Genomic DNA, 55,207 nt, shown 5'->3' on the forward strand with positions numbered 1-55,207 from the left:
CGTAGACGGCCACGCTCGCGATCCCGGCGTCCCGGCAGGCCCGGGCCACGCGGACAGCGATTTCGCCACGGTTGGCGATGAGCACCTTGCGCACGTTGGATCTCTCTTCCTGGCTCGTCCGGAACACTGCGAACCAGCCTGTTCCGTGCACGGATCAGGACTCAAGGTCTACTTCTGCATGGTTCGTTGAACTTCTCGCACCCCTGACAACGGAAGGTGAGCGGTTCTTGAACCGTACGTCAGGGGAACGTCAGGCCGCCGCGGGCGGAACGCCGTTGTTCCGCCGCGCCAGGGACCGGAGAGGAGCGCTACGGGTGCCCGAGCCGGAAGCCGACTCCCCGCACCGTGACGATCCATCGGCTGGAGCCGAGCTTGTTGCGCAGACTGCTCACGTGGGTGTCGAGCGTGCGGCCGGGCCGTGACCAGGCGTCGTCCCAGACCTGGATCATGAGCTGCCGGCGGGAGATGACCTTGTCCGGCTGGGAGGCCAGCAGATGCAGCAGGTCGAACTCTTTGCGGGTCAACTCGATGCGCCGCCCGCCGAGGCACACCTCGCGCGTGCCCGCGTCGATGCGCAGCATGCCCCGCACGATGACCTGCGCGGGCAGCCGCTGCGGACGGGCCCGGCGCATGACCGCCTCGATCCGCGCCATCAGCTCCGGGAAGCCGTACGGCTTCGCCAGGTAGTCGTCCGAGCCCGCCTGCAGGCCCAGCACCCGGTCGAGTTCGGTGTCCCGGGCGGTGACGACGATGATCGGTGTGTCACAGACGGCGCGGATGCTCCGGCAGATCTCCAGGCCGTCCAGGTCGGGCAGTTCGAGATCCAGGAGGATCAGGTCGCAGTTGTGGTGCGCCTGCAGGGCCTTGGCGCCGGTGGCCACGCTCTCCGCCTGGTAGCCGTGCCGGTGCAGGCGCTGCACCAGGGACTTGGCGCTGTTCGGGTCGCTCTCCACGACGAGGATGCGTACCGCGGCAGGCCGAGGGCGCGCCGTTCTCTCTATGGTCGGCGCGCCGGTGGAGATCGGGATCAGCCGATCCACGGCGTGGACGGAGTCGGTTATGTGGGGGGTGAGTAAGGCGGTGGACTGTTGTGTCATCTGCTGCTCCTGCACATCCGTGGTACGGACCGTCATCCCCAGTAGAGCTGTGCGTCCAGCACGATAAAAACCAGCTCGCCGGTTTGTCAACGTTGCCAAAAGGAACGCATTCGGCCATGTCACGCCCTTTACAGGCCATATTTAGGACCGGAGGTGGCGCAGTGTCCGGCATTGGGCAACGGTATACAAACCGGGGTGCTGGTTTAATTGATCCACCTCGCAGACGCGCATGTCTGCCTCCCTCTTCTTCCCCTGCCGGCCGCTGGGCCGCAGGGGCAGTTCTCCTACTGGAGCCACCGGTGACGAAACAGGAACGGGGTATCCGCACCCGTCAGGCGCTCATCTGTTCGGCGGCCGAGGTGTTCGAACAGCACGGGTACGTGCAGACGCGCCTGGCGGAGGTCAGCGCGCACGCCGGCCTGAGCACCGGCGCGCTGCACTTCCACTTCCGCAGCAAGGCGGCCCTGGCCGACGCGGTGGAGTCCGCCGCGTCGGAATCCCTGCACCGTGCGGCGCGCGAGGCCGGGCAGTACCCGGCGAACGCGCTGCAGTCGCTCACCGACATCTCGCACGTCCTCGCGTGCCTGCTCGGCCGGGACGTGGTGGTGCGCGCCGGAGTGCAGCTGGCCCAGGACAGGAACCGGGAGCCCAGCGTGGACTTCCACCGGGAATGGCAGGACTGCGTGCGGCAGCTGCTGGCCCGGGCCGCGGACGAGGGCAGCCTCGCCGACGACGTCTCCCAGGAGGACCTGGCGACGGCCGTGGTGGCGGCGACCATGGGTTTCCTGTCCATGAGCCGCAAGAACGAGGAGTGGCTGGCGCGCCATTCGCTCACCCGGTTCTGGCGGCTGATCCTGCCGCGTGTGGCCACTTCCCGTGTGCGGAGCTCACTGGCCCCGGCCGGCACGGACTCCGTGGCCGCCGCGATGGCGCCCCTGACCGGGACCGTGCCGGGGACCTTCCCGCAGCCGCGCCACCCCGACTGACGCGCCGGGCGCGGCACGGTCCGCGCCCCGCCGGGCGGCGCCCTCCGCTCAGGGCCGCAGGATCACCTTGCCCGTGGTGCGGCGGGCCAGCAGGTCCTCGTGGGCCCGCCGCGCCTCGGCCAGCGGGTACTCGGCGCCGGTGACCGGCCGCAGGCGTCCCCGGAGGGTGAGCGAGAGGAGTTCCCGGAGCGGCTCGGCGTAGCCGCCGGGCCGGGCCAGGACGGGGCGCAGCCAGAAGCCGACGACCCCGGCGCCGAGCCGGCCGAGCCGCGCGGGGTCCACCGGGGTGAACCCGGCGCGGGAGGCGTTGCCGTAGGTCACCAGCCGGCCCGAGACGGCGAGGGAGTCGAGGGCCTCGTCGAAGAGCCGCCCGCCGACCGCGTCGAGGATCACGTCGGCGGGCCTGTCCAGCGGATACCCCACCACCGCGTCGGCCCCCAGGGACAGGACGAGGTCCCGCTTGGCGGCGGTGGAGACCGCGGCCCCCACCCAGGCGGCGCCGAACTCCCGGGCCAGTTGCACGGCGAGGCTGCCCACGCCGCCCGCCGCGGAGTGGACCACGACGCTCTCGCCGGGCAGGAGGCGGGCCGCGGTGCGCAGCAGGTGCCACGCGGTCAGTCCCTGCATCAGCAGGGCCAGCGCCTGTCCCGCGGGCAGGTCGTCGGGAACGTCGATCATCCTGGCGTCGTCGGCCAGGGCGAGTTCGGCATAGCCGCCCCTGGTCAGGGCGGCCACCCGCCGCCCGTCCCGCGTCCTGCCGACCACCTCCCGGCCCGGCACGTACGGCGGCGGTTCCCCGCCCTCGTAGGAGCCGTCGGTCTGGACGGCGTCGGCGAAGTTGACGCCCGCGGCTTCCACGGTGATCAGCGACTGGCCCGGACCGGGGACCGGCTCGGGCACCTGTCGCAGCGTCAGAACCTCCGGACCGCCGAAGCGGTCGACCTGAATGGCCCGCATGGTGGATGAACTCCCGTACGTGTGGGTGGTGTTGACATTGAATGACATCGAGGACGACATCCCGCAGGGCGCGGCGCGGCCACGCGAGCCGCGCCGAAACCCCGAGGAGACAAGGGGCGAGAGCCGGTTACCTGTTTGTCATGAACTCTTCCAGAAAGATCTGGGACACTGCGGAACATGATCACAACGGATGGACTCTTACACGGCAAAGTGGTTCTCGTCACCGGCGCGAGCAGCGGTATAGGCGCCGCGGCCGCGGCCGTCTTCGCCCGTGAGGGAGCCGCGGTGGTACTCGCCGCACGCCGTGAGGAGAGACTCTCGGCCCTCACGGCCGAACTGACCGGCAAGGGGTTCGACGCGGCGTACGTGGTGACCGACGTGACGCGCGCGGCGGAGGTGCGCCGGGCGGTCGACTTCGCCGTGGACCGCCACGGCCGGCTCGACGGGGCGTTCAACAACGCCGGCATAGGCGGCGACCAGACCCCCTTGCACGAGATGGGCGACGACATCTACGACTCCGTCATGGACACCAACGTCCGCGGACTGTGGAACTGCATGCGTGCCGAGATCGCGGCCATGCTGGCCGGCGGCGGTGGCGCGATCGTGAACAACAGCAGCGTCGGCGGCCTGGTGGCCATACCGGCCGCCGCCCCGTACGTCGCCGCCAAGCACGCCGTGGTCGGTTTCACCCGGGCCGCCGCCGACGAGTACGCGCGCCGGGGGATCAGGGTGAACTCCGTGGCCCCGGGGTCGACCCGCAGCGAGATCACCGTCGACTGGTACGGGCGCAACCCCGGCCTGGAGGAGGCGATCCACGCGATCACGCCCCAGGGGCGCACCGCGGACCCCGAGGAGATCGCCGAGGCCGCGGCCTGGCTGCTCAGTGACCGTGCGTCGTACGTCACCGGCGTGGTGATGCCCGTGGACGGCGGGTTCGTCAACCGTTGAGGCGACCGGGGGACGCCGATCCTCCCCGAGGGGGTCGGCTCCCCCTTGCCCGTGTGCCGTCGCGGAGCGTGCCCCGCGGGCGGCCCGGCCCGCCCGGGCTAGACCCTGCCGACCAGACTGATGGTGAAGGCCGTCCTGCCGTACTGCACGCCCTTGACCTCGACGAGCGGGCCGGCGTCACCGGCCGGCGGAGTGACGGCCGCCTCGATCCGGCAGGGGGCGTCGAACTCGACGTAGTGGTCGTACGAACTCACCACCTCGACCGGCGAGAACGGCGCGGGGTGGGTGACGCCCTGGGCGGCCTGGCAGGCCGCCTCGATCAGTGCCAGAGCGGGGACGTGGTCGACGGGGTGGTCGTACAGCATCCTGTTGCGCACGTCGACGCGCAGGTTCCACCGGCCGGGCCGGTCGCCGGCGGCGAGGACCACGTCCAGGGCGTCGGTCCGCCCGACCGTGTGCGCCGCCACGGGGGCCGGGACCGGTAACCCGCCCCACGGGGCGTGCAGGTACTCCCCCCGCAGCCTGCGGTAGACCGCCGGGGCTATCCAGCTGAAGTCCACCACGGACTCCGCGACCACCCGCTGTCCGTGCAGCAGGGCCAGCTCCATCCGCATCGAACGGCGGCCCGTGTTCCGGCAGGACACGTTGACAATCAGGTCAGCCGGTTGGTTTCTGGGAACGCAAAAGGAGCGGGCCAGGGAGAAGTCCATGCGCTCCATCAGCGTCTGGTGCGAGAGCGGAACCGATCGCTCCGCATGCGCTATGAGCAGGCAACTCTGCCGGATCGTCTGCGTGAGCAGCAGGGTGTCGTGGAAGGTGCCGTCCCCCGCCGCGGGCCATCGCGCGGTCACCGAGTACCGGTCGTCCCCGTGCGAGGACCAGCCGGTGACCAGGACGGACTCCTCCCGGTGCAGATGGACGTACTCTCTGGGAACGCCTTCCCGCCGGACCTCTTCGACGCGATCGCTACCACGCAGCAACACGCTGGACATGATTCCCCCACTGTCTGGCGACAACGACTTTGACGTGCCGTAAGATACCGACTCGCCGGTCTTTTTTAAAGGAAATTCCTTGTTTCCGTGGGGGGAACAGCTGTGGCGCAACAGGAGCGGGCGATCAGGACCCGCAAAGTGATCTTGGAGGCTGCCGCAACGGTCTTCGACGAAGTCGGCTACGAGGCGGCGACCATCTCGGAGGTCCTGAAGCGGGCCGGGGTGACCAAGGGGGCCTTCTACTTCCACTTCCCGTCCAAGGGGGACCTCGCCCTGGGGGTGCTCGACCAGGCGGTGACGACCGACGGCGTCGAACCGCAGGAGGTGAAGCTCCAGGAGGCGGTGGACACGATGCTGATCATGGCGTACCGGCTGCCCAGGGAGCCCGTCTACAGCGCCGCGCTGCGACTGTCGGTGGACCGGAACTCACAACGCCTCTTCGGTACCCGCTGGCCCGACTGGATCTCGCTGCTGAGCGCGCTGCTGGGGGAGGCCAAGGAGCGCGGGGAGATGTACGCGTACATCGACGAGACCCAGGCGGCCCGCCTCCTGCTGTCCTCGTGGACCGGCGTCCAGATCGTCTCCGAGGGCCTGCCGGACACCTACGACCTGTCGACGGAGGTGTCGAGGATGCTGCAGCTGATGTTGCCGAGCATCGCCGTGCCCACGGTCCTGAGCCAGTTGGAGGTCTCCGCCGACCGCAGCGCCCGCCTCGTCGCCGCGTTGCCGGACGACGAGGCGCAGGACGCCGCCGCCCCGGTGTGAACGCCCGCGTCCGCGGACGCCAGGAACCGGGCCGGCGGCCGTACGGCTGCGGCCGGGCCGCTGTCCGGCGGCCCGGCCGGGGCTCCGTGCGGGTCCGCGCACGCGCCCCTCACCCGCCGGTCCGGCTGGAGGGGGCCGGGGTGGCGGCCGGGACCGCGTCGTCGGAGCGGGAGTCCGCCACGTCCGCCCGGGTGACCATCAGGAAGAGGACGGCCAGGGCCGGCACGGCTGCCGCGACCAGGAAGCCGGTGATGGACGAGGTGGCCTGGATGAGGGGACCGATCAGCAGCGGAGAGGCGAACTGCCCGGCGAAGGTGGCGGTGCCCGACAGGGAGGTGGCCTTGCCGCGGACCTCCTGGGGCACGCCCTCGCCGACCAGCACCGTGGTCACCGGGAAGAACACCCCCTGGCCGATGCCGAACAGCAGCGGCGCCAGGAACAGCAGGGGTGCGTTGGGTGCGGCGGCGAGCAGAAGCAGCCCGGCCGTCCACAGCACCAGCGATCCGCGGAGGAGCACGCTGTAGGTCAGGCGGGCGCGCATCGAGGCGTACGCGAGCCCGATGAGGCTCATCGCGGCGGACATGCCCACGGTGTAGAAGGAGACCAGCAGCGGATCCTCCACGCCGAGTTCGGCGAGGCGTCCCGGCAGGAAGACCACCAGCACGTACAGCAGCAGGGAGCCGCAGAACTGCAGCGCGTACCACACCAGCAGGAGGCGGTGCTCGCGCAGCATCGCCCAGGCACCGGGTCCCGCCCCGCCCGTGCGGCCGGAGCCCGCCGGGCGGGTGCGCGGCAGTATCAGGGCGGTGGCGATGCCGAGGGGCACGCCGACCAGGTAGATGCCGAAGGGCAGGTGCCAGGAGATGCCGCCGATGGCTCCGGCCAGCAGCGGCCAGAGCACTCCGCCCAGACTGGTGGCCGTCCCGCGCCAGCCCATCGCGCGGTCCTTCGCCGGTCCCTGGTAGAGATTCAGCAGGGCCACGGTGGTGCCCGAGAAGACCAGGGCCGCGCCGGCGCCGAAGAGGGCGCGCGTGGCGATGAGCGCCGGGTAGTTCTCGACGATCAGGCCGGTGCCGCCGGCCACCCCGTACAGGACCAGTCCGCCCGCCAGCGGGAGGCGCACGCCCCACCGGTCGAGCATCCATCCGGCCAGCGGGCTGGTGACGGCGATGGCGAGGCTGTGGGTGGTGATGATGAGGCCGGCGGCGGTGCCGCTGACTCCGAGATCACCGCGGATGACCTGGATGACCGGGGCGAGGATGGAGCCCGCCATCACGGTCAGGGTGGAGGCGAAGAGCAGCAGCGGCAGGGTTCCGGGGCGAACCGGAACCGGCGCCGCCTCTTGCGGGGGAGCGTTCACCGGGCGCCCTCCAGGACGGGACCGCCGACCCCGCCGGGGCGGGACAGGCCGTGGTTGGTCAGGTGCAGCACGCGTGAGTTGAAGGACATGAAGGGCTGGATGAGCCCGTCGACGAAGACCAGGAAGGCCAGGGTGCCGACGCCGACCGGGCCGCCCAGCAGCCAGCCCAGGGTGAGCAGAACGGCTTCGACGCCGACCTTGGCACCCCAGAAGGGCACGTTCCAGCGCTGGTTGAGGGTGATGACGATCAGGTCCATGGCGCGGATGCCGGTGCCGCTCATGATGATCAGCGCGGAACCGTAGGCGCACAGCAGGACCGCCGCGGCCAGGGAGGGCACGGAGGAGATCCAGCCCAGGTCGGCCAGGAGCATCAGGTCGATGAGGCTGCCGCAGAGCAGGAAGGTGACGAACGGCATGACCACCGGACGGCGGCGGTTCCACACCGACCAGATGGCGATGCACACGGCCGCGACGAGCGCCTGGACCACGCCGATGGTGAGCGGGAGGTGTTCCAGGACGCCCAGGGAGAGGACGTCCAGCGGGTCCACCCCGAGTTCGGAGTGGATGAACAGGGTGGCGCCGGACGCGAAGACCACACAGCCGGCCAGGTAGAGCGCGTAACGGCGCAGCCGCTCCCGCAGGTCGTCGGGGCGCAGGGGCCGTGCGGACGCGTGCGTGGTCACTAGCTTGGACATGGTGGGGCTCCTCTACGAGGCCCCTGCGGACCACCCGGCAGACGACGGGGGGATGACGTGGCGGACGGCCCGCAGGGGGGAATGGGGTGAAGCCGGACCGTCGCCGAGCAGCAAGCGGCGGACGGCCCGCGCGAAGGAGTGCCGGTCAGGCGTTGACGAAGATGAGCTGGTTGCCCTCGGGGTCGGTGATCTCGAACCGCTCACCGGTCTTGTGCGGCTTGATGTCGGTCGGGCCCAGGTCCTGCACGGCCTGATGGGCGGCGGGGATGTCCACCTCGGTGAAGGCGATGGCGGTGGGCTGGTCGCCCTTCTGGATGATCAGCTCGCCGTCGTGGCCGGTGTCGAAGACCACTGCGGCTCCCGGGTACTCCTCGCGGATCTTCAGACCGAGCCGGTCGCGGTAGAAGGCGACCATCGCGTCCAGGTCGTTGCAGAAGATCTTGATCACCGTGAGCTTGCCGAACATGGAGTCTTCCCTTTCATGAGCGCCCCCTGACGAGGGGAGTGCCGACGCTGTGACGGGGCTTCGCCCGACGAAAAGGAAACTACACGGTGCAGTTCAGAAAGTAAACCGGAGAGTGCAATAACTGCTGTGGCGAACGGGAAGGGGTGGGTGCGAGGGGATCGACGGGGTCGATCGATGACGTGTTCGTAAACTAAACGGTACAGTTTCGCCTGATTCGCAAGGTTGGCGCGAACGTCAGCGTGATCGGACACGGTCAGTGCTATCGAAGGAGTGACCCGACATGACGGCCCCCATCACGACCCGACCAGGGCGACCCGCGAAGCGCATGGCGATCGACCACGCCGCCCGCGCTGTTTTCGGCCGTGAGGGTTACACGCGTGCCAGCATGGACGGCATCGCCGCCGAGGCCGGCGTCTCCAAGCGCACGATCTACAACCACTACCAGGACAAGGAGCAGCTCCTGCTGAGCGTCCTCCAGGAGAGCACGCACGCGGTGGCGGCCCATCAGCAGGAGCTCATCGAACGGCACCTGTCCGACCCGGCCGACTTGAGGGCCGGACTCGTGGCGCTCGGTCGTGCCCTCGCCGCCCCGCAGAGCGGATTCGAGCAGCACTTCGCCCTGGTGCGGGTCATCTTCGCGGAGGCGTCCCGGTTGCCCGCCGAGGTCACCGGCAGGTGGCGTACGGAAGGGCCGCAGCGCATCCAGGCCCTGCTCGCCCAGCGCTTCACCTCCCTGACGGAGGCCGGTCGGCTGCGCGTGGACGACCCTCAGGAGGCTGCCGCCCACTTCACCCAGCTCGCCATGTCGGAGGCCTACGAACGCTCCTTCCACGGGGCTCTGCCCCTGCCGGCGGGCGAGGTGGACGCGCTGGTCGCCTCCGGCGTGGCCGCCTTCCTCCGGCTGTACGGGGCCGAGGGCTGAGCCGCCCGCGTCGGGCGGGCCCGGGCTCCGGGGCGGCGATCCGCCGGGGCGGGTGCGTGGGCGGGTCGACGGGGTGCGGACGCCGCCCCCGGTCGCCGGTGCGAGGGGCGCCGGAAGACTTTTTGCTCCGCACGGTGTAGTTTACTTTGGCGTCGGAGCACTCGTCGCTCCGTCCGGCACGAAGCCGTCTCTCCCGGAGGTAACGCATGACCACCCAGCCCCTGTCCGTCGCCGTCATCATCGGCAGCGCGCGTGGCGGACGCCTCGGTGACAAGGTCGGCCACTGGATCGCCGGGCAGGCCCGGTCGCGCGACGACATGACGGTCGACGTGATCGACGTCGTGGAGCACCCGCTGCCGGTCGCCATGCCCGCGATGGGCGAGGAGCCGGCCGAGCACGTGCGGACCGTCAAGGACGCCCTGTCCGCGCGACTGGCCGCCGCCGACGCCTTCGTCGTGGTCACCCCCGAGTACAACCACTCCTTCCCGGCCTCGCTGAAGAACATCATCGACTGGCACCTGCAGGAGTGGGCCGCCAAGCCGGTCGGCCTGGTGTCCTACGGCGGCATGGGCGGCGGTCTGCGGGCCGCCGAGCACCTGCGCCAGGTCTTCGCCGAGGTGCACGCCATGACCGTGCGCGAGATGGTCAGCCTGCACAACCCCTGGTCCTCCTTCAGCCACGCGGACGACGCCCCGGAGGGCGCGGACGCGGCGGCGAAGAAGCTGCTGGACCAGGTGGCCTGGTGGGGCCGGGCCCTGCGCACCGCACGCGCCGAGCAGCCCTACGCGCTGTGAGCCGACCGGGCCGTCCGGCCCGGCGCGACCGGACGGCCCCGCGGCCGCCCGGTCGCGCCCGCGACGCGCTCCGCCCCCGGCCGGGCCGTCGCACACCGCCCGGGTGCCGCCGATGCCGTACCGGACGGACGGGGAGCCGCGGCCCGGGGAGGGGCTGACGGTCGCCGGGTCCGCGCCGCCGGGCACCGGCAGGTGCGGGGAGGCGGGGAGAGGTGGTCCGGTGACGCGGTCCCGGGGCGTCCATGCGACCGGCCCCCTTGCGGCCGGCTCCGAGCGGGCCCCGGCCGGTGACCGCGGAGGTCGTCGCACAGGGCCGCACCCGGATGGGTGCGGCCCCGCGGCATGACGGGAGGCCCCGGCTCAGCTCGCCCGCACCCGTTCGCCGGTGGCCCGGGCCGCCTCCGCCCAGGCGAGGCTGACGGCCCGGTGAGCGGCGGCGGTGCCGCACGCGACGTCGGCGGACAGGGACACGGGGGCGCCGATGTGGACGTGGAGCCGGGGGCGCCGCAGCGGCGCGGTGACGGCACCCGCGAGCTGCTTGGCGGCCGATCCCGAGGTCAGGCGTCGGGCACCGGCGTGACCCACCGGTACGACGGGTGCGCCGGAGCGGTGCGCCAGGCGGGCGAGTCCGGTGCGGAACGGGCCGGGCGGCTCCGCCGCGGCGTCCGTGCGGCGGGGGATCCCGCCCTCCCCGTAGATGAGCACATGGCGTCCGCGGTCCAGCGCGGCCGCCGCGGCGTCCAGGGCCTCGGCCGCCCGGGCCGATCCGCGGTGGACGGGGATGTGCCCCTCCCCGGCCAGCATCCTGCCGAGCAGGGGGATCCGCCAGAGCCCCGCGGTGGCCATGACGACCGGCTCGATGCCGAGGGACCGGAGGGCGGCCACCACGAGCGCCGGGTCGGCGAGCGAGTCGTGGTTCGCCGCGAAAACGGCGCTCCGGGGCAGGGACAGACCGGGGTCGTGGGTGACGGTCAGCCGTCCGAGGACGGGGACGACGGCAGCGGCGGCACGGCTGAGCAACGGACGGCCTTTCGACGCGGGTGCGCTTTCCGCCGCCAGACTCGCCGCCCGCAGGGCCCCGGGGCCTGAGCCGTCGTACTCATCCGGCGGGTCCGGCTACTCAGGACGAGCTGCCGGCAGGCCATGTCGATGCGGCCGGCCGGACGGCCCGCGGCGACCGGCACGGCGGCGGGCGTCCGCATGCTCCCCGCCGTGGACGTCGACGGCCTGCCGGACGAGCACGGCGCGGAGTACGCCGAGGAGGCCGGGGCACCGTCCGACGGCGGCCGCCGGGACCGGGACACGGCCCTCGCCGGGCCGATGGGGGAAGTCGGCCGGGTGGGGGAGGCCGTCGCCCCGCTGAGCTCGTCCGCCGGGCCCGGGGGGGCCACGGGATCCGGCGGAACTGCTGATCGAACAGGGCGCCCCGCCGAGGCCAACGCCGGCCTTCCGCCCGTCGCCGCCCGGCGCGGGCGAGAGGCTCAGGCCCGGCGCCGCGGCGAGCCCGGCCCGTCCGGCCGGTCACCGCACGCGCCCCGCGGCCCGGACCGGGCCGCCGCGCCACGGGTGCGCGACGCGCTTCAGGCGGTCAGCGCCTGCTCCACCGTGGGGTGGCAGGAGATGAAGTCGTCGACGCCGACGAGTTGCAGGACACGCAGGACCGACGGCTGGGCGCCGGCGAGGCGCAGCCACCCGTCGGCGCCGCTGAGGGCCTGGTGCGCGGCGACGAAGACGTTGATGCCGCTGGAGTCCAGGAAGGTCACACCGCCGAGGTCCACCACGATCCGCGGGGGCGTCGCGCCGTCGCCGGACCGCAGAGCGTCGCCGAGCGCGTCCTTGACGTCGTGGTCGATCTCGCCGTCCACGGTCACCACACGGATGCCGTCGACCACGGAGTGCGTGATGGTGAGCCGGTCCGGCCGGTCAGCTTTACGGATGTCGGTCCCCGTCTCCTCGACTGCGCCCAGACTTGCCACGGGTCAGGCCGTGCGCGGACGATTCTGCCCCACCTGCCCGGCCACATCCACCCGGGCGGCCGTGCCGAAGGACACCCGGGGCATGCGGGGCGCCATGGTGGGTACTGGCGCCCGCGTGAACGGGGAATGAGGCGATGCCGGTGGGATCTCGTGCCGACGGTGACGGCTGTACGGCGTCCGACGCGCATCTGATGCACGTCGGCCATGCCCTGGGCGGTGACGACGGCTGCATCGCCGAGGCCCGTCAGCACGCCGTCGCCTTCCTCGACCGGGCCCGCAGCGACCACTGCCTGCCCGTGACGGCGCGCGTCAGGGACCTCACGCAGCTGGTGGTCAGCGAACTGGTCACCAACGCCCGCAAGTACGCCCCCGGGCCCGTGCGGATGGAGCTGTGCATCACCGCCGACGCGGTGGAGGTCGTCGTGTGGGACAGCGACCCCACCGTGCCCGCCGCCCGGGCCGCCGACCCGGGACGCATCGGCCAGCACGGCCTGGAGATCGTCAAGGCCGTCTCCGAGGAACTGCGCATCCGGCGGGAGGCGGTCGGCAAGCGCATCACGGCCCGCATCGCACTCGCCGACACGACGGGCAGCGTGGGCCGCCGGACTTGAACGGGGGCACGGCAGCTCTTGCGGGGGCCGGCGCACTCGGAGCCGGGTTGCGCGGGCACGAGCCGAGGTGCGGGCACGCTCACCCGGCACGCGGAAGCTCCGCGCGGACGGGCCCTGCCCGGCCGCCCGGCCGGCCCCGGACCGGGCGTACTCGTCGAAGCCGTCCGGCGCCCTCCCGCAGGGGGCGCAGACGCAGCCGTGTCCCCTCCTGCACCGCGCGGGCGGACCAAGTCGGAACCGCGAGCACGATCACGAGCGGGGGAGGGCGCCACGGCGGGCCGCGCGGGCGCGGCTGCCCGGAGGGGGAACGGCGGGCCGGGCGGTCCTCGCACCGGGCGGCGGGGCAACCTTCAAGCGTGCTTCGGCGGTGTGTCACCACTCGTTCGCGTTCCTCTGGGCATATGGGCGCGGGCCGGGCCGCTGGGGGACCGGGCGTCGTCACGGGGGGACATCTCGGGAGCGATCGCACGCACGACAGGCGTTCTGTTCGCCGCCGCTCTGACGGTCGCGGCCACCGCCGTCCGGCCCGCGGAGAGTTCGGCCACCGAGCGGTCCGCGCCGACCGGGGCGCCGTGCGTCATGGGGCAGCTCGCCGCGCCCGCCGGCACGTACCGGGCCGGGCTGTACGACTCCGACCCCACCGGCCGCTTCCAGGTCGGCTACACGATGGACAGGAACTTCCAGTACCACCTGGTCAGATGGGTCGACGGCGTGCCCGAGGACCTGGGGACCGCGCGCACCGGTGCCACGGGCATCAACGCGCGCGGCGACATCGTGGGGTCCGAGTTCGACCCGGAGACCTACCGGTCGCAGGGGTGGATCCACCGCGACGGCCGGTTCAGCGCGCTCCCGGGCGTCGAGCCGGGCTTCGACGCCCTCCCCACGGCGATCAACGCGGACGGCACGGTCTCCGGAGCCTCGGGCGCCCCAGGGCAGCGGCCGGTGCCGGTGCTCTGGACGCCGGCCGGCGAGGTGCGTGCGCTGGACCTGCCCTCCGGTGACGCCGGGGGGCGGGGCGCCGCCATCGACGACGACGGCACTATCGTCGGATGGACCGACGCCGGCCCCGACACCTCCGCGCACGCGGTCCGCTGGAGCCCCGACGGCACCCCGGCGCGGCTTCCCGAGCACCTGCCCGGCCCGGGCACTGGGTCGACGGCCCGGGCCGTGGCCGGCGGCACCGTGCTCGGGTACGAGGTGAACGCCACGAGCCCGGCCACGACCGTCCTGCTCTGGCAGGACCCGGCCGCCGCCCAGCCGGTCATCCTCGGCGAAGGGGAGCCGCAGGCGGTCAACCGGCACGGCTCCGTGGTCGTCCGCGCCGCGCCGGACGCCGAACTGTGGCTGCTGCAGAACGGTGTCAGGCGGTCGCTGCCCAGCGACTCCACGCCCTACCCCACCGCCGAGGTCGTCGCGCTGACCGACGACGACATCGCCTACGGCCGCTGGAACAGCACCCCCGTGCGCTGGGACTGCCGGCTTCCGTGACGCCCGCCGGGACCCTGCCGCACCCGCCGTGACCGTGTCCGACCGAGCACCGAGCGCCGCACTGGAACAGAATGGGCGAAATGTCCGGCGGACTCGGAGGCCCGGTGATGCAAGACAACGGTGAGAGCGACGAGGCGTCGGCCGAGGAGCCCGACGTGCACGGCGGCGGACCCGAGGCCGAGGACACCGACGAGTACACCGAGCCCGGCGTCCAGGGCGAGGAGCCGGAACCCGACGACGGGACCGGCCCCGTGTCCGGCGGCGGAGCGGCCGGCGGGCGCCTGGGGGCCGACGCGACCCCCGACGTCTTCCTCGACGTTCCCCTGCTGAAGGTCGACGAGATCGACCTGGAGGTCGAGGACCTGCGCGCGCACGTCTCGCTGCAGGCCGAGGTGCTGGACCTGCTGAAGCTCAACGTGGGCGCCGACGTGGCGCTGGGCCGGGTGCACCTGGGCATCTCGGGGGTGGAGGCGCAGGCCCGGCTCACCGTGCGTCTCGACAACGTCGCGTCGATCCTCGACCGGGTGCTCACCACGATCGACCGCAACCCGGAGATCCTGCACGAGCTGACGCGCGGGGTCGGCGCCGCGGTCCAGGACGTCGGCGGGGGAGCACGTCAGGCCCTCGGCGACCTGGGCGCGGGTGCCGGCAGGGCCGTCGAGGACGTCGGCCGGGGCGCCGGGGGCGCGGTGCGGGACGTGGGACGCGGCGTCGGCTCGGTGGCGCAGGACGTCGGCCGGGGCGCCGGCCGGGCCGTCCAGGACGTGGGGGGTGCCGCCGGGCGCGCGGTGGAGGAGGTCGGCGGTGGGGCCGGGCAGGTCGTCGGGGCGGTCGGCGACGAGGTCGTCGCCCCTGCCGGGGACGTGGTCGGGGCGGCCGGGGGCGTGACGCGAGCGGCGGGCGACACCGTACGGGAGGCCGGCGGTGCTGCCGAGCCCCCTGCGGACACGGCGGGCGGCACCGCGCGCCGGGCCGCCCCGGCCGGACGGGGCACGGCGCGCGGACCCGCGGAAGGGGAGCGGAGCCGGACCGCCCGGAGCCAGGGCGGCACCCGCCCGCGTCGCGTACGCACCGAGGACGGCAAGCTGCCACCGCGGCCCGGCCGGCGCCGCGCCACCGGAGAGCGGGACGAGCCGCCGTGAACGGCTGACGCCCCGGGGCCGGGGGAGAGCGGCCGGGCGGCCGTCGGGCGGGACCCCGGGCCGGGGGATGCCGCCGGGGAGGGCCCGGCGTGGGACGTCGCGTTCGGGGCGACGGTCCACGCCGGGCGTCTCCGCTTCGCGGAACCCCCGCAGACCCGCGTCCGTTTCCCGGGCACCGGGGAGCGGCGGTCGACGAGCCGCAGCGACCGGACCAACCTCCCCGACCGGGTCGTCCCCGGTCGGGAGTACCGCGACGTCACCGTCGCCTACCGTCTCGCGACCCGGCTCACCGGCGCGACGGGCGGGACGGGCGAGATGGGCGGGACGGAGGCCGAGGGGGGCGGCGAAGACGACCCGGAAAGGTGACGCGTGCGGAGCGGCCGCCGGCCGGCCGAGAGCGTCCTTCGATGCGCCTGAGGGCTCCCGTACGTGTCATCGCAGTGCTTCCGTGCCGCGGCCGACCGCGATCACCGTGCGCGCGGGCGGCCCGGCGGCGGCGCCGGTGTCGAGGGCCGCGGTCGCGTGGGAACCGGCCGGGGCTTCCGCCGCCTCGTGCGGGATCGGTGTGATCGGCGCGCCCCGCACCGGTACGAGGGCGAGCGGAGCGCCCGGCCCGTCGGCGAGCACGGCCAAGGGACGGACACGGCGGGACGGCGGAACCACCGGCTCACGGGTCGAGGGGGCTGACGGCGTGACCGAAAGCCCCCACTCCGGCCGGCTCGGGGCTCGACGTGGCCGGTGCCCTGCCCGGCCGACGGCCCCCGGGTCATCTGCCTTCCCCGGCGCCGGCCTGTTCCGCCGGCGCCCCTACGCGTCGTCGTCGGCCTGCGCGGTGTCGTCCTCCTCGGCCGAACCCGCCGCCTCGTCCTGCTGCCCGCTCTCCTCCTCCGGGTGGACGTCCCGTTCTCCCGTCACCTGCTCCAGGGGGTGGCTCTTGTCCTGGTCGTTCGTGTCGGACATGTCGTGCTCCTCTGCGAGGGGGACGGGCCGGGTGGCGGAGGCCTGCTCCGGCCGGTCCTTCCGCGGACCGGCCGCCCGGGCCACGCCGCCCTGCCCCGTCACTCTTCACCGGTCTGTCAACCCGCCGCGTTCCCGGCCTGCGCCGGAACGAACATGCGCCGCGCGGACGTCCAGCCGCGCCCCCGGAGGCCTCCGCCCCGCCGGTCAGCGGGCCCCGGCTTCGGCCGCGGGCCGGTCCTCGCTGGTCAGGGAGCGGGCGAGCGGCGCCCTCGCGAGGGCGACCACCCCCGCGACGATCAGGGCGACGCCCAGCAGCTGGGGCAGCAGCCACCACCCCGACCGCAGGTACTCGCCGTAGACCGTGATGCCGAGCGCGAGGCTCACGCCCGCGTCGCCGAGGGTGAGCGCGGGCTGGGACGCGACCAGCGGGCCGGCCTGCATGGCGTTCTCCAGGAGGAACAGCGCGGCCGCCCCGAACAGGGCGAAGCCGTAGGTCTGCCAGGTGGTGAGGAACGCGGTGGGGCCGCCGTCGTCGAGCGTGTGCATCGACGTCTTCATCAGAGCCGCCGTCACCGCGTACGAGACGGCGGTGGCCAGCCCGAAGCAGGCGGCCCGCGCGCGGCCCTCGGGGCGGCGCAGCGCCGCGAGGACGAGTGCGGCGATCGCGCCGGTGCAGACGGCCAGGGCCGGGATCCACCGGTCCATCGGCGCCTGCGTGGCGTCGCCCGCCGGGGACGCGGCGACGAGGGCGGTGGCGAGCCCGGCGACGACGGCGCAGACGGCCGCCCAGCCGGAGCGGGACAGCCGCCCGTGCAGCAGCACCGTGGCGACGACGAGGGCGAGCGGCAGTTCCAGTACGAAGAGGGGCTGGACGATCGTCAGCGGTCCGGTCGCGAGCGCGACGGCCTGGCAGACCGCCGCGGTGATGACGGCGGCGATGCCGCCGAGCCAGAGGGGACGCCGCAGCAGGTCGAGCATCAGCCCGGCCCGCAGCTTGTCGGAGCGGGGCACGCTCAGGGCGGCCTTGCGCTGGAGGACCGTGGCGAGGGCGTTGCTGAACGCGGCACCCAGCGCGAACAGCACCGGCAGCAAGGAGTCCACCGTGTTGCTCCTCCGGGACGACGAGGCGAGGGGCGATGGGGCGACCGAGGCGATGGGCGACGGGACGGCCCGCACGGGCCCCAGGGGCCCGCTCAGGGGGCGCAGGCCTGCGCGATCGACAGGCTGTTCTCGTAGAGGTGGTGCCGGGTGATGCGGCCGTCCTCGACGGTGAGGTGCAGCGCGAACGGTCCCGCGAAGGACTTGCCCGTCGCCCGGACGGTTCCCGACAGGTGTCCCGTCAGGACGGCGTCGGTGCCGTCGACGAGGAAGGTGTCGACGGCGGCGCGGGCGTCCTCGGGGACGGTGTGCTCCATCAGTTCCGTGAACTGGGCGGCGCACTCGGCGGCGGTGGACCGGGGGCGGATCCACGGCACGGTCGGGTTCTCGGCGAGCTGCCAGTCGACCTCGTCGGCGAAGAGCTCCACGAGCCGCCCGGTGTCCCCGGCCAGCCGCGCGGCCAGGAACTCCTGTACGACCGCCCGGGTGGCGTCGGCGACGGAGACCGCCGGACTCGCTGAATTCACCTCGGAGATGAAGAACACGGCACTCTCCTCGCTGCTGCGGGCGGATCGGTTCCGGCGGGAGTTCCCGTCGGTGTCCCCGATCCTGCCGGGGGAGGAGAGAGCGGTCGATTACGCCGGAGGTAAGGGAGACACCCGGCCCTCCCGCGGACGGGGGTCCGAACATCCCGCGGACGCGCGGGCGTTGCCGCCGGTGTCACCCCGTACCCGGGTCAGGTCGTCGAACGCGGGCTGCAGAGCGCCCAGATGACGGCGGCGTCGATCGCGATGAGCGCCATCGCCCAGACCGGGGTGTGGGGCAGCCACATGAAGTTCGCGATCATGCTCAGTCCGGCGAGCGCGACGCCGACGACCCGCGCCCACACGGCGCCCCTGAGCAGGGCGAGTCCCGCGAGGAAGACCAGGAGTCCGAGGAGCAGGTGGATCCAGCCCCACGTGGTGAGGTCGAACTCGAACACGTAGTTGCGGGTTCTGACGAACACGTCGTCGTTCGCGACGGCGGAGATGCCGGCGAGCATCGTCATCACGCCGTTGAAGATCATGAGGAAGGCGGCGAACACCACCCATCCGCCCACGCCGGCGGCCGTGCCGCGGCCGGCGGTCCCGCGGGGGGTGTGTGCTCTGCTCGTATGGGTGGCCATGAGGTCTCCTGGAGTCGTCCGTCCGGCCCGCCGCGGTCGCCCGCCGGCTGATCGGGCCACTTTCCAATGTGCGCTCGCCCGGTGCCCTTCGCACGCCGGGGGCCGGCGGTCCCTGTACCGGGCGGTGCGGTCGCGGGGACCGGCCTCGCCGGACGGGCGGCCGGGACGCCGGGACGGGACCTCAGGACGGACTTCCGGGGGAGCACGGCCGTCACCGGAGGCACCGGCTCACCGCGGCCCCGCGCGCCGACCCGCGGACCCCGCCTTACGCTGAGCGGAGGACATTCGGGTGAAGCGCACACCGGAAGGGCGCCCCGATGGACGGCTACCCACCGATCGAGAACCACGGCCTGATCGGCGACTTGCAGACCGCGGCGCTGGTGACCACCGACGGTGACGTCGACTGGTTCTGCGCCCCGCGGTTCGACTCGCCCAGCGTCTTCGGCGCGCTGCTGGACCGGGCCAAGGGCGGGCACTGCGCGGTCCGGCCCAGGCACCGTGCCTACGCCACCAAGCAGTTGTACCTCCCCGACACGGCGATCCTGGTCACCCGCTTCATGACCGAGGCCGGCGCCGGGGAGGTGATCGACTTCATGCCGGTGACCGGCGGGACCGTCACGGCGAGCCACCGGCTGGTGCGCATGATCCGCTGCGTGCGCGGCAGGATGACGTTCGAGGTGGAGGTCGCGCCGCGGTTCGACTACGGGCGGCAGGGGCACCGGCTGCACATCTCGGAGCAGGGAGCGGTGTTCGCCGCGGCGGACGGCACCACGCTGACCGTGCACCCCATCAGGGAACCGGACGACGAACGGCTCCTGGACCTGCTCACCGACCGGCGTGACGACCTGCACTTCACCCTGACCCTGGAAGCCGGACAGGAGCGCGGACTGGCCCTGGAATGGGCCGCCGACGGGCCGCCCGGGGAGATGCGGCCGGCCCGGTACGCCCGACTCTTCGACGAGACGGCGGCGTTCTGGCGTTCCTGGCTGCGCCAGTCGCGCTACGCCGGGCGGTGGCGCGAGACGGTGGAGCGCTCCGCGATCACGCTGAAGCTGCTGACCTTCGCGCCCACCGGTGCCGTGGTGGCCGCCCCGACGGCGGCGCTCCCCGAGCACCCGGGCGGCGAGCGCAACTGGGACTACCGCTTCACCTGGATCCGGGACGCCTCCTTCTCGGTGTACGCCCTGTTGGGCCTGGGTTTCACCGAGGAGGCCAGGGCGTTCATCCGGTGGCTCACCGACCGGGTCGAGGAACGCGCCGGCAGCGAGAGCGGCACCGGCCCGCTGAACGTCATGTACACGGTGGACGGTTCCTCCGACCTGGACGAACAGACCCTGGACCACTGGGAGGGCTACGCGGGCTCCGCGCCCGTGCGCATCGGCAACGGCGCCGCCGCGCAGCTCCAACTCGACATCTACGGCGAGGCACTGGACAGCATCCACTTCGCGCACCGGCACGGGATCCGGGTGGGGCACCGCGGGTGGCACGCGCTGCTGACGAACCTCGACTGGCTGGCCGACCACTGGGACCGTGCCGAGGAGGGCCTGTGGGAGACCCGCGGCGGCCGGCAGGACTTCACGTACGGCCGCGTGATGTCGTGGGTGGCCTTCGACCGCGCCCTCAGGCTCGCCGGGTCGAACGGCCGGCCGGCCGCCGCCGACCGCTGGCGCACCGCCCGCGACGCGTGCTACGACCAGGTCATGGCCAAGGGCTGGAGCGAGGGACGGCAGGCCTTCGTACAGCACTACGGCGGCGACGTCCTCGACTCCTCGCTGCTGCGCATGGCGACGGTCGGGTTCCTCACGCCCGACGACCCGATGTGGACGTCCACCCTGGACGCCATGGAACAGGAACTGGTCAGCGACAGCCTGGTCTACCGCTACGACCCCGAGGCGTCCCCCGACGGCCTGCGCGGTGCGGAGGGCACCTTCTCGCTGTGCACCTTCATGTACGTCGACGCCCTGGCACGCGCGGGACGCGCCGACAAGGCGCGGCTGGTGTTCGAGAAGATGATGGGGTACGCCAACCACCTGGGCCTGTACTCGGAGGAGATCGACCCCACGGGCCGCCAACTGGGCAACTTCCCGCAGGCCTTCACCCACCTCGCCCTCGTCGACGCGGCCATCACGCTGGACGCGGCTCTCGACCGGGCCCGGTAGACCGCGCGTGCGGCCGGCCGGGCCGGGGACCGGGTCCGGCAGCGCGCGCCCGTCGCCCTCCCGGGCCGCCGCCGCGGCCGTCCCCGGGCAGGCGAACCCCTTCCCGTCCCGCACATCCAAGCCGGGCGTCCCGGGCGAATGTCAGGTATGCCGGTAGAGAGGTGCCGCCGTCGGTGGCCGAGGGAAGCGAGGGACCAGATGCGCGAGATCGCGGGCACCGCCGTACGCGGACCCGGTGCCGGCACACCGCTGCACGGACGGGTCGCCGTCGTGACCGGGGCCGCCCGCGGCGTCGGCGAGGCCCTGGCCAGGCGCCTGTCCGACGCCGGGATGCGGGTCGCGCTGCTCGGCCGCGAGGAGAGGACCCTGTGCGCGGCGGCGGCCTCGCTGGCCTCCCCGAGCCTGTGCATCGAGGCCGACGTCACCGACCGTGCCGCACTCGACCGCGCCGCACGGCAGGTGGAGGAGCACTTCGGTCCGGCCAGCGTGGTCGTGGCCAACGCGGGCATCGCCGTCGGCGGGCCCTTCGACCGGACCCCGCCCGACCTGTGGCAGCGGGTCGTCGACGTGAACCTGGGCGGTGCCGCCAACACCGCCCGGGCCTTCCTGCCGCACCTCACCCGTACCCGCGGCTACTTCCTGCAGATCGCCTCGACCGCCGCGTTCGGCTCGGCCCCCATGATGAGCGCGTACTGCGCCTCCAAGGCGGGCGTGGAGTCCTTCGCCCGGGCGCTGCGCGGCGAGGTCGAGCCCGACGGCGTCACCGTCGGCATCGCCTACCTGCACTGGACCGGCACCGACATGGTCAGCGGCATCGACGACCATCCGGTCCTGCGGGCCCTGCGCACCCACCAGCCGTGGTTCGCGCGCCGGGTCCACACCCCCGCCCAGGTGGCCGACTGGCTCGCCACCGGCATCACGCACCGCGCGCACCACGTCTACGCGCCGCCCTGGCTGCGCTGGTGCCAGCCCCTGAGGCCGCTCTTCCCGGCGCTGGTCAGCCGGATCGCCCGGCGTGAACTGCGCGACCGGCCCCGGGCGGACCTCGCGGCCGACGTCGGAGTGCTGGGCGCCGGCGGCCGCGCCGACTGGGAGTCCTTCGTGTCGGGCACGCGGTCCCGGCCGCCCCGGTGAGTTCCCCGGCCGGGCAGCCGCCGCGGTGAGCCCCCGAAGCCGGACCTCGGCGCGGGACGCCGAGGTCCCGGCCGGCCCCGTACGGTCAGTGCAGCACCTCGAGGGCTCCCGGCTGGACCCGCACGCTCACCGGCAGCGCCGCGTCGACCTCGCCGTCCGCGCCGTAGGGGAGGGCCCGGTCGGCCTCGATGCGGATCTCCCTGCCCCGCAGCACCTCCACCTGGGGGCGCCGGACGTGCTCGCCCGTCTTGAGCTCGTTCATCACGGCGAAGAACAGCCGCTTGGGGGCGTGCCGGATCACGACGACGTCGAGCAGGCCGTCGTCGACCCGGGCGCCGGGGGCGATGCGGCGGCCGAAGCCGTAGAAGCCGGAGTTGGCCGCCACCACCGTGTAGCCGCGCCGCTCGTGGACCTCCCCGTCCACGGTGATGCGGTAGGCGGCGGGCCGCCAGGTCGCCACGGCGCGCAGGCCGCCCGCGTAGTAGGAGGCCGCGCCGCGCAGCAGCCGGGTGGTGTTGGCGTGGTGGTTGGCGACCGCGTCGATCCCCGCGTACACGCTGCCGAGCACCGACACCCCGGCGTGCGCGGCCGAGTCGACGCGGAGGGTGTCGACCGGCCGGGGCGCGCCGTGCAGCAGCAGGTCGGCCAGGGCCGGGGCGTCGGCGGGCAGGCCCAGGGCCCGGGCGAAGTCGTTGCCGCGGCCCGCCGGCACCAGGCCGAGGACGGAGCCGGTGCCGCTCAGGGCGCCGCCGACGCGGCCGGCCATGCCGTCGCCGCCGACGGCGAGGACCACGCGTCCCCGCTCGCCCGCCTGCCGTGCGAGGTCCCCGGCGTGCGCGAGACTGCGGCTGTACTGCGTGTCGAGCCCGGCCCCGGCCTCCCTCAGCAGCCGGGCCAGCGGAAGCAGGGCCGCCGTGCCGCTGGAACCGCCTGCGGCGGGATTGACGACCGCGGTGAACTGTCGCATGGATGCGCCTTTCGGGAGGCAGGGACGGTCGGGCGGAGCCGGGTCAGCGGCGGGGGAGGAGCACGCCCGGGTTGAGGATCCCGGACGGGTCGAGTGCGGCCTTGACGGCCTGCAGGACCCGGACGCCGACCGGTCCCGCCTCCCGCACGAACCAGTCCCGGTGGTCGGTCCCGACGCCGTGATGATGGCTGATGGTGCCGCCGGCCGCCAGGATCGCCTCGTTCGCCGCCCGCTTGGCCGGGGCCCAGTGGGCCACCGGGTCCGCGCCCTGGGCCGAGACCACGGTGAAGTACAGCGACGCGCCGTTCTCGTACACGTGCGAGATGTGGCACATGACCAGCGGCGGGGTGCCCGCCTCGGTGAGCGCCGAGGTGAGCGCCCGGCGCACCGCGTCGTGGAGCGCCGGGATCCCGGACCAGAACGTCGCGGTCTCCAGGGTCTCCGCGAACGCGCCCGCGTCCAGCAGCGCGTCGCGCAGGTACGGGGCGCTGTACCGGCCGCGGGCCCAGCGCTCGCCCGGTGCCTCGCTCGCGAACTCGCCGCCGCAGGCCAGCAGCACCTCCCGGGTGCGGGCCCGCCGCTCCGCGGTCTCCCCGGCGGTCCCCTCGTAGCCGGCGATCGCCATGCAGCCGGCCGGCGGCGCGGCGTCCGCGCGCCCGATCCCGTCCGGCTGGGCGAGGCCGACGAACGTCTCGGTCTCGTCCGACAGCCGCAGCACGGTGGGCCGCGGCCCGTCCTGGGCGAGCCGGCGCAGTGCCGCGGCGCCCGCCTCGAAGGAGGCGAAGCGCCAGCCCTCGTAGATCCGCGTCTGCGGCAGCGGCCGGATCCGCACGGTCACCGAGGTGATCACCCCGAGCGCGCCCTCGGAGCCGAGGACCAGCTGGCGCAGGTCGGGGCCCGCCGCCGAGCGCGGCGCGCGGCCGGCCTCCAGCGTGCCCTCGGGCGTGGCGACGGTCAGGCCGAGGACCATCTCGTCGAACCGGCCGTACCCCGCCGACGCCTGGCCGCTGGAGCGGGCCGCGGCGAAGCCGCCGATCGAGGCCCACTCGTAGGACTGCGGGAAGTGGCCCAGGGTGAAGCCCCGTCGGTTGAGGAGCGCCTCGGCCTGCGGGGCGCGCAGCCCGGGCTGGAGCGTGGCGGTGCGGGAGACCTCGTCGAGCGCGAGGAGCGCGTCCATGCGCCGCAGGTCCAGGGCGACGAAGGCGCGTTCGCCCTCGGGGGCGAGGCCGCCGACGACCGAGGTGCCGCCGCCGAACGGCACGACGGCCAGCCCGTGCCCGGCGCACACCCGCAGGACGGCCAGGACCTCGTCGTGGCTGCCCGGCAGGACGACGGCCGCCGGGGCGTCGTCGACCTCGCCGGCGCGGATGCGCAGCAGGTCGGGCGTGGACTTGCCGCGCGTGTGCCGGATGCGGCTCTCGGCGTCGGTGCGCACGTGCGCCGGGCCGCCGCAGCACGCGGCGAGGGCCTCGCGCGCCTCGCCGGTCAGCGGCGAGCCCGGTACGGCGATCGAGTCGAGGGGGGCCGGGGCCGTCCCGCGCGGTGCGACGCCGAGCAGGTCGCGCAGCAGGCCGATCACCGGGTCGGGCAGCGGGGCCGCCTCGGCCGGGTCGCCCCAGCCGCTCCACACCATGTCCACTTGGGCTGTTCCTCACCGTCGGATTCGCGGGCGCCGTGCCGGGCGGCCTGCACTGGCATTACACTGTGACAGATGACGCCCATTCGTCACAACCATTCGGACGCGGACCCGGTGCTCGACGCCGCGCGCGACTGCGTCCTCGCCGTCGGCGTACGCCGGACCACTCTCACCGACGTGGCCCGGCGCGCCGGTGTGTCCCGGATGACGCTCTACCGCCGCTGGCCCGACGTACGGACCCTGGTCGGCGACCTCATGACCAGGGAGTGGATCGCGCTCGCCGTCGACGCCATGCCCGCCCCCGACCCCACCGCCACGAGCCGGGCCCGGATCGTCGGCGGACTGGTCGCCGGAGTCGCCGCCTTCCGCGCCCACCCCCTCTTCCACAAGATCCTCGACGTCGACCCCGAACTGCTCCTGCCGTACGTGCTCGACCGCCGCGGCGCCAGCCAGGACGCCCTCCTCGGACTCATCGCCGGCGCCCTGCGCGAAGGGCACGCCGACGGATCCGTGCGCCGCGCCCCCGTCGACCGCCAGGCCCGTGCCCTGCTCCTGGTCGTGCAGTCCTTCACGCTCTCGCTGCGCACGATGACCGACGCGTCCGACCCCGAACTCACCGACGCCGCCTTCCTGGAAGAGCTGCGCACCCTCCTGGAGAGGACCCTCACCCCATGAGCAGCAGTCCCGGCCCCCGCCCGGCCGCCTCCTCGCTCAACGCCGGGCGCCGCGCCCGGGAACTCGCCGAGCTCGCCGACGGGGCCCACGTCGACGTCCTCGTCGTCGGCCTCGGCGCCACCGGCGCCGGAACCGCCCTCGACGCCGCCGCCCGCGGCCTGAGCGTCGCCGCGATCGACGCCCACGACCTCGCGTTCGGCACCTCCCGCTGGAGCTCCAAGCTCGTCCACGGCGGCCTGCGCTACCTCGCGAGCGGACAGCTCGGCGTCGCCCGCGAGAGCGCCGTCGAACGCGGCGTCCTCATGGAACGCACCGCGCCCCACCTGGTGCGCGCCCAGCCGTTCGTCCTGCCCCTCACCCCGCTCGTCCCGCCCGGACAGGCCGCACTCGCCCGGGCCGGGCTGCGGGCCGGCGACCTGCTGCGCGCCGCCGCCGGCACCTCACGCGCCACCCTGCCCGCCCCGCGCGCCCTCAGCGCCGTCGAGACCCGGCACATGGCCCCCGCCCTGCGCCCCACCGGACTGCGCGGCGGACTGCTCTCCTGGGACGGCCGGCTCAGCGACGACGCCCGCCTCGTCACGGCCGTCGCCCGCACCGCCGCCGCGCACGGCGCCCGGATCCTCACCCGCGCCCGCGCGCTCACCCTGGACGGCTCCGGCGCCCGGGTCCGGGACGAACTCACCGGCACCGAACTGGACATCCGGGCCCGCGCCGTCGTCAACGCCACCGGCGTCTGGGCCGCCGGACTCGTCGACGGCATCCGGCTGCGGCCCTCCCGCGGCACCCACCTCGTCCTGCGCTCCGACGCCCTCGGCGACCCGGCCGCCGGCCTGCACATACCGGTCCCGGGGGAGAGCAACCGCTTCGTGCTCGTCCTGCCCCAGGGCGACGGCCGGGTCTACGTCGGCCTCACCGACGAACCCGTGGACGGCGACGTCCCCGACGTGCCGGAGGCACCCGAGACCGACATCGGCTTCCTGCTCGACGTCCTCGGCTCCGCCCTCGACACCACCCTGCGACGCGACGACGTCGTCGGGGCGTTCGCCGGGCTGCGCCCCCTGCTCGACACCTCCGGCACGGCGGGCCCCGGCCGCACCGCCGACCTCTCCCGCCGGCACGCGGTGCTCACCTCGCCCGACGGCGTCGTCACCGTCATCGGCGGCAAGCTCACCACCTACCGGCGCATGGCGCAGGACGCCGTCGACGCCGCCGTCGCCGCACGCGCCCTCACCGCCGGCCCGTGCCGCACCACCGCCCTGCCGCTCGTCGGCGCCGCCGGCCGGGCCGCCCTCGCCGCCGTCGACGCGCCCCGCCGCCTCGTCCACCGCTACGGCACCGAGGCCCCGGCCGTCCACGCGCTCGCCCTCTCCGACCCGGAACTGGGCCGGCCCGTCGTCCCCGGCCACCCGGTCACCGGAGCCGAACTCCTGTGGGCCGTCCGCCACGAGGGCGCCCTCGACGCGTCCGACCTCCTGGACCGGCGCACCCGCATCGGCCTGGTCCCGCAGGACCGCGAGGCGGCCCGCACGGCCGCCGCCGGCATCCTCGGGGTCGCGAGCGGCACCGGCTGAGAACACCGGGCGGCGCGGGGCGGCGCCCGGCCGCGTCCCCGCCCCGCACCGACGGCTGCCGCACCGGAGCGGGGCCCGGCGGCGCCCCCCGCGCCGGGCCCCTGCGCCCGGGTCAGCCGGCAGCGCCCCCGGGCCCGACCGGCGTGTCCCCGGCCAGCGTGATGCGGTGCATGACGCGGTGCTGGTCGCCGTAGTCCCGGTTGGCGTAGTGGGCCGTGCTGCGGTTGTCCCACAGCGCGACGTCACCCGGCTGCCAGCGGTGCCGCACGACGTGCTCGGGCTTGGTGAGGTGGGCGTACAGGATGTCGAGGATGCCGCGGCTCTCGTGCTCCGAGACGCCCACGATGTGCGAGGTGAACCCGGGGTTCACGAACAGGCCCTTGCGGCCGCTCTCGGGGTGCACCCGCACCACCGGGTGCTCCACCGGCGTCAGCTGGGTGAACACCTCGCCCTCCCACAGGTTGCCGCGGCCCTGCCGGCGCTGGGCCAGGTAGTAGCCGAACTCGCGGGTGCCGTCGTGCACGGCGGTGAGCGTGTCGACGTACGCCCGCAGGCCCGGCGACAGCGACTCGTAGGCGAGCTGGCTGTCGGCCCAGTTGGTGTCGCCGCCGTTGGGCGGCAGCACCACGGCCCGCAGCACGGAGATCGCCGGGGGCCGCCGGACGAACGTCACGTCCGTGTGCCACACGTCGGCGAACCCGTTGTCCTGGCTGTCCAAGGAGTACACCTCGGGGGCCACGTCACCGGAGTCGTGGACGGGATGCCCGACGGTGACCTCGCCCAGGCGCCGGCCGAACTCGATCTGCGCGGCGTCGTCCAGGCCGTGCTGGCCGCGCACGAACAGCACCTTGTACCGCACCAGGGCCTCGCGCAGCGCGAGGACCTGGTCGTCGTCGAGACGCCCGAGGTCGATGCCGTGGATCTCGGCACCGAAGTGCGGGCCGAGTTCGACGATCGGCAGCTCGGTCACGGCGGGCCGCTCGCTCAGAATGCTCACGTGTGTCGTTCCTTTCCTGTGATCCGTGTACGTAGGTCAGGCCGCGGCGGCGGCCTTGACGGCGTGGGAGACCCGCGCGCGCAGCTCGGCGAACTCGGGGGAGCCGCGCAGCTCCTCGGCGTCGACGTCGCCGCGCGGCAGGGTGATCGGCAGGTCCAGGGCCACGGTCCCCGGACTCCTGGTCAGCACGACGATGCGGGAACCGAGGAACACCGCCTCGTCCGCGGAGTGCGTCACGAACACCGTGGTCCGCCCGGTCCGGTCGGTGACCCGCCGGACGTCCTCCTGGAGCCGCTCCCGGGTCAGCGCGTCCAGCGCCGCGAACGGCTCGTCCAGCAGGAAGAGCGGGTTCTCGGCGGCGAGCGCCCGGGCGATGGCGACGCGCTGCTGCTGGCCGCCGGAGATCTCCCAGATCCGCCGCGTCTCGGTGCCCTCCAGACCGACCCGGGCCAGCAACTCCGCCCGGCGCTCGGCCCACTGGGCGCGGTCCACCCCCGCGTACCGCAGCGCCAGGTCGATGTTGCCCCGCACGGTGCGCCACGGGAACAGCCGCGGTGTCTGGAACACCACGCCGGCCGCCCGGCCGGGCCGCGGCTCGGCGCCGGAGACCCGCACCGAGCCCTGGGTGGGCTGTTCGAAGCCGGCGATCAGCCGCAGCAGCGTGCTCTTGCCGCAGCCGGAGGCGCCCACCAGCACCAGGAACTCCCCGGCCGGAACGGTCAGGTCGACCGGCCCGACGGCGGTGAACGTCTCGCCGCCCCGCCCGTACCGGTGGGTGACCCGGTCGAGGCGGACGGCTCCGGCGGGCGCGGAGGAGTCCCCGTCCCGGGCCGCGGTGATCTCACTTGAGGACATCGGACAGCCCCTGGAGGTAGAAGGCCTTGCGGACGGCGTCCTCGGACGGCGCGGCGTCGATCTGCTGCTGGCCGGCCAGGAACCGGCCGGTGTCGGTGACGTACGTCAGCAGCTTGCCCGGGCCGTCCTCGGTGCCCAGCCAGTCGGCGGAGACCACCTGCTCCGGAGTGAGGAACACCCCCTGCTTCAGCTGCGCCCTGGCGTCCGCGGCGCTGATGCCGAGCTCGGCGGCGACGGCCTCGACGGAACCGTCCGGGTCGGACGCGAGCAGGCGCAGGGCCTCGGCCTCCGCGCTGCGCCAGGCGGCGATGGCCTGCGGGTCCCGGGCGATCAGGTCGTCGGAGACGACGGCCAGGTCGAGGGTCGGCTTGCCCGCCCCGCCGATCTCCTTGCTGCTGGTGAGCTGGGTGCCGGTCTTGCGCAGCTCGTCCAGGGTCGGCAGCCACACGTAGGCGGCGTCGATGTCGCCGCGCTGCCAGGCGGCGAGGACGGCCTGCGGCTGGAGGTCGACGAGCTTGACGTCGGAGGTCTTGAGGCCGGCCGTCTCCAGCGCCGCCAGCAGGCTGTAGTGCGAGGTGGAGGCGAACGGCGTGCCGATCGTCTTCCCCTTCAGCCCGGCGACCTCGGTGATCCCGGTGGCCTTGCGCACCACCAGGGCCTCGTTCTCCCCCGCGACGTCCAGGATCCACGCCACCTTGTACGGGATCGGCGAACTGCCGGACACCCCGCGCGCGAACGGGCTGGAGCCCAGCGCGGCGATGTCGAGGGACTTGCCGAGGAAGGCCTGGTTCACGCTGGCGCCGGAGTCGAACTTGATCCAGGTGATCGTGTGGTCCGGGAGCGCCTTCTCCAGCAGCTTCCTGTTCTTCACGATCAAGTCGCCGCTGGGGAAGGCGAAGTAGCCGATGCGCAGCCGCTTGGAGCCGGACGCCGACGCCTCGCTGTCCGAGGAGCAACCGGTGACGGCCGCGGAGACGGCGGCCAGGGCACCGGCGAGGAGGAGACGGCGGGACGGGCCTTGCGGGACACGGGACATGGCGGAGCCGTTTCTGTGCAAAGGGGAGGGGGAGAACGAGGAGGACGAGGGGGACGCTGATCTCACGCGCGGCCACGCCACGGCACGACCGCGCGTTCCAGCCGCAGCAGCAGGCCGTCGATGATCAGGCCGGAGACGCCGATGGCGACGATGCCGACGAGCACCACCGGGGTGTTGTTGTAGTTGGCGGCGTCCTTGACCATGCCGCCGATGCCGGGCAGGCCGTTGACCAGCTCGGCGGCGACGAGGGAGGAGTAGGCGACCCCGACCGCGAGCCGCACCCCGGTGAGCGTCTCCGGCAGGGCGGACGGCACGACGACGTCCTTGACGACGTCCCACCGTGACGCGCCGAGCGCCCGGGCCGCCTCGACCAGGCTCTTCGGCACGGCCGCGACCGCGGTGGTGGTGGACACCGCCACCGGCGGGAAGGCGGCCACCGCCAGCAGCGTGACCTTCGGCTCCTCGTTGATGCCCAGCCAGATGATGAGCAGCGAGAAGTACGCCAGCGGCGGCAGCGTCCGCAGGAAGGTGATCCAGGGCTCGAACAGCGAACGCACCCAGCCGACGGTGCCCATGAGCAGCCCGAACAGCACCCCGAGCGCGATGCCGAGGCCGGCTCCGACCGCGATGCGGCGCAGGCTGATGCCCAAGTGCTCGATCAGGTAGGTGCCGTTGTAGCCCCGCACGCCGTCGTGCGTGGTGGAGACGGTGACGAACGCGTCCCACACCTTGGCCGGCGGCGGGACCAGGGTCTCGCTCCACGTGCCGCTCGCCGCGAGCAGCTGCCACAGGACGAGGAACAGCAGCAGCGAGCCGGCCGGCAGTGCGACGGGGCGGAGACGCGCCCCCGTCTTCCCCGCGGGCGGGCGGGGTTCGGGCGGCACGTCGGCGGGTGCCGCCGGGGTATCGGGTTCGGACAGACGAGAAGTCGTGGACACGTGGCGTCCTCCAGGGGGCGCCGGGACATGAGCGGCTGCCGTCGACCGACAGGGGCGGCCGGCCCCGAGCGTGAGTGATGCTGAACGAAGCGGAGAGCGCACCCGGCGAGGGGGTGCGGGAACCGCGCCCGCCGGGTGAGGTCACCGGACGGCGGGGCGCGTCGGAGAAAGGCTAGATCAACAACAACACGAGCCCGCGCGTCGGCACAGGTCGATGACCAGGCGTCGCACCAAGAGCTCGGGAATCATGGCCTCTTTCTACCGCAGCCCCGGCTCGGCACCAAGGGGCGTCCACTTTCTGGAACGCGGGAGGACCGAGGGGCGGGAAGGAGCGTCAGTCCTCCTGCTCGTTGGGCATCACCTTGGTCACCTTGCCCGTGTGGTCCGCCGTCAGGTAGCCGGTCTGGCTGTACTTGTCGGAGAGGTAGGCCGACATGCCCTTCGGAGTGCCGAAGGTCGGGTCGGCTCCCCTCACCACGAGGTACCGCGAGGTGGCGTCCTTGACGTTCAGTTCCTTCTCCGCCCGCTCGAACAGGGCGGGAACGGCGTCCCAGTCGAAGTCGCCCGCGCGGAACGGGCTTTCCAGGGAGGTCACCGAGCCGCTGATGATGCCCTTCTTCGCCCCTTCCCCGGGCCGGTAGGTCCACGAGTCGTAGCGGGACTTGCTGCCGTCGACCATGACGTTGGCCGAGACGTACTGCGGATAGACGACGAGGCTGGACATCCGGTCGGTGCCCGTCTCGGCCTCGATCGCCGCCACGGCGGTGCGGATGCCGTCCGGGGTCAGCAGGTCCTCCGCGTCCTCGGCGGAGTCCGCCGGGCCGGCGGAGGTGCCGGAGCCCGCGGGCACGCCGGGCGTGCCCGTCGCGGCGGGCGTACGGGAACCGCTCGCGACCGCGCCCGGCGACGTGCCGCCCCCGGAGTCGCCGCCGTCGGGCAGGAACGTCCACACCAGCGCTCCGGCCAGCACCGCCGAGGCGACCGACGCGCCGGCGGCGAGGCCCCGCCGCCGGGCCCGCTCCCCGGGAGTACGGCGCCCGGCCACCGTGGCCGCACCGCCCGGGGCGTGGTCCCGCGGCTCGCCGACCGGCGGGGTGTCCCGCACGGCGTACGCGCCCGGGGACGGCGGGTACGCCGCGTACGGCGAGGACGGGGAGGCAGGCGTCGGCGCGGTGTGCGGAAGCGGTCCCGGCCACGGCACCGGACCGGCGGGCCGCGCGGCCGGCGGCGGGAGGCGGAACGAGTCCGTCCCGGCGTCCGCGGCCCCCGGCCCGCGCGGGTCCGGCGCCGGGCCCTCGGCGGCCTCGGCGAGCATCGCGTCGACGACGGCCGCGTCCGGCCGCCGGGCGGGGTCCTTGACCAGGACCGCGTCGAGCAGGGGCCGCAGCACACCGGCCCGGCGGGGCGGCGGCAGCTCCTCGTTCAGGACGGCCGCCAGGGTCGCCAGCGTGTTCCCCCTGCGCAGCGGATGGTCGCCCTCGACGGCGACGTACAGCATCATCGCGAGCGACCACAGGTCGGACTCCGGGCCGCCGTCGCCGCCGGTGATGCGCTCCGGGGCCATGTAGTCGGGTGTGCCGATGACCGATCCGGTGGCGGTCAGGGTGGCCGACTCGCGGATCGCCGCGATGCCGAAGTCGGTGAGCACGGGGCGCCCGTCGGCGCGCAGCAGGACGTTCGCGGGCTTCACGTCCCGGTGCTGGATCCCCGCCGCGTGCGCGGCGCGCAGCGCGCCGAGCACCTCACGGCCCAGCCGGGCGGCCTCGCGCGGTTCCATCGGGCCGCGGGCGAGCCGGTCGGCGAGCGAACCGCCGGTGACCAGTTCCATGACGAGCCAGGGATAGGCGTACGCGTCGCCGTCCACGACGTGGTGGATGGTGACGACGTTCGGGTGCTGGACACGGGCCAGCGCCCGGGCCTCGCGCAGCACGCGGGCCCGCAGCAGCGCCGCGGCCTGCGGGTCGTACTCGGCGAGCCCCGGGTCCGGCGGGCGCACCTCCTTCAGGGCGACGGCCCGGTCCAGGACGACGTCGCGCGCCCGCCACACCGTGCCCATGCCCCCGCCGCCGAGCCGCGCCTGAAGCTCGAACCGGCCGTCGATCACCCGTCTGCCGGGCTCCCCCTCGCTCATGGCCCGGAGCTTACGAGACCGGGGTGACACCGGGCGGCCCGGCCCCGGCCGCCGTGACGGCGGGCGTACGGGCGGGGGTCCGCGGGGCGTGCCGCGGGTCTATAGGGTGAGCCCGGTGGACGAGGCGATCGGGCTCAAAGAGGTGGCGGAACGAGCCGGTGTGTCCATGCGGACGGTCTCCAACGTCGTCCGCGGCACCGGGCGGTTCTCGGAAGCCACCCGCGAGCGGGTCATGCGGGCCGTCGAGGAGCTCGGCTACCGCCCGAACACCGCGGCACGGCGGCTGCGCACCGGCCGCAGCGGGGTGCTGCTGCTGGCCGTGCCCGAGCTGACCATGCCGTACTTCGCGGAACTCGCCTCGCACCTGCTGCGCCAGGCCGCCGCGCGCGACTGCACCCTGCTCGTGGAGGCCACCGGCGGGCGCCCGGAGGTGGAGCTGGAACTGGCTCTGGGCCGGACCGACCCGCTGGTCGACGGCGTCATCCTCAGCCCGCTCGCCCTGGACGACGCGGCCGCCTCGCGGGCGGCGGCCCGCACCCCCCTCGTGCTGCTCGGCGAGCGCGTGCACGCACTGGCCTGTCCGCACGTCACCATCGACAACACCGCCGCGGCGCGGGAGGCGACCGCCCACCTGCTGTCCCGGGGCAGGCGCCGGATCGCCGCGATCGGCCGGCAGACCGTGCCGCACGCGGCCACCTCGGCCACCCGGCTGGCGGGCTTCCGCCAGGGCCTGGCCGCCGCCGGGCTCGTCTACGACGAGGCGTACGCCCCCGCCGTCGACGCCTACCACCGGGCGGACGGCGCGCGGGCCATGCGGGCCCTGCTCGACCTGCCCGAGCCGCCCGACGGCGTGTTCTGCTTCGCCGACGCGCTCGCCGAGGGCGCGCTGCACGCCGTGCGCGAGCGCGGGCTGGACGTCCCGGGGGACGTCGCCGTCGTCGGCTTCGACGACGTGGAGGAGGCCCGCTACACGGCGCCGCCGCTCACCACCGTCGCCCCCGACAAGCGGGAGCTGGCGCGGCTCGCCCTCACGGCCCTGCTCGACCGGGTGCAGCGGCCGGAGGCCCGCACGGGCACGCCCGCGGTCCTGCTGGCCGGCCACGAACTCGTCGTGCGGGCCAGTACCTGAGCGCCCGCCCCGCCGCACCCCGGCGGCCCGGCCCGCGTCAGCCGCGGACGGCCCCCGCCGTCATCCCCGACACGAAGTACCTCTGCAGCAGCAGGTAGACGACGACCACCGGCGCCGACGCGATGACCACCCCCGCGAACAGCAGCGGGTACTGCGTCAGGAACTCGCCCTGGAAGTCGAGCAGGGCCAGCGGCAGGGTGCGGTGCTCCTGGGAGCGGATGAACAGCAGCGGGTAGAGCAGGTCGTTCCAGTCCATGACGAACAGGAAGATGCCCGTGGTGGCCAGCGCCGGCCTGGTCAGGGGCAGGGCGATCGACACGAAGGCGCGCAGCGGTCCCGCCCCGTCCAGCTCGGCGGCCTCGTACAGCTCCTCCGGGACGGTGCGCAGGAAGCTGCCCAGGATGAAGACCGCGGTCGGCAGCGTCATCGTGGTCTCGACGAGGATCAGCCCGAGCAGGCTGTCGGTCAGGCCCAGCCGGTCGAACAGCACGTACTGGGGCACGATCGCCGCCTGCGCCGGCACGGCCAGGCCCGCGACGAGGACGCCGAACACCGCCCAGCCCGCCCGTCCCGGCACCCGGGCGCAGAAGAACGCCGCGAGCGCCGCCACGACCAGGGTCGACAGCACGCCGCCCGCCGTGACGACCAGGCTGTTGCGGAACGCCGTGCCCAGCCCGCCCTCCCGCACCGCCCGGCGGTAGTTGCCCAGGTCCGGCGACCCGGGAGGCGCGAGGGGCGCGTCGAACAGCTGCGGCAGGCTCTTGAAGCTGCCGAACACCACGACGAGCAGGGGGACGACGACGAGGGCCGCTCCGAGCAGGAGCAGCAGGGGGCGTACGGTCTTGTGCAGCACGTCAGGTTCTCCGTAGCGCGCGCCGCTGCACCCAGGTGAGCAGCGCGATGAGCAGCATGAACACCAGGGACTGGGCAGCCGCGTAGCCGAACTGGTTGTTGGAGAAGGTGGTGTAGATCCGGGTCGAGAGCAGGTCGAGCGCCGGGTTCGGGGGATTGCCGCCGAGACCGAGCACGAGGTCGAACGCCTTGAACGACTGCACCGTGGTGTAGGCCAGCACGATGCCGGTGGCCGGGGCCACCAGCGGCCAGGTGATGTGGCGGAAGCGCGCGGCCCGCCCCGCCCCGTCCAGCTCGGCGGCCTCGTACAGCTCGCGCGGGATCGCCTGGAGCCCGGCGATGTAGACCACCATCATCTGCCCGGCGTGGAACCACACCTGGGTCAGCGCCAGCCAGAACACCGCCTTGCCGGGGTCGCCCAGGTACACGGACTGCGCCGCGTCCAGGCCGGCCGCGCGCAGCAGCGAGTTGAGCAGCCCGCCGTCGGGGTCGTAGACGAACCGCCACACGAAGGCCACCGACACCGACGACAGCACGGTCGGCAGGAAGAACAGGGCCCGCAGGAAGACGGAGGCCCTCGTGGTGCGCACCAGGTACAGGGCGAGGAGCAGGGCCAGCGCCGTCTGGGCGAGGACGACCGTGACGGTCAGCTTCAGGTTGTTCTCCGCCGCGTTGCGGAACACGTCGTCGCCGGTGGCGAGCCGGGTGAAGTTGTCCAGGCCGACGGTGTGGTAGGAGGTGCTGTAGCCGTCCCAGTCGGTGAGCGCGTACTGGGCCGCCTGCACGGTCGGGTAGGCGAAGAAGAACAGGTACAGGGCCAGCGCGGGCACCGGGAAGAACCACAGTGCCCGCGTCGCACGCCGGCTACGCGCGCTTCTGGTCGATGACACGCTGTGCCTCCTCGGCCGCCCGCTCCGGCTCGGTGCCGCCGACGACCGCCACCGTGGCGTTCTCCACCGCCGTACGGATGTCGAGGTCGAGGAACTGGAAGCGCGGCGCGAGCAGGGTCTTGCGCTTCAGCCAGGGTGAGACCGCCTTCAGGTCGGCGTTGGTGTACTCGACGCCGTCCACCGTGACGTGCTGGCCGGTGCCGTCGGCGTAGCGGCCGGCGTGCTCCGGGTCGCTGAGGAACTCCAGGAAGGCGTACGCGGCCGGCTGCACGGTGGAGGCGCTGTTCACGCCGAGGATGAACGTGGTGTTGAAGACGCCCTCGTACCGGGCCTCGGCCGCGGTGGTGGTGATGGGCGCGACCAGGTCGAAGGGGAACTTCGCGCCGAGCGCGCGGACGCCCGCCATCTGGAAGGAGCCCGTCGCGAGCAGACCGGCCCTGCCCTGCGCGAACAACTGGGTGACGGCGTCGGTGCTGGAGCCGGTCGCGCGGGCCTGGAAGTACGGCGTCAGCTCGGCGTACTGCCGCAGCGTGGTGAGGAACCAGTCGTCGGTCACCTTGTACCGGCCCGACTCGATCCGGGTGAAGGCGTCGTCGCCGGGCGCGTTGTTCATGACCATGACGTTGAGCAGCTGCCCGGCGTTGGCCGAGTCCCCGCCCGGCCAGGCGATCGGCGTGTAGCCCTTGGACTTGAGGTCGTCGAGGAGCTGGAGGAAGCCGTCCCAGTCGCGGGGTGCCGAGGTGTGCCCCGCCTTGTCGAGCGCGTCGGTGTTGGCCAGCGGCATGTTGAACACCAGCTGGTAGGGCAGCCCGTACACGACCCCTTCGCGGGTGCCGGGGCCGATGAGGTTCTTCTGGTAGGCGTCCACCAGCGGGGTGCCGGTGAGCGGGGCGTACACACCGGCCTTGACGAGCTGCTCGAACTGCGCGCCGCGGAAGGCGGTGAACACGTCGCCGGTCTTCGACCCGCGGATCCTGCGCAGGGCGGTCGACTGGTAGTCGGCGGAGGGGGAGATGTCCTGGGTGACGGCGGCGTCGGGGTGCTGCCGGGTGAACGCGGCGACGAGCTCGGCCAGGACGGCCTTGTCCTCGGCCCGCCAGTGGGCGAAGGAGACCGTGCCCTTGACCGCGCCGCCGGTGGCGAGCGCGGAGGGCGAGCCGCCGGAGGACGGGCCGGAGCCCGAGCCGCCGGGTCCGGCGCAGGCGGCGGCGGTCAGGCCGAGGCCGGCGCCGGCGAACAGGCGCAGGGCGGCCCGTCTGTCGAGTGTGCGGGAGAGGGACATGGAAGGGCTCCAGCTGGGTGCGGTGGGAAGGGGGAGGTGGGAGCTGGGTGGGGAGGGGGCCGGCCGGGCGTCAGGCCGCGGCGAGGGAGTCCGCCCCGGCGAGCAGCGGCCGTACGCACTCGCCGAAGCGGATCGCCTCTTCGAGGTGCGGCTGCCCGGACAGGACGAAGTGCTCGATCCCGAGACCGGCGTACTCCCGGATGCGGGCGGCGACTTGCTCGTGGCTGCCGACCAGGGCGGTGCCGGCGCCCGGGCGGACCAGTCCGAAGCCCGCCCACAGGTTGGGGTGGATCTCCAGGCCGTCCGTGCGGCCGCCGTGGAGCGCGGCCATGGCCCGCTGGCCGGCGGACTCGGAGGCGCTGAAGCGCGCGTGGGCGGCGGCGACGGCCGCCGGGTCGAGCGTCGCCAGGATGCGGTCCGCCTCGGCCCAGGCCTCCTCGGCGGTGTCGCGGCTGATGACGTGCAGCCGTATGCCGTAGGACAGTTCGCGGCCCTGGCGGGCGGCGAGCTCGCGCACCCTGCCGATCTTGCGGGCGACGGCGGCCGGGGGCTCGCCCCAGGTCAGGTAGGTGTCGGCGTGGCGGGCAGCGACCGGGAGCGCCGCGGCCGACGAGCCGCCGAAGAAGACCTGCGGGGGTGCGGCCGGGGGCCGGCGCAGCCGCCCGCCGGCCACCCGGTAGTGGACGCCGTCGAAGTCGTACGGCTCACCGCTCCACGCGCCGCGCAGCAGCGTCAGGAACTCGTCGGTGCGGGCGTAGCGCGCGTCGTGGTCGAGGAAGTCGCCGTAGGAGCGCTGCTCGTCGGCGTCGCTGCCGGTGACGATGTTGAGCAGCAGCCGCCCGCCCGACAGCCGCTGGTAGGTGGCGGCCATCTGGGCGGCGAGCGGCGGTGCGATCACCCCCGGGCGGAACGCGACCAGGAACTTGAGGCGGGTGGTCTGCGGGATGAGCGCGGCCGTGGTCAGCCAGGAGTCCTCGCAGTCGCTGCCCGTCGGGGTGAGCACGGCCTCGAACCCGGCCGACTCGGCGGCGCGGGCCACCTGCGCGAGGTAGTCGAGGGTGGGGGGACGGCTCGTGGCGCGGGACTGCAGGGAGTCGCGTGCGGTCACGCCGACCACGGAGCGGTCGTCTCCGGTGGTGGGCAGGAACCAGTGCAGACGCACGGTCATGGGGTGCTCCGAAGGATGGGCGGATCAAGCTCGGGGGAGGGAGGAAGGGGAGAGGGGAGGCCGGGTGCGGGCAGCCGACGGGAGGGGATTCAACGTTGAACCAGAGCCCGGACGGTGGCACCGCGGCAAGAGGCGTTCTCGGGAACCGGCGTACGCCGGCGAGGGGCGCGAGGGATCAGCTACACAGCGCGGTGGCGACCCTGAGCAGGTCGATGTGCGCGCGCTTCACCAGCTCGACGTCAGAACCCATGGCCAGGGACTATACACAGCGCGACGGATGGGGCGGGGGTGGTCTCGGTCCATGGACGGGCCGGGGTGCGTGCGGACGCCACCGGACGGGGCGGCCGGCGACGGACGCCCGCGCTCGGCAGGCGTGACGGGGTGTCACCGGGCGCCCGCCTTCCGGAAGGCGCGACCCGGGGCCCCGGACGCCCGCCCGGCTCGTTGACACCCTCGCGCACCGCGTGCTTGCATCGCGCCATGCCGCCGCTGGAGCCTCTGACGCGCCGCCGTACCGTGGACTTCGTCCGCGTTGCCGCCGCGCTGTGTCGGCTCCCCGTCTGATCCCGCCTTTCGGGCCGCGCCGCGAACGGCCCTGCCCGCGGCGCTCGTCGACGGCCACGGCCCGCCGGCGACCGCCCCGGACGCGCCGTGCCCGCGCGGCCCGCCCGCTCGCGGGTCCGCCCTTGCGCAGATCGCCCAGCCGCACACCCGCCCTCCCGCACCTCCGGCCTCCCGCACCTCCGGCCTCCCACTGACGACGAGGACCGCCATGCCCGCATCAGCCGTTCCCGCCCCCCGCCCCGCCGGCGGCTCCGACGAAGCCGCCTATGACCGCCGCAGGCTGCGCCAGTGGCTCGCCGGGGACGCCCGGGCGGACGGCGTCAGCCGCCGCCGGCTGCTCACCCTGCTCGCCGCGACGGCCGCCGCCACCGCACTCCCGGCGCCGGGCCCGGCCCGCGCCGCCGGCACCCCGATCGTCAAACCGCTGCCGCCCGAGTGGTTCATCCAGCGCGGCACCAACGCCGAGACCCGCTGGGAGGCCCTGCGCGGCACCGGCCACCACACCCCCAACGAACTGTTCTTCGTACGCAACCACACCTCCACCCCCGTCCTGGAGGCGGACGACTGGCGGCTGCGGCTGTGGGGCAGCGGGCTGCGGGGGACGCCCGGCGAGGACCGGCCGGTGGAGTTCGGGTACGACGACCTGCGCGCGCTGCCCTCGGTCACCCGGACCGCGTTCGTCGAGTGCGCCGGGAACGGCCGCAGCTCCTACACGACCCAGCAGGGCGAGACGGTCTCCGGCACCGCGTGGACGCTCGGCGCGGTCGGTGTCGCCCGCTGGCGCGGGGTGCCCCTGGCCGACGTCCTGCGCAGGGCCGGACTGTCCTCCCGCGCCGTGGACGTCCAGCCGCGCGGCCTGGACGCCGAGTACGTCAGCGGCGGGGAGAACCTCGGCCGGGTGCGCCGCCCGCTGCCGCTGGCCAAGGCGCTGAACGACGTCCTGCTCGCCTACGAGATGAACGGGGAGCCGCTGCCCCCCGACCACGGGTATCCGGTGCGGGTGCTGGTGCCCTCGTGGGTGGGGATCTCGTCGATCAAGTGGGTCGGTGACATCGAGGTGTCCGCGCAGCCGCTGTTCTCCCCGTGGAATACCACGTTCTACCGGCTGTTCGGCCCGGCGTACCCGGCGGAGGGGAGCGCGCCGCTGACCCGGCAGACGATCAAGAGCGCCTTCGAGCTGGCGAGCGGCGCCACCTTCCCGGTGGGGGAGGGCCGGGTGCTGCACGGCCGGTCCTGGTCGGGCGCGGGCGCCATCGCGCGGGTCGACGTCAGCACCGACGGCGGCACGAGCTGGCGCCGGGCCCGGCTGCACGACCGGCCCCGTGCCGACACCTGGACCCGGTGGTCCGTCACCTGGACGCCCGGCGCGCCCGGTCCCACCCAGCTCCTGGCCCGCGCCACCGACACGGCGGGCCGCACCCAGCCGGACGTCGCCGTGCCCAACACGCAGGGCTATCTGTTCGACGCGGTGGTGCGGCATCCGGTGAGCGTGATCTGACCCCGGCCCCCTGCCGCCCTCCCGTCGTCACCGCCGGCTCGGAACGGCCGAGGGCGAGGCCGGTGGGGACGGGGGGCGCAGGTCCGCCGCGTGGGTGTCCGGCGGGAGCGCGGCCGGGGCGGCGCGCAGCGGGTGCCGGACGGGGCCGCTCGGTGCCCGGGTCCGCCGGCCGGGTCATGAACGAGGGGGCCTCCGCCGCGATCCCCGTGTCGTCCCACGGCCGGACGCGGACGACCGCGCCCCAGCCCGTCCCTCCCACCCCGGCGATCAACGTGCCCTGCTCGCCGGGGAGTTCGCCCGGGCGCCAGTATCCGCGGGCGGAGTCCCGCGGTGCGGGGGGGCGCGCGGCCCGAAGCCGTGGCGGACACGGCCCTCCCGGACGCCGCCCGTCTCCCGGACGCCGCCGGCCGTCCCGCGGGACCCGGTCTCCCGACGGCGTCCCGCCACGCGCTCTCCCGAGGCCGCGTGCAGCCGCGGGTCCCGGCCGAGGGGGAGCGGCGGCGGTGGTCCACCGCCGTATATTCCCTGGCGCGGCGGCCGAGGGCGGCGGAGACTCGTCGCATGGCTGACATGGGGGAGTTCCAGGCGGCGGTCACCGCTTGGGCGGCCGGGGGACCCGGCGACCCCGCCCGCGAGCTGGCCGCACGGCTGCCCGTCCGGGCGGTCGTCCTGCTGGAGGGGGCGAGCGACGCCGCGGCGGTCCGGGCGCTGGCCGCGAGCCGTGACCGGGACCTGGCGGCGGAGGGGATCTGCGTCCTGCCGATGGGCGGGGCGATGAACGTCGGCCGTTTCGCCCGCCTCCTCGGCCCCTCGGGCCTCGGCCTCCGCCTCACCGGGCTGTGCGACGAGCGGGAGCGGAGCTTCTACGCCCGCGGCTGGGAGCGGGCCGGTGCCGCACAGGGCGGGTTCTTCGTCTGCGCGGCGGACCTGGAGGACGAGCTCATCCGCGCGCTCGGCGTGCGGCGGGTGGAGGAGCTCGTCGGCGCGGAGGGAGACCTCCGGGCGCTGCGGACCTTCCTGCGCCAGCCCGCCCAGCAGGGCCGTACCGCACAGCAGCAGGTGCGGCGTTTCCTCGGCACGAAGAAGGGCCGCAAGATCCACTACGGCCGTGTCCTCGTCGAGGCCCTCGACCCCGACGACGTACCCGCCCCGCTCGACGCCCTGCTCACCAGCCTGTGACCCGCCCTCGACGGGCGAGCGACGAGGGCGGGGCGAGGGCGGGGCCGGCGGTCCGCGGTACGTCGAGCGCCTCGCCCGGCCGGTGCCGATGACGGTCGCGACCAGCGGGGACGGCAGCACCGGCGACAGCCGGCCCCGCGCGGTCGTACCCGGCACGTCCCGGTCACGGCGCGGACGCGTCGGGGATCCTGCGCACGGGGTGCTTGCTCATGACCGAGACGCGGTTGAGGGCGTTCATGGTGATGGCGACCCAGATCACCGCGGAGATCTCGTCGTCGGACAGCGCGGTCCTGGCCTGCGCGTACGCCGCGGCCTGGGCGTCGGCGTCCGCGGGGTGCGTGGTGGCCTCGGCCAGGGCGAGGGCCGCGCGTTCCCTGGGGGTGAACACCTCGGTGTCGCGCCAGGCGGCCAGGACGCCCAGCCGCTGGGTCGTCTCGCCCGCCCGGAGGGCCGTCCGGGTGTGGAGGTTCAGGCAGTACGCGCAGGCGTTGAGCTGGGAGACGCGCAGGTTGACCAGTTCGACGAGGAGCCGGTCCAGACCGGCCGCGGCCGCCACCCCCTTCACGGTCTCCGCGGTCGCGACCAGGGCACGGTAGGCGTCGGGACTCTGCTTGTCGATGAAGATCCGGTTGCCGGATCTCGGTGCCGCCGTCTCTGTCATGTGATCTCCTTCGTCGAGCGATCACTCGCTGATGGTCCTATCATCGGCAAGTGGATGTTGAAAGTCGAACGAATCTCCCACGCTCCCTCGCGGGAAGGGCCGGAACCGTGACCAACACCGAAGCACATCCCGCCGGGTCGAAGAGCGCCGGGGCACCGCCCGGCGCCGACGGCCCCCTCGCCGTCGAGGTGCTCACGGCACGGCAGGTCCCGCTGGGCGGCCCGCGGGCCATGCCCGTGCGGCGCACCCTGCCGCAGCGCACCCGGACGCTGATCGGAGCGTGGTGCTTCGCCGACCACTACGGCCCCGACGACGTGTCCCTCACGGGCGGGATGGACGTCGCCCCGCATCCGCACACCGGTCTGCAGACGGTGAGCTGGCTCTTCAGCGGGGAGATCGAGCACCGCGACAGCCTCGGCAGCCACGCCTTCGTCCGCCCCGGCGAGCTCAACCTGATGACCGGCGGACACGGGATCAGCCACTCGGAGGTGTCGACCCCGCGGACGACGGTCCTGCACGGCGTGCAGCTGTGGGTGGCCCTGCCGGACGAACACCGCCACACCGAGCGGGACTTCCAGCACTACGTCCCCGCCCCCGTGCCGCTGGACGGCGGCACCGCCCGGGTCTTCCTGGGCGCACTCGCCGGCGACACCTCCCCGGTCCGCACCTTCACCCCCCTGCTCGGCGCCGAGCTGTCCGTGGACCCGCACGCGACCGTGACCCTCGACGTCGACCCGGACTTCGAGCACGGGGTCCTCGTGGACACCGGTGACGTCCGTCTGGACGGTACCGTCCTGAAGCCCACCGAACTGGGCTGCACCGCACCCGGCCGCGACACGCTCACCCTCGCCAACGAGGGACCGCAGGCGGCCCGCGTGGTGCTGCTGGGCGGGCCCCCCTTCGGGGAGGAGATCGTCATGTGGTGGAACTTCATCGGACGGTCGCACGACGACATCGTGCGGGCGCGCGACGACTGGACGAAGGGAACCCGTTTCGGTGAGGTCCACGGATACGACGGGGCCCCGCTGCCCGCGCCGGAGCTGCCGAACGCACCCTTGAAGCCGCGGGGAAGGATGCGCCGAACCGCGGAAACGGGGGCCTGAGGGAAAGGGGCCACGAGCGCCGCTGCGCCTGCCCGGCGAGGTGCCCATCCTGGGGCGAGGGCCTTCGGCTCCCGCCTCCCGGGCCCTTCCGAGGCTGCTCGTGATCCCCGGGGCACGAGCGTCCGCGGACGGCTCCGGCCGAACCGGCGCTGCCCCTCTGCCCACTCTCCTGATGAGGCGTCGGGCGAGCGATGAGGCGGTGTCGTCCCACCGCGAGCGGCAACGCGAGGGCACGCACCGGGTGCGTGAAGGGGGCGGCGAGACCGTAGGTCACCGGCCGGGGCAGCGGCGGCCCCCCTCCATCGCGCGGTGCGCCCGGGCGCGGGCCGGCGTGCAGCGCGGGCAGGGCACGGTGCGGGTCGGCGAAGGCGAGGGCGCCGATGGCGTACGCGGCGTCGAAGGGCTCGGCCGTGGCGAGGTGCTCGACGACGTCGCCCAGGATCTGGGCCCCGGGACCGACACCGGCCCACCGAGTCCAGTCCGGCCGCTCGGGGACGGGCGGCACGTACCGCCGGCCGTGGACGGTCCGGGCATCGGCGTCGACGTCCTCGTGCGTCACGGGACACTCCTTCGCCGAGGCGGCTGGCCGGCCGCCGGGACGCGTTCCAGGACGCCGCCCGCGAACACGTCGTACAACGGCAGTGTCTCCAGGTGGACGTAGCCGATGTGGCAGTCGCAGACGGTCAGCGGGCACGGTCTCGGGCGCAGGGCGGCGCGGTAGGAACCGTCGTAGAGGTTGCCCAGTTCGGCGCGGACGAAGTGGCAGCGGCGGACGGTGCCCTCGCCGTCGACCGAGATCACCGACTCGCCGGTGCGGCACGGCAGCCCGGCGCTGGCGTGCGGGGTGCGGCTGTACGGGAAGAGGGGGTCGAGCGCGGTCCACACGTCGGCCTCGGCGTCCGTGTAGGTGTGTCCCTCGGCCGCGTTGACCCACAGGTAGACGTGCGCGGGCAGGTCGGCGCGCAGGCGGCGGGCCGCTGCCAGGTGCTCGGGCAGACCGACGACGCCCACGCTGAAGCGGACCCCGCGGTCGGCCAGGTCGCGGCACTTGCCGAGGAAACGGTCGTAGGGGGTCTGGCCCGGGTGGAACGTGCACCACAGCGCGAGCGTGCCGAGGTCCGCCTCGGCGAGCCAGTCCGTGCGGCAGCTGAGGTTGGTCTGGACGGCGACGCGGCGGATGTGCGGCTGGTGGGACAGCTCCGTGAGGGCGCGGCGGTACCAGGAGCGGACCAGGCCCTCGCCCCACGGGGTGAACAGCACGGAGAGCCGGTCCTGGCGCTGGGCGCCCGCCCACCGCGCGAAGCGTTCCAGGGCGGCGCGGTCGGCCCGGAGCTCGGCGGCGGAGTCGCGTCGCTTGGCGAACGGGCAGTAGGGACAGTCGTAGTCGCAGGAGGCGAGCGGGCCCCGGTAGAGGAGGGTCAGGTCCACGGCGGGCCGGTCACTTCCTCTCGTAGGCGGCCATGGCGGCCCGCACGGCCGGGGAGAACAGCTCGGGGCCGACCGCGTCGGAGTGGGCGAGCCCCTCGGGGGTGAGCCGCAGGTGCGCGGGGTCGGTGGCGTCGAGCCAGCCGCGCTCGGCGAGGGCGTCGAGTTCCGTGCCGAAGTCCTCGGCGGGGGTGCTGCCGAAGCGGGCCCGGTAGTCGTCGCCCGGCAGGCCGCCGGCCTGGAGGAGGGACTGCAGGAGGTGGCGGCGGCGGGCCTCGTGGCCGTCCATGCGGTAGCCGACCTCGGCGTGGGCGAAGTCGGTCGTGGTGACGTAGTCGTCGATGATCCCGCGGATCTCGTGCATGCCGACCGCGTAGTCGAAGGAGTAGTGCAGGCCGGCGGTGTACGAGCGGGCCCCGCAGCCCAGGCCGATCATGCCGTCGGTCTGGCAGGCGTGGTCGTCAGGGCCCTGCGGCGGGGCGTCCGCGCGGCGGAACATGCGCATGGACTGCTGTGTGTAGCCGTGGGCGAGGAGGTGGTCGCGGCCGGCGCGGTACAGGCGCAGCCGCTGGGCGTCCCACTCCGGGTCGGGACCGGCGGCCGTGCGGTGACGGTCGAGACCGGTCAGGGGCCGGACGTACAGCGGGTACAGGTACAGCTCCTCGGGCCGCCAGGCCAGGGCCGCGTCCAGGGAGTGCCGCCAGGTCCGCTCGGTCTGGCCGTCGATGCCGTAGATCAGGTCGATGTTGAGGACCGGGATCGCGGCGTCGCGGACGCGGGCGAGAGCGGCCTCGACGTCGGAGCGGCGCTGCGGGCGGACGGCGGCCCGCGCCTCGGCGTCGACGAAGCTCTGGACGCCCAGGCTGAGCCGGGTGGCCCCGCGCTCCGCGAGGACGGCGAGGCGGTCGGTGGTGGCCGTGGCGGGCGAGGCCTCCACGGACAGGGGGATCGCGCGCAGGTCCGCGCCCATGCGGTGCTCGGCGATGTCGCACAGCCGGGCCAGTTCCGCCGCGGTGAGGAAGGTGGGGGTGCCGCCGCCGAACGCCGCGGTGGCGAACCGGACGCCGTCCGCGTCCCCGAGGGCCCGGCGCACGGCGTCGGCCTGCCGCTCCAGGGCGTCCAGGTAGGCGCCGGTCAGGCCGTCGGGGGCGCCGATGCGGGTGAACAGGTTGCAGAAGCCGCAGCGGACCTCGCAGAACGGGACGTGCAGGTAGAGGGAGAGCGCGCTCTTGTCCTCCGCCGCCCACAGCGAGGCGAGCGCGGGACGGTCGGGGAGCCTGCGGTAGGCGGTCTTGTGCGGGTAGGCGTAGACGTAGTGCTGGTACGGCGACGTGAGCTGCGCGGTGGTCATCGGACGGCCTCGGCGGGGTCGAGGAAGAAGTGGGCGTACGGCACGGTCCACACGGACGGGTGGCCGAGGCGGTGGCCGGTGTAGCCGTCGTCGCCGTAGGCGGTGCCGTGGTCGGAGCAGACGATCGCGAAGCAGCGGCGCCGGGAGCTCGCGGCGGCGAACAGGCGGCCGATGTGCCGGTCGACGTACTCCAGGGCGGCGGTGTGTGTCGCGCGGCTGTCACCGGCCTCGCGGGTCGCGCCGGGCAGGTGGAACCAGTTCGGCTGGTGCAGGGCGGAGACGTTCACGAAGAGGAACAGCCGCTGTCCGGCGGGGAGTCGCGCGACAACGTGCTCGGCGCGGGCGATCTGGTGCTCGAAGGAGTGCGGCGAGGTGACGCCGAACTCCGGCTCCCAGTGGGACTCCTGGAAGAGACCGGGGAGCACCGAGCCCAGCGGGCCCTGCTGGTTGAAGAAGCCCACCCCTCCGATGCACACCGTGTGGTAGCCCGCCTCCGCCAGGCCGGAGACCAGGTCCGGGGTGTCGTAGACGAACGTGCCGTCGGCCGTGGTCTCGCTGCCGGCGAAGCTCGCCGCGAACAGCCGCGGGTGCGGCCCCGGTCCGGCCGGGGTCGGCAGGAAGCCCGCGAAGATCGCCTGGTGGGAGGCGTACGTGAAGCTGCCCGGCGCGTGGCGCTCCTCCCACCGTCCGCCGGGGAGGTGGCGGGCCAGGTGCGGGATGCGGCCCTCCGCCGCCAGCTCGGCGGCCACGTCGTGGCGGAGCGTGTCGAGGGTGACGAGGAGGATGTCGTGGTCGCCGACGACCTCGTTCATGTCGGGCTCAGACATGGGGTGTTCCTGTTCTGTGCGGGTGGAGCGGGCCCGGCCGGGGCGCGTCCGCGGGGAGTGCGCCCGGCTGGGGTGCGTGCGGGGTGAGGGGGCCGGGCCGGGGCGCGTCCGCGGCGAGCGTGCCGGGGCGGGGCGGGTGCGCGGCAGGGAGGCCGGGCCGGGGCGCCTGCGCGGAGAGGGGGCCCGGACGGGCCCGGGCGCGCAGGGCGGCCGCCACCTGCGCGCCGTAGGTGTCCAGGCCCTCGGCACCGCTGCTGGGCAGTCCGGTCAGCCCCGGCAGCAGGTCGCCGAAGGCGTTGACCTCGCCGACGAAGACCTTGCGCCAGCCGACGGCCGGCAGCAGGTCCACGCCGACGCACAGGGTGCGCGGGAAGCAGGCCGCGGCCCGCTCGCACACCCCCAGCACATCGCTCCAGCGGACGCCGGCCGCCTCGACGGCCCGCCGGGCCGCGTCCAGGTCGCCGCGCGCGCCGCCGAGGTGGAGATTGGTCAGCGGCCGGCGGCTGGTGCGCACCACCGCGTGGGTGGCCCGGCCGGCCACCACGACCACCCTCAGGTCGCAGGCACGGCCCTGCTGGGAGGCCTTGGGCACCCAGCGCTCGACGTGCAGGCCGTCGGGTGCGAGCGCGTCGACGATGACGGCGAGGTCCTGTTCGCGTTCGTAGCGGCGCACCTTGAGGGAGTTGTGCAGCCGGCCGTCCGCGGTGAGCTCCACGGAGGTGGTGGCCCTGACCCGGCCGCCGCCCGTCTCCACGGCGAGGACTCCCGACGCGGACGAGCCGTGGGCGGGTTTGACGAAGACCCGGGGCATCCGGTGCTCGCGCATCAACGCCCGCAGGTCGTCCCAGCCGCGCACCGGCGCGCCGCCCGGACCCGACGTGGGGGAGGCGGGGACGGGGATCCCCGCCTCGTCGAGCACGGCGTGGCAGCGGCGCTTGTCGAACAGCACGGCGAGGTCGTCGGGGCCGTCCAGACGGATCCCGCCCCGCAGCGAGCGCAGGGCGGCGGTGAAGGCGGCGTACCAGCGGGCCGAGCCCTCCACGCGGGTGGGGTCCGCCACGCCCCGCAGCACACGGTCGACCTCCGCGTCCTCGCCCGGGGAGTCGACGCGGACGATCTCGTCGGCGGCGAAGTCCGCCCCCCGCTCGCGCAGGACGTCCGTCCAGGGCACGACGCGCGGGCCGGGCAGGCCGGCCGCGCGCACCGCCTCGGCGAAGAGGGCCACCCGGCGGTTCCCGGGATTGCCGACCACCGCGAAGCGGGTCCGGGGGAGTGGGACCGGCCGGGCCACGGGCGGCGCGCTCACTCGCCCACGGCCACGTAACGCCAGACCGTGCCGCCGTCCTCCGTCTCCTCCTCCGCGTCGGCGCGGTCGAGGTCCACCTCCACGCCCGCGGGCTCCAGGGTCTGCCGGACGCGCTCCACGAAGGGCTCGCTGAGGTAGTGGTGGTGGAGGTCGAGCTTCTTGAGGTGGGTGAGGGGCTGGCCGCCCAGGAGCGCGCCGGCGCCCTCGTCGGTCAGCACGCCCATGGAGAGGTCCAGCACCTCCAGACGCTCCACGACGGGGGCGGAGGCGACGGCCGCGGCCACGGCGTCCTGCATCTCGCTGTTGCACAGGGCCAGGTGGCGCAGGCGCGGCAGCCGGGCGCCGGACAGGACGGGCTCCAGGTCGGCGACCTCGCTGTCGCCGCCGTAGTCGGGGGTGCCCAGCCACAGCTCCAGGTGCTCCAGGGCGGGCAGGTCGCTGGCGCCGATGCCGCGGACCACCTCGGCGGGCAGCCCGCCGCTCTCCACGACGAGTCTGCGCAGCGCGCCGTGGCTCACGGCGGGGAAGCGCAGTCCCGTTCCGCCGCGCACGCCGAACTCCTCCAGGGCGGGGAAGCCGGCGAGGAGCGGGGTGACGTCGGTCTGGTTGATCCAGGAGATCTCGGACTCCTCCATCACCATGTCGCCCAGGAACAGCGCGCGCAGTGCCGGGAAGCGCTCCCGGGCGGCGAGCAGGGCCTCGACCACGACCGACGAGGACGTCTCGTAGGCCTCCTCCCAGGCACCGACGATCACGGCCCGCACCCGCGTGGTGTCGACGGCCGCGCAGAACCGTGCGAAGGCCGCGGCCCACTCCTCGTCGCCGTCGTACACGTCGGCCTTGATCCGCCAGGCGACGGCGTCCGGTTCGGGCAGGTCGTCCGTCCTGGCGTCGGGGCCCGGGAAGGTGTGGGCGGGCAGCCGGTACAACGCGCCGAGGTGGTCACCGATGGTCATGCGGCTGCTCCTGAGGGAAAGTGAGTGCGGCCTGTGGTGCCCGCAGTTCTACCAACAACCACTGACAGCACCCGTCGGCGGGGCGGGACCGGGGCATTGTCGGTGGCTGCCCCTACGGTCGTGGTCATGAGGCCGGGCCGCCGTGCGCCCGGCGGTGAGGGGAGGACGGCCGTGTACCGGCAGGGAGACGTACTGATCGTGCCCGTGACGGCGGAGGCGGTGCCGGAGCACGTGGCCCGCGCGCCGCGGGAGCGGCGCGACGCCCGGGGCCGGCTCGTCCTGGCGCTCGGCGAGGTCACCGGACACGCCCACGCGGTCGTCGGGCCGGGCGAGTTGGTGCGCGAGCCGGGGCCCTTCGGCCCGCTGCTGCTGCACCTGCCCCGGGGCGGCCGGGTGGTGCACGAGGAGCACGCGGCGATCGCGCTGCCGAAGGGGTGGTATCGCGTGATCCGGCAGCGGGAGTACGTGCCCGGGTCCGTCCGGATCGTCGCCGACTGAGCGCGCACCGGACAGCACATGACGGAGGGACGGACGACCATGACGGACATCGACGCGACGACGGCGGCGGCCGGGTCCGCCGACGACCTGGGCCGGTGGCGCGCCCGGGCCTCGGCGACCGGGCCCGCCGATCGCGCGGCCGCCGAACAGGGCATCCGGGCGGCCTACCGGCGGGCGGGACTCGCGGAACCGGAGCAGGTGGTGTGGGCTGCGTCCCCGCGCGCGGCCGTCACCCTGATACGGCAGCTCCCGGACCGGGGCCCCGGCGTGCGCGAGGCGGTCCGCAGCGTGCCCTGGGCCCGCGAGCGGAACCGGCTGCACACCGCACTGGGCGCCGCCGGCTGGTCGGCGCACTGGGCGGCGACCGGCGGGCGGCTGTGGGAGTCCGTCCAGGCGCTCGTGGACCGGATCGGAACCGGGGTCGTCGAGGACCTGGCGGGCCGGGACACCGGCCGGGAGGCCGCCGAGGTGCGGCTGCTCCTGCTGGACGCCGTGCTCGGCCAGCACGACGCGCCGTGGCTCGCCGCGTTCGGCACGGACGACGGTCCCCTCGACGCGCTGGCCGCGGTGTGCCGCAGCGCGGGCTGGTGGTGGCCGTACGCCCGCGTCGCGGTGGTGTCGGAACGCCCCGTGGCCCTGCACCGCGACGAGGCGGGCCGCCTCGACCACGGGGACGGCCCGGCACTCGCCTACCCCGACGGCTTCGCCCTGCACGCCTGGCGCGGCATGCCCGTACCGGCCGCCTTCCTCGCGGAACTGCGCTCCCTTACCCCCGGCCGGATCCGCTCCGAGGAGAACGCCGAGCTGCGGCGGGTGATGCTGGAGTACTACGGCTACGACCGCTACCTCGCGGACTCCGGCGCCCGCCCCCTCCACCGGGACGAGACGGGCACCCTGTGGCGGATCGACCTGCCGGACGACGAACCCGTGGTCATGGTCGAGGTGCTCAACTCCACGCCGGAGCCGGACGGGACCCGGCGCACCTACTGGCTCAGGGTGCCCCCGTCGACCCGCACCGCGAAGGCGGGCGTGGCCTGGACGTTCGGTGTGCGGCCGGAGGTGTACGCGCCGGTGCGGGAGACCTGAGGGGCGGGCCCGCGCGCGGCGGCCGGCAGGCCCGGCGCGGGGGGAGGGCCGGCGTCTCACCGGCCCTGCCCCCCGCGCTGCCGGCGGGCCACCGGATGGGCACCGGGTACCGGCCGTCCGCTGTCCACGTTGTCCGACGCGTTGACAGAACATCACACCGCTCCCATCCTGGGAGCGCTCCCACCGGCGGGTTCCGGCCGCCGTCCGCACGTGCTCGACCGCACCCCGCACCGTCCCCGTGTCACCGGCGCGGAGCGTCCCGCCGCCGCGCCGGCACTCCGCCCGTCCGACGGCACGGTCCGGCTCCGCTGCTGACCCGCCGTGCCGCCGGACCCCCGAGGGAGGACCCCCATGCCACCGTTACGGAGACCCGGGCGGCCGGCCGCCGCCGGCCCCCGCCCTCTCGCGCGCACCGCCACCGTCCTGGCCGCCGCGCTCGCCCTGCTGCCCCTGCTGGGTGCCGCCGACGTCGCGCCCGCCGCGCCGCGGGCGGACCCCGCCGCCGCGGACGTCGCGGTCCGGGTCAACACCCAGGCGTCGCTGGGCCGCCTGTCCGACGTCGCCCGCGGCGTCAACGCCGCCATCTGGGACTCGCACATGAACGACCCCGAGGTCGCCACCCTGATGAAGGCGGCCGACGTCGGTGCGATGCGCTATCCCGGCGGCTCCTACGCGGACATCTACCACTGGGAGACGCACACCGCGCCCGGCGGGTACGTCGCCCCCGGCACCGGCTTCGACTCCTTCATGGGCACCGTCCGCGCCACCGGGGCGCAGCCGATCCTGATCGCCAACTACGGTTCGGGCACGCCCGAGGAGGCGGCCGGCTGGGTCCGCTACGCCAACGTCACCAAGGACTACGGCGCGAAGTACTGGGAGATCGGCAACGAGATCTACGGCAACGGCCACTACGGCAACGGCTGGGAGCACGACGACCACGAGGACAAGAGCCCCCGGGAGTACGCCCGTCAGGTCCGCGCCTACGCCAAGGCCATGAAGGCCGTCGACCCGACCATCAAGATCGGCGCGGTCCTCACCACCCCGGGCCACTGGCCGGACGGCGTCGTCGGCGAGGGCGATCCGGGCGACTGGAACCACACCGTGCTCTCCGAAGTCACCGACGTCATCGACTTCGTGAGCGTCCACTGGTACGCGGGCGGCTCCGACACCACCGCCGAGGACGCCATGGCCAGACTGACCGGCCTGCCCGGCGAACTCCGCGAGGTGCGCGCCCAGCTCGACCGCCACGCGGGCGCCGACTCGCCGCGCATCGGCATCGCGCTCACCGAGATCAACACCAACACCGGCGGCGCCCGGCTCACCGCCCGCCCCAACGGCCTGTTCGCCGCGGACGCGTTCATGACGGCCCTGGAGAACGGCGTCTTCACCGTCGACTGGTGGGACACCCACAACGGCGCCGGCCGGATCACCACCGTCGACGGGGAGACCGACTACGGCGACATGGGCATGCTCTCCAGCGGCACCTGCACCGGTGACGTGTGCGAGCCGTCGCCGAACACGCCGTTCCACCCCTACTACGGCATGAAGATGACCGGCGAACTGGGCACCGCGGGCGACACCATGGTCGCCGCCGCGTCCTCCGGCCAGGACGTCTCGGCGCACGCCGTGCACCGCCGCGACGGACGCCTGAGCGTCCTGCTCATCAACAAGGACCCGGACGCCGCGCGGACCGTGGACCTCGCGTACACGGGCTTCACCCCGTCCGCCGCCGCACCCGAGGTGAGCCGTTACGCGCGCGGGGACAGCGACATCACCGACGTCACCGACGGCGAGGCGTCCGCCTCCCGGGTCACCGTGCCGCCGTACGGCATGCTCACCGTCACCCTCGCCCCGAAGGCCGGCACCGGACCCGGCGCCTCCGCCGCCGGCACCCCGGGCGACCCGAGGGCGGAGGCCGTGACCGACACCACCGCCCGCTTGTCCTGGGACGGTGCGCAGGGCGCCGCCCGCTACCTCGTCCAGGCGCGCGACGGCGCCCACACCTGGGTGGTCGGCGAGACCACCGGCACGTCCGTGACCCTGCGGAACCTGCCTCCGGGCAGCACCCACACGGTCAACGTCCTCGCCTCCGACGCCTCGGGGCGGCTCTCCGCCCCGTCCGCTCCGCTGACCTTCACCACCGGCACCCCACCGGACGCGGCGTGCGCGGTGACCTACCGGCGCGACACGAGCTGGGGCAACGGGTTCGTGGCCACGGTCACCGTCCGGAACCTCTCGGACGTCCCGATCACCGGCTGGACCGTGGACTGGGACTGGCCGACCGACCGCCAGTCGGTGTCCTCCGGCTGGAACGCCACGTTCCACCAGACCGGCCGCCACGTACGGGTGACCGCCCCCGAGGGTGCCGGGCCGCTGGCCCCGGACGGCGGGTCGACGGCCTCGTTCGGCTTCGTCGGCGGCAACGACGGGCCCAACCCCGATCCGACGGTCTTCCGCCTCAACGGCAGCGTCTGCTCCGGCGGTTGACACCCCGTCGCCCGCCCCGGCGCCGGGGCGGGCGACGGTCCGCCCGGCGCGGGGCGGGGCCGGTGTCCCGCCGTTGCCCGGCCGGGCGGTCCCGTCCGGTGCGCGGAGGCGTGTTTCCGCGGACGCGTGTTAGCGTGAGCGCCGCGGAGCCGACCGGGTCGGCCGCGAGACCGGAAGGGGGAGGTGAGTCGATGACCGCCGCAGAGGCCGCTGCCGTGCGCAGCGCCCGCCGGACCATCCTCACGTCCCGGGCCCCGGTCTGACCCCGCGCTGATGCTTCGGAGAGCCCTGGCGGCTCGCGGGAGACAGCGCGCTGTCCTCGTCGGGTCCCCTGTCCAAGGGGCTCTGCTTTGCCTCCCCCCTTCCTGAGCGGTACGAACACACCCGGCCGTCCCGCCGGAACCGAACCGGTGACGGACGCCTCGTCCGCCCTGCGCGCCCTGCACCGCCGGCTCGCCCCCGGCGGCGTTCCGGCGATCATCGAAACCGAACGGACCGTGTCCGCCCCGGCCGCCCCGGCCCGCGCCCACGCCGCCCCCGTCCTTCACCCGCACGCCGAGAACGGAACCGCCATGCCCAACTGGACCACCCGCCCCGAGACCGCCGACGACATCCCCGCCGTCCGCGACATCGTCCTCGCGGCCTTCCCGACCGAGAGGGAGGCCGAGATCGTCGACGCCCTGCGCGCCGACCCCGAAGCGTGGATCGACGGCCTGTCCGTGATCGCCACCGCCCCCGACGGCACCCCGGTCGGGCACGCGCTGCTGACCCGCTGCCACGTCGACGGCGCACCCGCCCTCGCCCTGGCCCCGTGCGCGGTGCTGCCCTCGGCCCAGCGCACGGGCGCCGGCTCCGCCGCCGTCCGCGCCGCCCTGGACGCCGCCCGGGCCAGGGGGGAGGAGAACCTCGTCCTCGTCCTGGGACACGCCGACTACTATCCGCGGTTCGGTTTCACCCCCGCCTCCCGCTTCGGGGTCCGGCCCCCCTTCGAGGTTCCCGACGAGGCCATGATGGCCCTGGTCCTCGACGACACCCGCCCGGTCCCCTCCGGGACCATCCGGTACCCGGCCGCGTTCGGCGTCTGATCCGCCGGGTGGTGCCCCGGGACCCCGCGTCCCGGGGCGCGCCGGCACAGCGCCTGCCCGGCCGGTCGCGGACCGCCGCCGGTCAGTCCCACGCGTTGAAGAGGACTCCGCCCACCGTGGTGATGCCGTAGAGGCGGATGTGGCGCCGTTCGGGCCGGGTGAGGGCCGAGGTGTCGACGTCCGGGAGAGGCGTGGTGAGGTGCGCGCGTCCGAGGACGACGAACCCCAGGGACCCGAAGGCGTGGGCCCAAGGGGGCGGTGCGAGGAACTCCTCGGTGTACCAGTCCCGGCGTTCCCGTGCGAAGGCGACCCAGGGGTGGTGGGCGTGGCACAGGACGACCCACTCGCCTGTGCCGTCGAGGACCGTCGCGGTGTGGAAGGAGCGGGGATACGCCTGCCTCTCCCACCCGCCCACCGTGCCTCCGGCGGCGCGAGCGGCCGCGTACAGCGCGGTGCGGAAGGCGGACGGATCGGTCACGGGGAGCGGGCCGTCCGCCGGCCGGAAGAACCCCGACGCTCCTCGCGGAAGTACGCAGCGGGCTTGCTCGTCGTCGACCATGCGCCCATCCTGCCCCGGTCGCCGGGAGAGCTCATCGGCGGTGACGGATGCCGAGCGCGGCGCTCCCGGCGGAACGAGTGGCCGAGGAGACCGGTGCGGAACGGGCCGGTGGCCCAAGTGGGCTTCACGGAAAGCGCGTTGGGGACGCGAGCGTTCATTTCGGCGGCTGCGGGACAGACGACGGGGGGAGAAGGGAGAGTCCGTGCATCAGCGTTCGCATGGTCATACCCCGCCGTCATGGACGAAGCCCGGCGCGCGGTGGTGGTCGTGGATCTACTGGCCGATGCTCTGCGTCACCGTCGGCCTCCTGGCGTGGCGGGTGATCGAGGGAGCCGACGGGGCGAGCATCGCGTTGTCCGCCTGTCATGTCCTGCTGTGGGGCGCGCTGCTGGTCGCCAACCGGTCCGCCCGGCGCCGGCACCGGTGACCCGACGCGGCGGGCCCGGCCCTCGGCCCCGGAGGCTCGGGCCCGCCCCGGACCCGGGCGTGACGGCCGGCCGGCGACCGGCGCGCGCGTCCGCCCTCAGCGGCCCGGCTTCCTGACGCGGCCGACGACGGCCCGCCGCAGTACGGCGCCGCTGCGGAAGAGGACGCCGGGCCGGTCGCCGTGGCCGGTGAAGTACGTGCGGTTGCCCAGGAAGGACGGGGCGGGACTCCTCGGTCGACGTACTGCCGGCGGGGCCGTCGCAGGCCGTCCGGCGCAGGAGGCGGCGCGACCGCGTCGGGGTCCTCGCCGTCCTGGTGTTCTTCCTCGGTGGCATCGCCGCGCCGGCCCCGGCG

Annotated in this window: 55 protein-coding genes; 22 read left to right on the forward strand and 33 right to left on the reverse strand. The window is 74.4% G+C overall.

The genetic code is table 11. The annotated features are described in order from the left end of the window. Together ACIF8T_RS36760 and ACIF8T_RS36765 are read right to left on the reverse strand one after the other, a co-directional pair. Nucleotides 1–94, reverse strand: a 94-nt coding sequence (locus ACIF8T_RS36760) for a biotin carboxylase N-terminal domain-containing protein (RefSeq protein WP_280842533.1), incomplete at its 3' end; no start/stop codon positions are given. A gap of 214 nt (nucleotides 95–308) precedes the next feature. Then, entirely contained in the window at nucleotides 309–1,097 is a 789-nt protein-coding gene (locus ACIF8T_RS36765) for a response regulator transcription factor (RefSeq protein WP_400041356.1), read from the reverse strand. A gap of 299 nt (nucleotides 1,098–1,396) precedes the next feature. Between ACIF8T_RS36765 and ACIF8T_RS36770 the strand changes: the two genes are divergently transcribed. After that, nucleotides 1,397–2,083 carry a ScbR family autoregulator-binding transcription factor gene (locus tag ACIF8T_RS36770; RefSeq protein ID WP_400041358.1) on the forward strand — a complete coding sequence of 229 codons (687 nt, stop codon included), beginning with the start codon at nucleotides 1,397–1,399 and terminating at the stop codon, nucleotides 2,081–2,083. A 48-nt stretch (nucleotides 2,084–2,131) separates the two neighbouring features. Here ACIF8T_RS36770 and ACIF8T_RS36775 read toward each other — a convergent pair whose 3' ends face one another. Continuing rightward, nucleotides 2,132–3,040, reverse strand: coding sequence for a zinc-binding alcohol dehydrogenase family protein (locus tag ACIF8T_RS36775; RefSeq protein WP_400041359.1), 909 nt, complete (start codon nucleotides 3,038–3,040; stop codon nucleotides 2,132–2,134). Between ACIF8T_RS36775 and ACIF8T_RS36780 the strand changes: the two genes are divergently transcribed. Continuing rightward, nucleotides 3,039–3,221 carry a hypothetical protein gene (locus tag ACIF8T_RS36780; RefSeq protein WP_400041361.1) on the forward strand — a complete coding sequence of 61 codons (183 nt, stop codon included), beginning with the start codon at nucleotides 3,039–3,041 and terminating at the stop codon, nucleotides 3,219–3,221. The genes ACIF8T_RS36775 and ACIF8T_RS36780 overlap by 2 nt on opposite strands. Further along, nucleotides 3,218–3,988 (forward strand): SDR family NAD(P)-dependent oxidoreductase, encoded by a 771-nt coding sequence (locus tag ACIF8T_RS36785; protein ID WP_400041363.1) that lies wholly within the window; start codon nucleotides 3,218–3,220, stop codon nucleotides 3,986–3,988. The genes ACIF8T_RS36780 and ACIF8T_RS36785 overlap by 4 nt, the downstream gene beginning before the upstream one ends. Before the next feature lie 98 nt (nucleotides 3,989–4,086). Here ACIF8T_RS36785 and ACIF8T_RS36790 read toward each other — a convergent pair whose 3' ends face one another. Continuing rightward, nucleotides 4,087–4,980: a ScbA/BarX family gamma-butyrolactone biosynthesis protein gene (locus ACIF8T_RS36790; protein WP_400041365.1), complete on the reverse strand. Its 894-nt coding sequence runs from the start codon at nucleotides 4,978–4,980 to the stop codon at nucleotides 4,087–4,089. Nucleotides 4,981–5,082: 102 nt separating this feature from the next. Between ACIF8T_RS36790 and ACIF8T_RS36795 the strand changes: the two genes are divergently transcribed. Continuing rightward, the gene (locus tag ACIF8T_RS36795; RefSeq protein ID WP_400041366.1) at nucleotides 5,083–5,745 is read left to right on the forward strand and encodes a ScbR family autoregulator-binding transcription factor; all 663 of its coding nucleotides are present in this window, start codon (nucleotides 5,083–5,085) and stop codon (nucleotides 5,743–5,745) included. A 109-nt stretch (nucleotides 5,746–5,854) separates the two neighbouring features. Here ACIF8T_RS36795 and ACIF8T_RS36800 read toward each other — a convergent pair whose 3' ends face one another. The 3 genes from ACIF8T_RS36800 to ACIF8T_RS36810 all read right to left on the reverse strand — a co-directional run bounded on the left by ACIF8T_RS36800 (nucleotide 5,855) and on the right by ACIF8T_RS36810 (nucleotide 8,266). After that, nucleotides 5,855–7,105, reverse strand: a complete 1,251-nt coding sequence (locus ACIF8T_RS36800; protein ID WP_400041368.1) for an MFS transporter — start codon at nucleotides 7,103–7,105, stop codon at nucleotides 5,855–5,857. After that, nucleotides 7,102–7,800 carry a YitT family protein gene (locus tag ACIF8T_RS36805; RefSeq protein WP_400041369.1) on the reverse strand — a complete coding sequence of 233 codons (699 nt, stop codon included), beginning with the start codon at nucleotides 7,798–7,800 and terminating at the stop codon, nucleotides 7,102–7,104. Before ACIF8T_RS36805 ends, ACIF8T_RS36800 begins: the two co-directional genes overlap by 4 nt. A 145-nt stretch (nucleotides 7,801–7,945) precedes the next feature. Next, nucleotides 7,946–8,266 (reverse strand): VOC family protein, encoded by a 321-nt coding sequence (locus ACIF8T_RS36810; RefSeq protein WP_400041371.1) that lies wholly within the window; start codon nucleotides 8,264–8,266, stop codon nucleotides 7,946–7,948. A 280-nt stretch (nucleotides 8,267–8,546) separates the two neighbouring features. Between ACIF8T_RS36810 and ACIF8T_RS36815 the strand changes: the two genes are divergently transcribed. Then, on the forward strand, nucleotides 8,547–9,188 hold the full coding sequence (locus tag ACIF8T_RS36815; protein WP_400041373.1) for a TetR/AcrR family transcriptional regulator: 642 nt from the start codon (nucleotides 8,547–8,549) through the stop codon (nucleotides 9,186–9,188). Nucleotides 9,189–9,394: 206 nt separating this feature from the next. After that, the gene (locus ACIF8T_RS36820) at nucleotides 9,395–9,982 is read left to right on the forward strand and encodes an NADPH-dependent FMN reductase (protein ID WP_400041375.1); all 588 of its coding nucleotides are present in this window, start codon (nucleotides 9,395–9,397) and stop codon (nucleotides 9,980–9,982) included. A 360-nt stretch (nucleotides 9,983–10,342) separates the two neighbouring features. Here ACIF8T_RS36820 and ACIF8T_RS36825 read toward each other — a convergent pair whose 3' ends face one another. Together ACIF8T_RS36825 and ACIF8T_RS36830 are read right to left on the reverse strand one after the other, a co-directional pair. Beyond that, entirely contained in the window at nucleotides 10,343–11,002 is a 660-nt protein-coding gene (locus tag ACIF8T_RS36825) for a lysophospholipid acyltransferase family protein (protein WP_400041377.1), read from the reverse strand. A gap of 560 nt (nucleotides 11,003–11,562) precedes the next feature. After that, nucleotides 11,563–11,958, reverse strand: a complete 396-nt coding sequence (locus ACIF8T_RS36830; RefSeq protein WP_400041379.1) for an STAS domain-containing protein — start codon at nucleotides 11,956–11,958, stop codon at nucleotides 11,563–11,565. Between the two features lie 140 nt (nucleotides 11,959–12,098). Between ACIF8T_RS36830 and ACIF8T_RS36835 the strand changes: the two genes are divergently transcribed. The 3 genes from ACIF8T_RS36835 to ACIF8T_RS36845 all read left to right on the forward strand — a co-directional run bounded on the left by ACIF8T_RS36835 (nucleotide 12,099) and on the right by ACIF8T_RS36845 (nucleotide 15,199). Beyond that, the gene (locus ACIF8T_RS36835; RefSeq protein ID WP_400041381.1) at nucleotides 12,099–12,569 is read left to right on the forward strand and encodes an ATP-binding protein; all 471 of its coding nucleotides are present in this window, start codon (nucleotides 12,099–12,101) and stop codon (nucleotides 12,567–12,569) included. Between the two features lie 579 nt (nucleotides 12,570–13,148). Further along, nucleotides 13,149–14,057, forward strand: coding sequence for a hypothetical protein (locus ACIF8T_RS36840; RefSeq protein ID WP_400041383.1), 909 nt, complete (start codon nucleotides 13,149–13,151; stop codon nucleotides 14,055–14,057). Nucleotides 14,058–14,164: 107 nt separating this feature from the next. After that, nucleotides 14,165–15,199, forward strand: a complete 1,035-nt coding sequence (locus ACIF8T_RS36845; RefSeq protein WP_400041385.1) for a hypothetical protein — start codon at nucleotides 14,165–14,167, stop codon at nucleotides 15,197–15,199. 432 nt (nucleotides 15,200–15,631) lie between these two features. Here ACIF8T_RS36845 and ACIF8T_RS36850 read toward each other — a convergent pair whose 3' ends face one another. From ACIF8T_RS36850 to ACIF8T_RS36870, 5 genes are all read right to left on the reverse strand, one after another. Further along, complete coding sequence (locus ACIF8T_RS36850) at nucleotides 15,632–15,832, reverse strand: hypothetical protein (protein ID WP_400041387.1); 201 nt, start codon at nucleotides 15,830–15,832, stop codon at nucleotides 15,632–15,634. A gap of 174 nt (nucleotides 15,833–16,006) precedes the next feature. Then, nucleotides 16,007–16,159 (reverse strand): hypothetical protein, encoded by a 153-nt coding sequence (locus ACIF8T_RS36855; RefSeq protein ID WP_400041389.1) that lies wholly within the window; start codon nucleotides 16,157–16,159, stop codon nucleotides 16,007–16,009. A gap of 204 nt (nucleotides 16,160–16,363) precedes the next feature. Continuing rightward, nucleotides 16,364–17,260: a DMT family transporter gene (locus tag ACIF8T_RS36860; protein ID WP_400041391.1), complete on the reverse strand. Its 897-nt coding sequence runs from the start codon at nucleotides 17,258–17,260 to the stop codon at nucleotides 16,364–16,366. 92 nt (nucleotides 17,261–17,352) lie between these two features. Continuing rightward, nucleotides 17,353–17,793 (reverse strand): nuclear transport factor 2 family protein, encoded by a 441-nt coding sequence (locus ACIF8T_RS36865; protein ID WP_400041448.1) that lies wholly within the window; start codon nucleotides 17,791–17,793, stop codon nucleotides 17,353–17,355. Nucleotides 17,794–17,993: 200 nt separating this feature from the next. Next, nucleotides 17,994–18,422 (reverse strand): hypothetical protein, encoded by a 429-nt coding sequence (locus ACIF8T_RS36870; protein WP_400041392.1) that lies wholly within the window; start codon nucleotides 18,420–18,422, stop codon nucleotides 17,994–17,996. Between the two features lie 317 nt (nucleotides 18,423–18,739). Between ACIF8T_RS36870 and ACIF8T_RS36875 the strand changes: the two genes are divergently transcribed. Further along, nucleotides 18,740–20,581, forward strand: a complete 1,842-nt coding sequence (locus ACIF8T_RS36875) for a glycoside hydrolase family 15 protein (protein ID WP_400041394.1) — start codon at nucleotides 18,740–18,742, stop codon at nucleotides 20,579–20,581. Nucleotides 20,582–20,779: 198 nt separating this feature from the next. Continuing rightward, the gene (locus ACIF8T_RS36880; RefSeq protein ID WP_400041396.1) at nucleotides 20,780–21,715 is read left to right on the forward strand and encodes an SDR family oxidoreductase; all 936 of its coding nucleotides are present in this window, start codon (nucleotides 20,780–20,782) and stop codon (nucleotides 21,713–21,715) included. Nucleotides 21,716–21,800: 85 nt separating this feature from the next. Here ACIF8T_RS36880 and ACIF8T_RS36885 read toward each other — a convergent pair whose 3' ends face one another. Both ACIF8T_RS36885 and ACIF8T_RS36890 read right to left on the reverse strand, forming a co-directional pair. Continuing rightward, nucleotides 21,801–22,682, reverse strand: coding sequence for a diacylglycerol/lipid kinase family protein (locus ACIF8T_RS36885; RefSeq protein WP_400041398.1), 882 nt, complete (start codon nucleotides 22,680–22,682; stop codon nucleotides 21,801–21,803). Between the two features lie 43 nt (nucleotides 22,683–22,725). After that, nucleotides 22,726–24,321: an FAD-binding oxidoreductase gene (locus ACIF8T_RS36890; protein WP_400041399.1), complete on the reverse strand. Its 1,596-nt coding sequence runs from the start codon at nucleotides 24,319–24,321 to the stop codon at nucleotides 22,726–22,728. Between the two features lie 72 nt (nucleotides 24,322–24,393). Here ACIF8T_RS36890 and ACIF8T_RS36895 point away from each other — a divergent pair, with 72 nt between their 5' ends. Both ACIF8T_RS36895 and ACIF8T_RS36900 read left to right on the forward strand, forming a co-directional pair. After that, nucleotides 24,394–24,993 (forward strand): TetR/AcrR family transcriptional regulator, encoded by a 600-nt coding sequence (locus ACIF8T_RS36895; protein WP_400041400.1) that lies wholly within the window; start codon nucleotides 24,394–24,396, stop codon nucleotides 24,991–24,993. Then, nucleotides 24,990–26,564: a glycerol-3-phosphate dehydrogenase/oxidase gene (locus tag ACIF8T_RS36900; protein WP_400041402.1), complete on the forward strand. Its 1,575-nt coding sequence runs from the start codon at nucleotides 24,990–24,992 to the stop codon at nucleotides 26,562–26,564. The genes ACIF8T_RS36895 and ACIF8T_RS36900 overlap by 4 nt, the downstream gene beginning before the upstream one ends. Nucleotides 26,565–26,676: 112 nt before the next feature. Here the strand turns inward: ACIF8T_RS36900 and ACIF8T_RS36905 are convergent, their stop codons facing one another. The 5 genes from ACIF8T_RS36905 to ACIF8T_RS36925 form a co-directional block, all read right to left on the reverse strand. Then, the gene (locus ACIF8T_RS36905; protein WP_400041404.1) at nucleotides 26,677–27,561 is read right to left on the reverse strand and encodes a TauD/TfdA dioxygenase family protein; all 885 of its coding nucleotides are present in this window, start codon (nucleotides 27,559–27,561) and stop codon (nucleotides 26,677–26,679) included. A 36-nt stretch (nucleotides 27,562–27,597) separates the two neighbouring features. Beyond that, nucleotides 27,598–28,416 (reverse strand): ABC transporter ATP-binding protein, encoded by an 819-nt coding sequence (locus ACIF8T_RS36910; RefSeq protein ID WP_400041405.1) that lies wholly within the window; start codon nucleotides 28,414–28,416, stop codon nucleotides 27,598–27,600. Beyond that, the gene (locus ACIF8T_RS36915; protein WP_400041407.1) at nucleotides 28,403–29,452 is read right to left on the reverse strand and encodes an ABC transporter substrate-binding protein; all 1,050 of its coding nucleotides are present in this window, start codon (nucleotides 29,450–29,452) and stop codon (nucleotides 28,403–28,405) included. Before ACIF8T_RS36915 ends, ACIF8T_RS36910 begins: the two co-directional genes overlap by 14 nt. Before the next feature lie 62 nt (nucleotides 29,453–29,514). Further along, a complete protein-coding gene (locus ACIF8T_RS36920; RefSeq protein WP_400041450.1) occupies nucleotides 29,515–30,336 on the reverse strand; it encodes an ABC transporter permease in 822 nt (273 codons plus the stop codon). 388 nt (nucleotides 30,337–30,724) lie between these two features. Then, entirely contained in the window at nucleotides 30,725–32,521 is a 1,797-nt protein-coding gene (locus ACIF8T_RS36925; protein ID WP_400041409.1) for a protein kinase, read from the reverse strand. A 115-nt stretch (nucleotides 32,522–32,636) separates the two neighbouring features. On the opposite strand from ACIF8T_RS36925, the gene ACIF8T_RS36930 reads away from it, so the two are divergent. Further along, entirely contained in the window at nucleotides 32,637–33,650 is a 1,014-nt protein-coding gene (locus ACIF8T_RS36930; RefSeq protein ID WP_400041410.1) for a LacI family DNA-binding transcriptional regulator, read from the forward strand. A 37-nt stretch (nucleotides 33,651–33,687) separates the two neighbouring features. Here the strand turns inward: ACIF8T_RS36930 and ACIF8T_RS36935 are convergent, their stop codons facing one another. The 5 genes from ACIF8T_RS36935 to ACIF8T_RS36955 form a co-directional block, all read right to left on the reverse strand. After that, nucleotides 33,688–34,503 (reverse strand): carbohydrate ABC transporter permease, encoded by an 816-nt coding sequence (locus ACIF8T_RS36935; protein WP_400041412.1) that lies wholly within the window; start codon nucleotides 34,501–34,503, stop codon nucleotides 33,688–33,690. Nucleotide 34,504: 1 nt separating this feature from the next. After that, entirely contained in the window at nucleotides 34,505–35,392 is an 888-nt protein-coding gene (locus ACIF8T_RS36940) for a carbohydrate ABC transporter permease (RefSeq protein ID WP_400041414.1), read from the reverse strand. Next, nucleotides 35,367–36,674, reverse strand: coding sequence for an ABC transporter substrate-binding protein (locus ACIF8T_RS36945; protein ID WP_400041416.1), 1,308 nt, complete (start codon nucleotides 36,672–36,674; stop codon nucleotides 35,367–35,369). Before ACIF8T_RS36945 ends, ACIF8T_RS36940 begins: the two co-directional genes overlap by 26 nt. Before the next feature lie 70 nt (nucleotides 36,675–36,744). Next, a complete protein-coding gene (locus tag ACIF8T_RS36950; RefSeq protein ID WP_400041418.1) occupies nucleotides 36,745–37,842 on the reverse strand; it encodes an LLM class flavin-dependent oxidoreductase in 1,098 nt (365 codons plus the stop codon). Nucleotides 37,843–38,017: 175 nt separating this feature from the next. Then, on the reverse strand, nucleotides 38,018–38,092 hold the full coding sequence (locus ACIF8T_RS36955; RefSeq protein WP_400041451.1) for a putative leader peptide: 75 nt from the start codon (nucleotides 38,090–38,092) through the stop codon (nucleotides 38,018–38,020). A 522-nt stretch (nucleotides 38,093–38,614) separates the two neighbouring features. Here ACIF8T_RS36955 and ACIF8T_RS36960 point away from each other — a divergent pair. Further along, nucleotides 38,615–39,904 (forward strand): sulfite oxidase, encoded by a 1,290-nt coding sequence (locus tag ACIF8T_RS36960; RefSeq protein ID WP_400041419.1) that lies wholly within the window; start codon nucleotides 38,615–38,617, stop codon nucleotides 39,902–39,904. Nucleotides 39,905–40,465: 561 nt separating this feature from the next. Then, entirely contained in the window at nucleotides 40,466–41,083 is a 618-nt protein-coding gene (locus ACIF8T_RS36965) for a TOPRIM nucleotidyl transferase/hydrolase domain-containing protein (RefSeq protein ID WP_400041421.1), read from the forward strand. Between the two features lie 163 nt (nucleotides 41,084–41,246). Here the strand turns inward: ACIF8T_RS36965 and ACIF8T_RS36970 are convergent, their stop codons facing one another. Continuing rightward, nucleotides 41,247–41,744 (reverse strand): carboxymuconolactone decarboxylase family protein, encoded by a 498-nt coding sequence (locus ACIF8T_RS36970; protein WP_400041423.1) that lies wholly within the window; start codon nucleotides 41,742–41,744, stop codon nucleotides 41,247–41,249. Nucleotides 41,745–41,851: 107 nt separating this feature from the next. Between ACIF8T_RS36970 and ACIF8T_RS36975 the strand changes: the two genes are divergently transcribed. Continuing rightward, the gene (locus ACIF8T_RS36975) at nucleotides 41,852–42,847 is read left to right on the forward strand and encodes a pirin family protein (RefSeq protein ID WP_400041425.1); all 996 of its coding nucleotides are present in this window, start codon (nucleotides 41,852–41,854) and stop codon (nucleotides 42,845–42,847) included. 555 nt (nucleotides 42,848–43,402) lie between these two features. Here the strand turns inward: ACIF8T_RS36975 and ACIF8T_RS36980 are convergent. The 5 genes from ACIF8T_RS36980 to ACIF8T_RS37000 are packed head-to-tail and all read right to left on the reverse strand — an operon-like array spanning nucleotide 43,403 to nucleotide 48,712. Next, the gene (locus ACIF8T_RS36980) at nucleotides 43,403–44,275 is read right to left on the reverse strand and encodes an STM4011 family radical SAM protein (protein ID WP_400041427.1); all 873 of its coding nucleotides are present in this window, start codon (nucleotides 44,273–44,275) and stop codon (nucleotides 43,403–43,405) included. Between the two features lie 10 nt (nucleotides 44,276–44,285). Beyond that, nucleotides 44,286–45,623 (reverse strand): STM4012 family radical SAM protein, encoded by a 1,338-nt coding sequence (locus tag ACIF8T_RS36985; RefSeq protein ID WP_400041428.1) that lies wholly within the window; start codon nucleotides 45,621–45,623, stop codon nucleotides 44,286–44,288. Then, nucleotides 45,620–46,435 (reverse strand): STM4013/SEN3800 family hydrolase, encoded by an 816-nt coding sequence (locus ACIF8T_RS36990; RefSeq protein WP_400041453.1) that lies wholly within the window; start codon nucleotides 46,433–46,435, stop codon nucleotides 45,620–45,622. The genes ACIF8T_RS36985 and ACIF8T_RS36990 overlap by 4 nt, the downstream gene beginning before the upstream one ends. Before the next feature lie 7 nt (nucleotides 46,436–46,442). After that, complete coding sequence (locus tag ACIF8T_RS36995) at nucleotides 46,443–47,756, reverse strand: STM4014 family protein (RefSeq protein WP_400041430.1); 1,314 nt, start codon at nucleotides 47,754–47,756, stop codon at nucleotides 46,443–46,445. Continuing rightward, nucleotides 47,753–48,712: an STM4015 family protein gene (locus ACIF8T_RS37000; protein ID WP_400041431.1), complete on the reverse strand. Its 960-nt coding sequence runs from the start codon at nucleotides 48,710–48,712 to the stop codon at nucleotides 47,753–47,755. Before ACIF8T_RS37000 ends, ACIF8T_RS36995 begins: the two co-directional genes overlap by 4 nt. A gap of 171 nt (nucleotides 48,713–48,883) precedes the next feature. On the opposite strand from ACIF8T_RS37000, the gene ACIF8T_RS37005 reads away from it, so the two are divergent. The 4 genes from ACIF8T_RS37005 to ACIF8T_RS37020 all read left to right on the forward strand — a co-directional run bounded on the left by ACIF8T_RS37005 (nucleotide 48,884) and on the right by ACIF8T_RS37020 (nucleotide 53,868). Next, nucleotides 48,884–49,210, forward strand: a complete 327-nt coding sequence (locus ACIF8T_RS37005; protein WP_400041433.1) for a hypothetical protein — start codon at nucleotides 48,884–48,886, stop codon at nucleotides 49,208–49,210. Between the two features lie 39 nt (nucleotides 49,211–49,249). Further along, entirely contained in the window at nucleotides 49,250–50,296 is a 1,047-nt protein-coding gene (locus ACIF8T_RS37010; protein WP_400041435.1) for a DUF6745 domain-containing protein, read from the forward strand. Between the two features lie 351 nt (nucleotides 50,297–50,647). Further along, nucleotides 50,648–52,783: a cellulose binding domain-containing protein gene (locus ACIF8T_RS37015; protein WP_400041437.1), complete on the forward strand. Its 2,136-nt coding sequence runs from the start codon at nucleotides 50,648–50,650 to the stop codon at nucleotides 52,781–52,783. 572 nt (nucleotides 52,784–53,355) lie between these two features. Next, entirely contained in the window at nucleotides 53,356–53,868 is a 513-nt protein-coding gene (locus tag ACIF8T_RS37020; RefSeq protein ID WP_400041454.1) for a GNAT family N-acetyltransferase, read from the forward strand. 82 nt (nucleotides 53,869–53,950) lie between these two features. Here the strand turns inward: ACIF8T_RS37020 and ACIF8T_RS37025 are convergent, their stop codons facing one another. Beyond that, complete coding sequence (locus ACIF8T_RS37025) at nucleotides 53,951–54,346, reverse strand: hypothetical protein (RefSeq protein ID WP_400041438.1); 396 nt, start codon at nucleotides 54,344–54,346, stop codon at nucleotides 53,951–53,953. 283 nt (nucleotides 54,347–54,629) lie between these two features. On the opposite strand from ACIF8T_RS37025, the gene ACIF8T_RS37030 reads away from it, so the two are divergent. Then, the gene (locus ACIF8T_RS37030) at nucleotides 54,630–54,854 is read left to right on the forward strand and encodes a hypothetical protein (RefSeq protein WP_400041440.1); all 225 of its coding nucleotides are present in this window, start codon (nucleotides 54,630–54,632) and stop codon (nucleotides 54,852–54,854) included. Nucleotides 54,855–55,207 lie beyond the last annotated feature (353 nt).

This window comes from Streptomyces sp. NPDC085946 (assembly GCF_044540485.1).
Taxonomy (GTDB): domain Bacteria; phylum Actinomycetota; class Actinomycetes; order Streptomycetales; family Streptomycetaceae; genus Streptomyces.

Bases quoted from the DNA above. Each gene is read 5' to 3' on its own strand.
- ACIF8T_RS36765 (WP_400041356.1), bottom strand. From the start codon at position 1,097: ATGACACAACAGTCCACCGCCTTACTCACCCCCCACATAACCGACTCC.
- ACIF8T_RS36780 (WP_400041361.1), top strand. From the start codon at position 3,039: ATGGTGGATGAACTCCCGTACGTGTGGGTGGTGTTGACATTGAATGAC.
- ACIF8T_RS36775 (WP_400041359.1), bottom strand. From the start codon at position 3,040: ATGCGGGCCATTCAGGTCGACCGCTTCGGCGGTCCGGAGGTTCTGACG.
- ACIF8T_RS36785 (WP_400041363.1), top strand. From the start codon at position 3,218: ATGATCACAACGGATGGACTCTTACACGGCAAAGTGGTTCTCGTCACC.
- ACIF8T_RS36790 (WP_400041365.1), bottom strand. From the start codon at position 4,980: ATGTCCAGCGTGTTGCTGCGTGGTAGCGATCGCGTCGAAGAGGTCCGG.
- ACIF8T_RS36805 (WP_400041369.1), bottom strand. From the start codon at position 7,800: ATGTCCAAGCTAGTGACCACGCACGCGTCCGCACGGCCCCTGCGCCCC.
- ACIF8T_RS36810 (WP_400041371.1), bottom strand. From the start codon at position 8,266: ATGTTCGGCAAGCTCACGGTGATCAAGATCTTCTGCAACGACCTGGAC.
- ACIF8T_RS36815 (WP_400041373.1), top strand. From the start codon at position 8,547: ATGACGGCCCCCATCACGACCCGACCAGGGCGACCCGCGAAGCGCATG.
- ACIF8T_RS36820 (WP_400041375.1), top strand. From the start codon at position 9,395: ATGACCACCCAGCCCCTGTCCGTCGCCGTCATCATCGGCAGCGCGCGT.
- ACIF8T_RS36840 (WP_400041383.1), top strand. From the start codon at position 13,149: ATGGGGCAGCTCGCCGCGCCCGCCGGCACGTACCGGGCCGGGCTGTAC.
- ACIF8T_RS36845 (WP_400041385.1), top strand. From the start codon at position 14,165: ATGCAAGACAACGGTGAGAGCGACGAGGCGTCGGCCGAGGAGCCCGAC.
- ACIF8T_RS36855 (WP_400041389.1), bottom strand. From the start codon at position 16,159: ATGTCCGACACGAACGACCAGGACAAGAGCCACCCCCTGGAGCAGGTG.
- ACIF8T_RS36870 (WP_400041392.1), bottom strand. From the start codon at position 18,422: ATGGCCACCCATACGAGCAGAGCACACACCCCCCGCGGGACCGCCGGC.
- ACIF8T_RS36875 (WP_400041394.1), top strand. From the start codon at position 18,740: ATGGACGGCTACCCACCGATCGAGAACCACGGCCTGATCGGCGACTTG.
- ACIF8T_RS36880 (WP_400041396.1), top strand. From the start codon at position 20,780: ATGCGCGAGATCGCGGGCACCGCCGTACGCGGACCCGGTGCCGGCACA.
- ACIF8T_RS36885 (WP_400041398.1), bottom strand. From the start codon at position 22,682: ATGCGACAGTTCACCGCGGTCGTCAATCCCGCCGCAGGCGGTTCCAGC.
- ACIF8T_RS36895 (WP_400041400.1), top strand. From the start codon at position 24,394: ATGACGCCCATTCGTCACAACCATTCGGACGCGGACCCGGTGCTCGAC.
- ACIF8T_RS36900 (WP_400041402.1), top strand. From the start codon at position 24,990: ATGAGCAGCAGTCCCGGCCCCCGCCCGGCCGCCTCCTCGCTCAACGCC.
- ACIF8T_RS36910 (WP_400041405.1), bottom strand. From the start codon at position 28,416: ATGTCCTCAAGTGAGATCACCGCGGCCCGGGACGGGGACTCCTCCGCG.
- ACIF8T_RS36915 (WP_400041407.1), bottom strand. From the start codon at position 29,452: ATGTCCCGTGTCCCGCAAGGCCCGTCCCGCCGTCTCCTCCTCGCCGGT.
- ACIF8T_RS36925 (WP_400041409.1), bottom strand. From the start codon at position 32,521: ATGAGCGAGGGGGAGCCCGGCAGACGGGTGATCGACGGCCGGTTCGAG.
- ACIF8T_RS36945 (WP_400041416.1), bottom strand. From the start codon at position 36,674: ATGTCCCTCTCCCGCACACTCGACAGACGGGCCGCCCTGCGCCTGTTC.
- ACIF8T_RS36950 (WP_400041418.1), bottom strand. From the start codon at position 37,842: ATGACCGTGCGTCTGCACTGGTTCCTGCCCACCACCGGAGACGACCGC.
- ACIF8T_RS36960 (WP_400041419.1), top strand. From the start codon at position 38,615: ATGCCCGCATCAGCCGTTCCCGCCCCCCGCCCCGCCGGCGGCTCCGAC.
- ACIF8T_RS36965 (WP_400041421.1), top strand. From the start codon at position 40,466: ATGGCTGACATGGGGGAGTTCCAGGCGGCGGTCACCGCTTGGGCGGCC.
- ACIF8T_RS36970 (WP_400041423.1), bottom strand. From the start codon at position 41,744: ATGACAGAGACGGCGGCACCGAGATCCGGCAACCGGATCTTCATCGAC.
- ACIF8T_RS36985 (WP_400041428.1), bottom strand. From the start codon at position 45,623: ATGACCACCGCGCAGCTCACGTCGCCGTACCAGCACTACGTCTACGCC.
- ACIF8T_RS36990 (WP_400041453.1), bottom strand. From the start codon at position 46,435: ATGAACGAGGTCGTCGGCGACCACGACATCCTCCTCGTCACCCTCGAC.
- ACIF8T_RS37000 (WP_400041431.1), bottom strand. From the start codon at position 48,712: ATGACCATCGGTGACCACCTCGGCGCGTTGTACCGGCTGCCCGCCCAC.
- ACIF8T_RS37010 (WP_400041435.1), top strand. From the start codon at position 49,250: ATGACGGACATCGACGCGACGACGGCGGCGGCCGGGTCCGCCGACGAC.
- ACIF8T_RS37015 (WP_400041437.1), top strand. From the start codon at position 50,648: ATGCCACCGTTACGGAGACCCGGGCGGCCGGCCGCCGCCGGCCCCCGC.
- ACIF8T_RS37020 (WP_400041454.1), top strand. From the start codon at position 53,356: ATGCCCAACTGGACCACCCGCCCCGAGACCGCCGACGACATCCCCGCC.